This is a genomic window from Acinetobacter gerneri DSM 14967 = CIP 107464 = MTCC 9824, assembly GCF_000368565.1.
GTDB classification, from domain to species: domain Bacteria; phylum Pseudomonadota; class Gammaproteobacteria; order Pseudomonadales; family Moraxellaceae; genus Acinetobacter; species Acinetobacter gerneri.
In genome coordinates, this window is the sequence record NZ_KB849545.1 from 1 (window position 1) to 48,518 (window position 48,518).

Here is a 48,518-nt window from a genome sequence, read left to right on the forward strand (position 1 = left end):
CATCAATTAACCTTCCAGCACCGGGCAGGCATCACACCCTATACGTCCACTTTCGTGTTTGCAGAGTGCTATGTTTTTAATAAACAGTTGCAGCGGCCTGGTTTCTGTGGCTGTCATCAGCTCAAGGAGCAAGTCCTATCACCAACAACAGCGTACCTTCTCCCGAAGTTACGGTACCATTTTGCCTAGTTCCTTCAGCAGAGTTCTCTCAAGCGCTTTGGTCTACTCGACCTGACCACCTGTGTCGGTTTAGGGTACGATTCCTGTTTAACTGAAGCTTAGAGACTTTTCCTGGAAGCTTGGTATCAGCCACTTCGCTAGTAAACTAGCTTGCTATCAGATCTCAGCATAGAGCACCCCGGATTTGCCTAAGATGCATGCCTACTTCCTTCCACCTGGACAACCAACGCCAGGCTGACTTAACCTTCTCCGTCCTCTCATCGCATTAAACAGAAGTATTGGAATATTAACCAATTTCCCATCGACTACGCCTTTCGGCCTCGCCTTAGGGGTCGACTCACCCAGCCCCGATTAACGTTGGACTGGAACCCTTGGTCTTTCAGCGAACGGGTTTTTCACCCGTTTTGTCGTTACTCACGTCAGCATTCGCACTTCTGATACCTCCAGCATACTTCTCAATACACCTTCATCGGCTTACAGAACGCTCCCCTACCACTTGACTTAAAGTCAAATCCGCAGCTTCGGCACATAGTTTTAGCCCCGTTACATCTTCCGCGCAGGCCGACTCGACTAGTGAGCTATTACGCTTTCTTTAAAGGGTGGCTGCTTCTAAGCCAACCTCCTAGCTGTCTATGCCTTCCCACATCGTTTCCCACTTAACTATGATTTTGGGGCCTTAGCTGGCGGTCTGGATTGTTTTCCTCTTGACTACGGACGTTAGCACCCGCAGTCTGTCTCCCGGATAGTACTCATAGGTATTCGGAGTTTGCATCGGTTTGGTAAGTCGGGATGACCCCCTAGCCGAAACAGTGCTCTACCCCCTATGGTATTCGTCCGAGGCGCTACCTAAATAGCTTTCGGGGAGAACCAGCTATCACCGAGTTTGATTAGCCTTTCACCCCTATCCACAAGTCATCCCCTGGCTTTTCAACGACAGTGGGTTCGGTCCTCCAGTTAGTGTTACCCAACCTTCAACCTGCTCATGGATAGATCACCCGGTTTCGGGTCTATACCCAGCAACTATACGCCCTATTAAGACTCGATTTCTCTACGGCTCCCCTATGCGGTTAACCTTGCTACTGAATATAAGTCGCTGACCCATTATACAAAAGGTACGCAGTCACCGAACAAGTCGGCTCCCACTGCTTGTATGCATGCGGTTTCAGGATCTATTTCACTCCCCTCACAGGGGTTCTTTTCGCCTTTCCCTCACGGTACTGGTTCACTATCGGTCAGTCAGGAGTATTTAGCCTTGGAGGATGGTCCCCCCATATTCAGACAAGGTTTCACGTGCCTCGCCCTACTCGTCATCATAATGTGTGCCCTTTCGTGTACGGGACTATCACCCTCTACGGTCGCACTTCCCAGAGCATTCCGCTAAAACACACATTACTTAATGGGCTCTTCCCCGTTCGCTCGCCGCTACTGAGGGAATCTCAATTGATTTCTTTTCCTAAGGGTACTGAGATGTTTCACTTCCCCTCGTTCGCCTCATAAACCTATGTATTCAGTTTATGATACCTACCTTATAGTAGGTGGGTTTCCCCATTCAGAAATCTCCGGATCATAGGATATTTGCCGCCTCCCCGAAGCTTATCGCAGGCTATTACGTCTTTCATCGCCTCTGACTGCCAAGGCATCCACCACATGCACTTAATTACTTGACTATACAACCCCAAACAGTCGTTTACATTCTACAAGTGAATGTCAACGTGCAAACTTAATTGCTACAGCTTGTTGTCCTGTGAACTTAATCACCGTACAGCTTCAATTTAATTCATATACCAAAACGCTTGATTCAGTTAATTTGCTAGTTCTCAATTTCACCAAACAGTAACAATTGATTGCTACCTTCTAGTAAAATCAAGTTTGAACAATTTATTTCAGACTCAAATTTGCCAATCTGTTAATGATTTCTCTTGCCTTCGTCAGGTCAAGAAACTGTGATAAATCACAGAAGTTAACAAGATGCGTATAATACGCCAATCTCTCATTAATTTCTATAATCTATATACTTAATCGCTTGTTTTTTAACATATTCGTCAATGTTGCAAATATGTGGTGGAGACTAGGAGAGTCGAACTCCTGACCTCCTGCGTGCAAAGCAGGCGCTCTACCAACTAAGCTAAGTCCCCAGCTTAAGATCTCGATATATCTTCTTCTCTGTCGCTTTTTCCAGCTTCGTAGACTTGGTGGGTCTGACAAGACTTGAACTTGTGACCCCACGCTTATCAAGCGTGTGCTCTAACCAACTGAGCTACAGACCCTCAGATACATCAATGAAGAACAACTTGTTGTGGATTCTTGCCAGCCAATCATCTTTTCGTTAAGGAGGTGATCCAGCCGCAGGTTCCCCTACGGCTACCTTGTTACGACTTCACCCCAGTCATCGGCCACACCGTGGTAACCGCCCTCTTTGCAGTTAGGCTAGCTACTTCTGGTGCAACAAACTCCCATGGTGTGACGGGCGGTGTGTACAAGGCCCGGGAACGTATTCACCGCGGCATTCTGATCCGCGATTACTAGCGATTCCGACTTCATGGAGTCGAGTTGCAGACTCCAATCCGGACTACGATCGGCTTTTTGAGATTAGCATCACATCGCTGTGTAGCAACCCTTTGTACCGACCATTGTAGCACGTGTGTAGCCCTGGCCGTAAGGGCCATGATGACTTGACGTCGTCCCCGCCTTCCTCCAGTTTGTCACTGGCAGTATCCTTAAAGTTCCCATCCGAAATGCTGGCAAGTAAGGAAAAGGGTTGCGCTCGTTGCGGGACTTAACCCAACATCTCACGACACGAGCTGACGACAGCCATGCAGCACCTGTATCTAAGTTCCCGAAGGCACCAATCTATCTCTAGAAAGTTCTTAGTATGTCAAGGCCAGGTAAGGTTCTTCGCGTTGCATCGAATTAAACCACATGCTCCACCGCTTGTGCGGGCCCCCGTCAATTCATTTGAGTTTTAGTCTTGCGACCGTACTCCCCAGGCGGTCTACTTATCGCGTTAGCTGCGCCACTAAAGCCTCAAAGGCCCCAACGGCTAGTAGACATCGTTTACAGCATGGACTACCAGGGTATCTAATCCTGTTTGCTCCCCATGCTTTCGTACCTCAGCGTCAGTATTAGGCCAGATGGCTGCCTTCGCCATCGGTATTCCTCCAGATCTCTACGCATTTCACCGCTACACCTGGAATTCTACCATCCTCTCCCATACTCTAGCTTCCCAGTATCGAATGCAATTCCCAAGTTAAGCTCGGGGATTTCACATCCGACTTAAAAAGCCGCCTACGCACGCTTTACGCCCAGTAAATCCGATTAACGCTCGCACCCTCTGTATTACCGCGGCTGCTGGCACAGAGTTAGCCGGTGCTTATTCTGCGAGTAACGTCCACTCTCCGTAGATATTAGCTACGGGAGCCTCCTCCTCGCTTAAAGTGCTTTACAACCATAAGGCCTTCTTCACACACGCGGCATGGCTGGATCAGGGTTCCCCCCATTGTCCAATATTCCCCACTGCTGCCTCCCGTAGGAGTCTGGGCCGTGTCTCAGTCCCAGTGTGGCGGATCATCCTCTCAGACCCGCTACAGATCGTCGCCTTGGTAGGCCTTTACCCCACCAACTAGCTAATCCGACTTAGGCTCATCTATTAGCGCAAGGTCACAAGTGATCCCCTGCTTTCTCCCGTAGGACGTATGCGGTATTAGCGACCCTTTCGAGCCGTTATCCCCCACTAATAGGCAGATTCCTAAGTATTACTCACCCGTCCGCCGCTAAGAATCAGGTGCAAGCACCCTATCCCCGCTCGACTTGCATGTGTTAAGCCTGCCGCCAGCGTTCAATCTGAGCCATGATCAAACTCTTCAGTTAAAATCATTCGAACTTTATAAGTAAAGCTCTTAAACTTGGCTCATCAATTTTCTGACAAATATTTCTCAAATAAACTTCGAGTAATTTCTACCAATCAATCAATGATAATTTTTTTCGATGATCAACCAGCAAAAATCCACACAAGTTGTTCTTCATAATCTCTTAATGATCTTCTCGATGATTCGTCATCATCAAGCTAGGTCGGCTATATTACTCTCTTATTCCAGAAAGTCAACTAGTAATTTCAAATTATTTTAAACATCTTAAACTCAATCAATCTATTCAACTAACTGATTTCTAAGAAGTTTTAATCTTCATCACCGCCGATGGATGTGCATTCTACAGCATTCCTAACCTAATACAACCCCTTTTTTTAATTTATTTATTCAGGTGTGTATTTTTTAGGCTTTTCGACTCAAATAAATATCTTTTATTCGTAAAATGTTCTTTTTTTACTCATTTTTTTTAATTATCATCTAACATACGTTTTTCTTTTTACATTTTCTTGCAATGGTTCACATTTTTTTTAAAAAATTGTACCGCTTTTTATGGGTACTACCATTGGTATACTCATCGAATTTATTCGCCTATACCTCTCATAATATTTATACAACTACACTTTCTATTTTAAGTTATGTGAAGTGGAATACCACAACCCCTAATTTATGTGTTGTTGATAATGCTGCTGTAGCCAATCAATTTCAACAGGTTAGCAAGCAACTCAAATACCCTTATGTCATTAGTTCGATTAAATTAGAAAGTTTTACTTCAAATAATTGTAGTGCTATTTTTTTTTCGCATACCCCAATTGCCACACAACAGCAGTTTCTTAATAGATATTCTATCCTTTCATTTAGTATGAATAATAAAGACTGTGAACTTGGAAGTGCTTTTTGTCTTGTTAGCAAACTAAATGGCGATACATCATTTAAAATTAACTTAGATGCACTTACGCGTGCCCGTGTGCATGTTGATCCGCGCGTTCTATTATTGGCTAAAAATGTAGAGAATGACGAATGATCAAATTTTTTAAAACCAGCTCTCTACAGGCTTTATTTAGAAAGTCGCAAATTACTATTTTTATTATTACCTTTTTAATTTGTACTTTTACCTTTATCTCGATCTCTGTATTAACAGTCGAATCTTATGCTAAACAAAATTTACAACTTATTGGGCGAACCATTGCTGAACGTATCCAACCCGCTTTAGTTTTCAAAGACCAAATTACGCTGTCACAAATATTAAATGAATACACTACACAGCATTCAATACGTAAAATTCAAGTTTTAGATCAACAAGGGCAACAAATTTCAAATAGTATTAAATCTGCTGAACCTTATTCAGGTTTACAAAACATTTTCGATCATTTCTTTTTAAAAGAGCCAATTATTTTACCCGTTACCCATCATGATCAGTTGGTTGGAAAGTTAATCGTATATGGAAGTGCCAATGAAATTATGGCCTTTTTCTTTAAAATTTTTATTGGACTAGGCTTCGGCATGTTCTTTATGCTGGTTGCTTTGTGGTGGACAATTAATTCAACTTATCGCCATATCATGCAGTCCATCTACCCCATAATTAATATTGCAAAATTGGTCAGCGGACAAAAAGCATATAATCTGCGTTTCCCACAAAACAATATTAAAGAATTTCAAGATTTAAATAATGTGTTCAATTCACTTCTTGAAGAGATTCACACTTGGCATAATCATCTACAAACTGAAAATTCGGCACTCTCCTATCAAGTACATCATGACCATTTAACAGGTCTACCTAATAGAAATTATTTCTACCAAGTCTTATGCAATTCATTTGAAGATTCACGTTCTCGAAATCTTACGGCATTAATCTTCATCGATAATAATAATTTTAAGGCGATTAATGATAGATATGGTCATCTAGTCGGGGATGAAGTTCTCAAAGAAATGGCAAACCGCCTCAATAGTCGTACTCGAAAAGACGATTTTGTTGCACGCTTAGGTGGAGATGAATTTGCAATTATTCTCAATTCAATCACAAAAGTTGACCAACTCATCGCTTTCGCAGAAAATATCATCAAATGTTGTGAAACTCCTTTGCAATATAACGACACATCAATTCAGTTTAGTTTTAGTTTAGGGATTGCACTTTCTACTCATGCTTCCTCCCCTGAAGATCTAATTTCTCAAGCTGATCAAACTATGTATAAAGCTAAATCCTTACAACATCATTGGTATATTTATCATTCATAATTAGGGCTATTTCATGTTGCAACGAGCGTTAAAACTTTTTTTCATAGGATTTGTCTGTGCAGCATTAACAGCATGTATGTCTGAACCTTTCAATCACAAACAGGTTCGTTTATTAAAAAAAGAGGGCTTTGTATTGACGGAAGAAGGTTGGCGCTTAGGATTGCCAGAGCGTTTATTATTTGATTTCAACAAATCAGATATCAATCCTCAGCACGCATCAGAAATCGCGCGTTTAGCCGAGCAATTGCAAAAGTATCAATTAAATAAAGTTAAAATCGTGGGTTATACCGATAATATTGGTAATCCTGAATATAATCTCAAACTTTCTGAAAAACGTGCCAACAGTGTTGCAACAGTCTTTCAAAACCATGGTTTTAATCGAATGAATATGCAAGTTATCGGCAAAGGTTCAGCACAACCCATTAAACCAAACAACAGCGAAGAAAATCGTGCTGAAAATAGACGTGTGACCGTAATTATCGTACCTTAATAAAATATACAGATAAATTTAAATATCATCCGCGTTCTAAAAATGAACTACAGAAATACCCAAGGCTTCTATATGAAGCCTTTTTATTGAACTTAATTGATTAAGGTCTATTTTATTCTACTTCTAATCAGCCTTATTAAAATTCAGACATAAAAAAACCGCATTTAAGCGGATTTAATATTTTTTAAGTATTTAACTTAAAATGGTCGGAGCAGTAGGATTCGAACCTACGACCCCCTGGTCCCAAACCAGGTGCACTACCAGGCTGTGCTATGCTCCGAATTGGGGTGAATGATGGGGCTCGAACCCACGACAACCGGAATCACAATCCGGGGCTCTACCAACTGAGCTACATCCACCGTTACAACATTTAGGTTCTAAAAAATCAAGCTACCAAATGGCGCGCCTGACAGGATTCGAACCTGTGACCATCCGCTTAGAAGGCGGATGCTCTATCCAACTGAGCTACAGGCGCATGTCAATGATAGTTAAATCATTCAATACCTTTGCCTTGAAGAATTGGTCGGAGCAGTAGGATTCGAACCTACGACCCCCTGGTCCCAAACCAGGTGCACTACCAGGCTGTGCTATGCTCCGTTCATCTCAGCTTTTGTATCACACATCGTGCGGTACGGTGTGCATTCTAGGCGTGACGCCCTCGAACGTCAACACCTATATTTAAAAAAAATGAAAAAAACACGTCAAATGTTTATTTATCAAGCATTTTGACCAATTTTAACGCTTTAAATTTGCAGTAAAGTTCAACATTCGATCAAGTGGCAATTTTGCACGTTCTGCAAGTGCTGGATCTACGAATATTTCTTGATCACGTTTTTTCATAACATCCAAAATCGCATCCAATTCATTCATTGCCATCCACGGACAATGTGCGCAAGAGCGACATGATGCCCCCTCTCCTGCTGTTGGAGCTTCGATCAGTGTTTTATGTGGCACCATTTGCTGCATTTTATAGAAAATGCCACGATCAGTTGCGACGATCAATGTTTCATTTGGCAAGGTCTGTGCCGCTTTGATGAGCTGTGAGGTACTCCCCACCGCATCAGCGATATCGACAACCGATTCTGGTGACTCTGGATGTACCAATACCGCTGCATCTGGATAGAGTGCTTTCATTTGAGCAATCCCACGTGAGCGAAATTCCTCATGTACGATACAAGCACCATCCCAAAGCAACATATCTGCACCAGTTTTCTTTTGAATATATCGCCCTAAATGCTGATCAGGTGCCCAAATAATTTTTTCACCCAAACTATCTAAGTGTTCAATGATTTCAACCGCACAGCTCGATGTCACAACCCAATCGGCACGTGCTTTCACTGCTGCTGAGGTATTTGCATAGACCACAACGGTATGATCAGGATGTTGATCACAGAACGCTGTAAACTCATCTACAGGGCAACCGAGGTCTAATGAACAGGTCGCTTCCAATGTTGGCATCAAAACAGTTTTTTCAGGTGATAAAATTTTGGATGTTTCACCCATAAATTTCACCCCAGCAACAACCAAAGTCGTTGCAGGATGATCCCGTCCAAAACGTGCCATTTCTAATGAATCAGAAACACAACCACCTGTTGCCTCAGCGAGTTCCTGAATTTCTGGATCACAATAATAATGCGCTACCAGTACCGCATTATTTTTTTGTAATTCAGCTTTGATTTGCTCAAATTTTTCCTTTTTAACCTCAGGACTTAACGTGTTGTCCTTTGGCTCCCCCAAACGATCTAAATGCGCTTGCACAATGGATTTGGCTTCATTGGCAATTAAATTGGTCGCATCTTTCATACAAGGTCTTCTCTATCCTTATCGCTGGCATATTGCTAGCATTAAACGCATATAGATTTACTGCTGTAAATCTACCTTCAAAATGTCGCCATTATAAAAAAACCTCACAACGGAGGTTTCTTTATTGAAAATTGTATTATGAACGATAGTCAGCATTGATCTTGACATAGTCATAGGACAGATCACAGGTATATACCGTGTCTTTGGCTTGTCCTCGTCCCAGATCAACACGAATGGTCATTTCCGCTTGTGACATCACTCGTGCTCCAGCTTCTTCTGTATAGTCTTCTGCTGCACCGCCATTTTTACAGATTTGTACATCATCTAACCAAACCTGAACTTTTTCAACATCTAAATTGTCAAGCCCTGCATAACCGATGGCACAAAGAATACGGCCCCAGTTTGGATCAGATGCAAAAATTGCAGTTTTAACCAGTGGAGAATGTGCAATGCTATACGCAATATCACAGCATTCTTGAGTATTTGCACCACCCTCAACAGCTACAGTAATAAATTTGGTTGCACCCTCACCATCACGCACGATCAGTTGAGCTAAGCGTTTCATGACGCGAGAAAGTATTTCCAAAACTGCGCTATAGCGAGCATCACCCACTTCGCTGATTTCATCGCCACCTGCTGCGCCTGTTGCAGCAAAGATACATGAATCATTGGTAGAGGTATCACCATCAATCGTAATACGGTTAAATGACTGTTCGACTGAAGTTTTCAACATCAACTGAACTAATTCACGTGAAATAGGTGCATCAGTTGTAACAAAGCTTAGCATCGTCGCCATATTTGGACGAATCATGCCTGCACCCTTAGAAATACCTGTCATGGTATAAGTCACACCATCTAGCTCAAATTGCTCTGATGCGCCTTTAGGTGTGGTATCCGTGGTCATAATCCCAGTTGCTGCATCTACCCAAGCATTTTCATTCAATGAATCAAGCGCAGGCTGAATTCCACTTAATACACGTTCCATTGGCAATTGCTCACCAATTACACCTGTAGAAAATGGCAATACTTCGAATTCTTGCACACCTGCAAGCTCTGCCAGTTTCACGCAAGTTTGCTGTGCATTTTCTAGCCCTAACTTGCCTGTACCTGCATTGGCATTGCCTGTATTAATCACTAAAAAGCGAGGATTCGCCTGAGCCAAATGCGTTTTTGATACACGTACTGGTGCTGCACAAAAGGCATTTTGCGTAAATACGCCCGCAACATTTGTGCCTTGAGCAAATTCAAAAACAACTAAATCTCGTCGGTTAGGATAACGTACATACGCCTCTGCTGAGCCAATTTTTACACCTTGTACCACATGCATTTGTGGCATTGTCACGTCACCAACAGCCATTTGAATCGTCCAATCGCTAGCAAATAAAAAATACAGCTTATTAGAAAATTTAAAAAAAATCGAGGGCAATGCTGTGCTAATTTGATCTTCTTTATTTTTAGGTCATTTTTTTTAGAAAATAAATCTTAGATTAGCATTTGAAGCGCAACACCATGTTCTTGGAATAATACCTGACTCGGACTTTTAAATCCGAGTCTTTTTCTTGGACGATGATTCAACCGCTGAGTAATCTCAGCAATATATTCATCCGAATATTCATTTAGATCACTGCCTTTTCTAATATATTGCCGTATCAAACCATTAGTATTTTCATTACTTCCTCTCTGCCAAGCGCTGTAAGGGTCAGCAAAGTAGAATTCAATTCCCAGCTCATCAGCGATTTGTTCATGTAAACTAAACTCTTTACCATTATCGGCGGTAATCGTTTGTAGTTGCGCTTTGATCGGATGCAACAAGTCAACAGTTGTTTTACAAACATCCTGACTCTTACGAGTATTGCACTTTTTTAACCATAGATAGCCTGTTTTTCTGTCCACAATTGAGACCAAAGACTGCTGATGATTCTATCTATTTCTAAATCTCCAAAACGTAATCGTTGCTCAATGATCTTCGGTCTGTCATGAATACTTTTCCGATTATTCAACTTTCCTCGGGTTTCTAATGATCCATACTTTTTCTTACGCTGATTTCTGAAACGCAAATGCAGATAGAGATGTCCATTTTTCATTTTATTTCGTTGGATATGATATAGCGGTAAATGGAATGCATGCTAATAGCAACATGTGAGGCAATCTGTTCAGGACTCCATTGTAAAGCGAGATAATTTTCAATCTGCTTCCATAAACTGGAATCTATCGTTTTATGATTCGAAGCATGGCGTTTTTTAGCGAGTTTATGTGCATGTTTGGCAAAGTAGCCATTTCTGTTTCGATTACGTTTGATCTCTCTACAAATCGTAGATGGAGCACGAGCTAATCTAAAAGCAATATGACGTACGGAAAAACCTTCACGTAATAGGGTATAAATCTGATATCTTTCTTCTTGAGTGAGATGAGAATAGTTCATTGTGCAACTTTGACTTTGGTCGGTCTGAAAGCAAAATGCTATCTCATCTTGCTTCCTACCTAAATTAAGCTCTGTTGCACTTCTCCTGAGAATCTAAGAATAAAAAAAGCCAGTATGAATACTGACTTTTTAAAATCTGCTTGCAAAAGCTTATCAGATAAACTTAGTTTTGATTTGTGGTTAATGCCAAATCTGTTCCATTAAGCAATGCTTGTTTTGCCTTTTCCTGACTAGATGCAGAAAGCGCAGGATTTGTAGCTACAATACGATTTGCAGTTGCTGGTGTTACAGCAGAAATTGCCGCAGTTTTCAAAATAATAGGACGACCATTGGTATCACCCAAAGTATAGCTAATACCTGTACGTGGGCTAATCACAGTCGTTGAATTATTGTTTACTACAGTTTGTGCCGTAGTTGCTCCAGTTGCTGCTTGTACTTTTGCCAAAGGAACAGTTTGTGTTGCGGTATCTGCAAATGCTGCAGAAGAAATTGCTAAACCTGCAAATAAAAAAGAAGTTAAAGCTTTTTTCATTGTCATATCCAGTTTTCGATCTGATTGAGCAAGTAAATAACATTTAAATGCAAAGTCTGCAATATTATTTCACTTGTTGATACATCTTTAAAAAAAAGCAGAACAATTGTCCTGCTTTTTTATATTACGGCAAAATTAGATTTTACCGTGACATTGTTTGTATTTTAAACCTGAACCACATGGACAAGGTGCATTACGGCTTTCAGGTGGTGCAAATGTTGCATTTGACGCTTGACCATTTGCTCCGCTTTCATCTGAAGCTGTATTTGCAGTCACTTCACCAGTTAAACCATCAACATCATCATGTGCATAAGAGAGTTTCATCGCTTCAGCTTGTGCTTGTTGCTGTGCTTCCATTTCTGCTAATTCTTCAGCAGTCGGCACGTGTACGCGAGAAAGATCAGTTACTACATCTGATTTGATCACATTCAACATATTTACAAATAAGTTGAATGCTTCTTTTTTGTACTCTTGCTCAGGGTTCTTTTGTGCATAGCCACGTAAGTGAATCCCTTGACGTAGGTAATCCATCGCAGCCAAGTGATCTTTCCAATGACGATCAAGTGAGTTCAACATAAAGTGACGTTCAAGCATGGCTGCTGATTCTTCACCCATTTGTTCACGGCGGTCATGATAACGCGCGAGAACTTCATCGGTAATACGCTCAACCAACGCTTCTTCATCTAAACGACGATCTTCTTCAAGCCACTGACTGATTGGCAATTCAATACCAAGATCAACACGTAAAGAATTTTCTAAACCTTCAATATCCCACTGATCATGAATAGACTCAGGTGGAATATAGTTTTCGATCAAGCCTTTCATCACGTCACGATGCATTTCAACGATATAATCTTGCAAAGTGTTTTCAGCTAAAACTTCATCACGTTGAGAATAGATAATCTTACGTTGTTCGTTATTTACATCATCGTATTTCAATAAGTTTTTACGAATATCGAAGTTACGTGCTTCAACTTTACGTTGTGCATTTTCGATAGAGCGTGACACCATTTTGTGTTCAATCGCTTCATCTTCTTTCAAACCCATTGCACGCATCATGGCAACTACACGGTCACCCGCAAAGATACGCATCAAGTCATCTTCTAAAGATAAGAAGAAACGTGATTCGCCTGGGTCACCTTGACGACCTGCACGACCACGCAACTGGTTATCGATACGACGTGATTCATGACGCTCAGAACCAACGATATGTAAACCACCCGCATCCAAGACCACTTGGTTATCACGCTCCCATTCAGCTTTTAGGCGTGCTTCATCTTCTGGTGTAGGATTTTCGATTTTAGCAAGTTTCGCTTTCCAGTTACCACCCAAGATAATATCTGTACCACGACCCGCCATGTTGGTGGCAATTGTAACGGAATCTGGGCTACCTGCTTGAGCAATAATATCGGCTTCACGCTCATGCTGTTTCGCGTTCAAGACTTCGTGACGGATACCTGCTTGAGATAATTTATGTGAAAGCACTTCACTGGCTTCAATCGTCGCAGTACCAACCAAAATTGGAGCACGTGTTTCTTGAATACGGCGAATTTCAGCCACAATCGCATCAAATTTACCATTACGGTTTAAATAGATAAGATCGTTTTGGTCATTACGGATCATTGGACGATGGGTCGGAATCAACACCACATCCAAACCATAAATCTCTTTCATTTCCGCAGCTTCTGTATCAGCAGTACCTGTCATACCTGAAAGCTTTTTATATAAACGGAAATAGTTCTGGAATGTTGTTGTCGCCAAAGTCTGGTTTTCAGGTTGAACTTCTAAACCTTCTTTCGCTTCGACTGCTTGGTGTAAACCTTCAGACCAACGACGACCCGGCATAGTACGACCAGTATGCTCATCGACGATAACCACTTCACCTTCGGAAATGATGTAATGCACATCACGTTGGAATAGGAAATGTGCACGAATCGCAGCAGAGACATGATGTACCAAGTTTAAGTTTGCCGCAGAGTAAAGGCTCTCACCTTCAGCGAGCAAACCCATTTTGATCAGTTCCGCTTCAACAGTTTCATAACCGACTTCAGTCATTTCAATTGAACGTTGTTTTTCATCAATCCAGAAATGACCGCCATCAGGCACTTTTTCTTCTTTTTGCGGATGAAGTTTCGGTGGAATGGTATTGATCGCCATATAAAGCTGTGACGAATCTTCACTTTGACCAGAAATAATCAACGGTGTACGTGCTTCATCGATCAAGATCGAATCGACCTCATCGATAATGGCATAGTTTAGACCACGCTGTTTTTTCTCAGCCATGGAGAAAACCATGTTGTCACGTAGATAATCAAAACCAAATTCATTATTTGTACCGTAAGTGATATCAGCCAAATAAGCTTCAGCTTTTTCCATTGGTGCTTGCATTGAATAAATCACACCAACAGACAAACCTAAGAACTCATACAATGGACGGTTCAATTCAGCATCACGTTGCGCCAAATAATCATTGACGGTAATCACGTGAACACCTTGACCTGCAATCGCATTGAGATATACAGCCAAAGTACCCATCAGGGTTTTACCTTCACCGGTACGCATTTCTGCAATTTTACCTTCGTGAAGTGTAATACCACCAATCAACTGTACGTCGTAGTGACGCATCCCCATGATACGTTTACCTGCTTCGCGACATACAGCAAATGCTTCAGGTAACAACTGATCAAGGCTTTCACCATTATTATATCGTTGTTTGAATTCTTCGGTTTTCGCAGATAAGTCTGCATCGCTTAGGGCTGAGATCGTCGGCTCGAGCGCATTGATCTTATCGACAATTTTACGCATACGTTTGAGTTCGCGCTCATTTTTAGTACCGAAGATACCTCCGATCAGACTTGCCAACATGTATAGACTCTCTAAATCTTTGTCAAAATAAATTTTTCTCAGACGTTATTATGGTGTTAGAAATTTGAAGTACAAGGGTTTTGCACAAAACCAATAAAAAAAACCTGACCAAAGGGTTTATTGATCACAATTTGTGATGACAATTTGCAAGTGGTCAAGATTGAACGATGCAAGGTCCTTGAAACATTCTCTCAAAATATTGCTTTTGATCACAAAATTTAGTCTATAAGCCTGATTTCTAACTCATCGCGCCAAGGTTAAGTAATGTAGCAAATTTGCACGATTTTTACATAGACTATTTCAGTAAATACTGCATACTTTTTAAGCATTATCCATTTTTGTATATTCTATTTAATGATAAAGAAATGCAAAAACCTTATTTTTAATTCTAAGCTTTCTGCGCAATAGTATTTAACAATAATTTCTATTTCAATAATCGAGGGTTAGATCATGACATTACGTTTAGGCGATACCGCACCAAATTTCCAGCAAGAATCAAGTGAAGGTTCAATCGATTTTTATGATTTCTTGGGAGATCACTGGGGCATTTTATTTTCACACCCTGCTGACTACACGCCAGTATGTACAACTGAACTGGGTTTTACCGCAAAACTTAAAGATGAATTTGCAAAACGTGATGTCAAAGCGATCGCACTTTCGGTAGATGATGTTGAATCACACAAAGGTTGGATTAATGATATTAATGAAACACAAAATACTACCGTCAACTTTCCAATCTTAGCGGACAAGGATCGTAAAGTTTCTACCCTTTATGATTTTATTCACCCCAATGCCAGTGAAACTGTGACTGTGCGCTCTTTGGTTATTATTGATCCAAATAAAAAAGTGCGTTTGATTATTACCTATCCAGCATCTACAGGACGTAATTTTCATGAAGTTTTACGTGTGATTGACTCATTGCAACTGACAGATAATTATAAAGTTGCAACACCTGCCAACTGGCAACAAGGTGATGATGTCGTGATTGTGCCAAGTATTAAAGATGAAACCGAACTCAAAGAACGTTTCCCAAAAGGATACACGGCGGTTAAACCTTATTTGCGTTTAACACCACAGCCGAATAAATAAGACACTGAATAAAAATAAAATTTAAATGCTAATCTAAGTCATTAAAACTCTAAGCAATTAAACTCTAAGTAGTTAAAACCTTAAACCTAGTATTTGATCACTCTATACTAGGTTTTTTCTTAATTGATTGAAGGTATCAGTCCTATATCATGAGATGTCAAATTGAATGATATTTTGTATGCTTCATCGATGGTCTTGTTTTAAAAATTTCAAACCAAGCTGCTAGATTGGGATATTGAGCTTTCCAATCCAATTCACCATTTCTAAAATTAAATCCTAGATAATCTAAAATACATGCAGTAGCAATATTGCCTAATGAAGGTATTTGATTATTTTCATGATATTTTTCTTCTAAAAAAGCCAAGCTTGCATGGATAATCTTCCATGATTTTTCAATTAATTTTTGGTCTCTATGGATTTCAATTTTTTCATTTTCATAAACAATGCGATCAACTGAAGCCACCATTCCATCCGCTAAAGCTTCCAATTGAAGTTGAATGATTTGATCAGCTAATGCATTTGGATAAAGTTGATTTGCAGGATTTAAGCTGTTGAGATATTTACAGATCACTGACGAATCAAAAAGAGATCGTTGATCATCTAAAACAAGTACAGGAACATCTGCTAAGGGATTGAGTTGAATCAGATTTCGATGGGTTTCTGGATGAATCTGATTCATATCAATATTCGCATGTAGAGCTAACTCTTCAATGACGATCCTGACTTTTCGAGAAAAAGGCGAATAATGTGAATAATAAAGTTTCATAACAACTCCTTTTCTCGACTTCAGATTTGATTCAAATTACATTTGAGTATTTTATTACCAATAATTTTCTACTGCGATATTGCCCTCTCCACGACGATTCATGGTCAATCCTCGTGCTTTTAAGGCATCTTTTGTATCGTCAACCATTTGCGGATTTCCACAAAGCATGACATGTGTCGTTTCAGGATTAAAACTGATACCAACCGCCTGCTCTAGTTCACCATTTTCAATTAAAACTGGCAAACGATCATGTAAAGGCGCATTTGGATCACGAGTAATGATTGGTACGAATTTAAAACCGGTATGCCCTTCACCAAAACTATCCGCGATCTCTTGAATACGTTCAACATAAGCAAGCTCTGAAGCAGTACGTACACTATAGACCAAGGTAATCGATGAATATTTCGACCAAGTTTCAAAATCCTGTAGCATCGATATAAATGGTGCAAGCCCCGTTCCTGTCGCAAGCAACCATAGATCATGTGGCATCGGGACTTGGTAGCGAGCCAAGGTAAGAAAACCATAGGGAATTTTTTCTAGATAAAGCTCATCACCAACTTCTAGATGCTGCAAATTTGATGTAAATGCGCCATCAGGCACTACGATAGAAAAAAACTCTAAAGTTTCATCGAAAGGAGATGACACCACAGAATATGCTCTCACCACCAAATCATCACCGACTTTTAAGCCGATTCGAGCAAATTGTCCTGCGGTAAATTTAAAATGAGCGGGTCTTGTCATGGTAAAACTAAACAAATTATTGGTCCAACGATGTACAGACAAAACTTTTTCTAGACTAAATTTTTCAATTGACATGATTTCTACGTGGCACGAAGGATACAGCTCATGGTAGCATGACACGATAATTTATGACTATTTTTAAAATGTTAAGGCTACATCCATGCGCATGACATTACGCCAATTGGCTGTTTTTGTAGCAGTCGCTCAAGAGGGTACCGTGACTAAAGCTAGTGACGCTGTCAGACTTACTCAAAGTGCTGCGAGTATGGCTTTAGCTGATTTAGAAGATGGTCTTGGTGCACCATTGTTCGACCGCTTAGGTAAACGATTACAACTCAATGACTTAGGCCGTTTTTTACTTCCACAAGCTTTGGAAATATTGGGGCGCTGTGAGGCTTTTGAGCAAGCAGCCAAAGGTGAACTACAAAGTATTGATCTTCGAATTGGGGCAACGCTAACCATCAGTGACTATTTGATGCCTGATCTCATGGCTGGCTTTTTACAACTTCAGCCACAAGCACATTTGCAGTTACAAGTGGGCAATACTAGACAAATGATCGAAGCAGTTAACCAATTCCAATTAGATTTGGCATTGATTGAAGGTTCTTGTCATCTTCCACAGTTGCAATGTATCCATTGGCGTGATGATGAGCTTGCCGTTTGCTGCTCACCCGACCACCCTCTCGCACGACTTGATCGTGCACTTGATATCCAAGATTTTAAAGATGTTGAATGGATCTTGCGTGAAGAAGGCTCAGGAACTCGTGAAGTTTTTGATAATGCAATTTTACAAGATGTTCCAGATGCAAAAATTCGCCTGACTTTGGGTCACAATGAAGCAATTTTAAAAATCGTTGCTGGAGGTTTGGGAATGTCGTGTATTTCCAAACTTGCAATTGAACCTCTGCGTGAAAAAGGTCAATTGGTGATATTAAATACGCCATTTTGGCAACTGACACGCCCATTGTTTATGTTGGTTCATCGTCAAAAATACCAAGGACCTGGACTTAAAGCATTTATGAGTTTCTGTGAAAACAATCGAGTTTTTTAATGACTTGAATGATATTCCGAAAAATATTAGATGTTGAAATGTATTTACGTTCCAATACTAATCCAAGAAATAAAAAATGAGGCTAATATTAAGCCTCATTTTTTGTGATTTTTAATGTGATCTTTCGTTTAGTCTTTTTGAACACTACCGAAAATTTTATCACCTGCATCACCTAGTCCTGGCACGATATAACCATTTTGATTTAGACCATGATCAACAGAAGCAGTAAAGATCATCACATCAGGATGTTTCTCTTCTACTTTTTTAATCCCTTCTGGCGCAGCAACCAACACCATGACACGGATATCTTTACAACCACTTTCTTTGAGTACATCAATCGCAGCAATCAACGATGAACCTGTAGCAAGCATTGGATCAATAATCATTGCTAAACGGTTTTGCACATCAGGTACTAATTTTTTGTAATAAGTACGCGCTTGCAATGTTTCTTCATCACGTTCTAAGCCAAGGACAGAAACTTTTGCACTCGGGATTAAATTAAGGAAACCATCAAGCATACCAATACCAGCACGTAAAATCGGCACGACTGTGATTTTTTTACCTGCGATACGCTGAGCTATAACTTTACCATTCCAACCATCAATTTCATGGTCGCACATAGGTAAATCTTTTGTTGCTTCATAAGTCAGCAACATAGTGACTTCTTGAGCTAATTCACGGAAATTCTTGGTACTAATATCAGCACGACGCAATAAACCTAATTTATGACGAATGAGCGGATGGCGAATTTCTTGTATGGGCACGGGAGAACACCTAAAAACTACAATATAATTACATTATTATAAGACTTTTTTTAACAGATAGACAAAAGCCCCCATATTTATGGAGGCTTTTTTTGTTACAGAGCAGCTAAATGATTAATTCATGCTTTGTTGCAACATACCAATAACGAATTGTTGTAACTCAGGAGAAATCACAAAACCTGCCATACGAGCAACTTGGATTACTGGATCTGGATATACACCGATGAGCAATACTAGAGCTGCTGCACCGAGAACCATGATACCACCAACTTTTTGACCCCAATGTTTTTCAGCGTCAATACGTGGAGTATCTGGTGGTGTCATGTATAACACAACCATTACACGCAAATAGTAATACAAACCAATACCACTACCTACGATAACCATAGCAGCCAAGAACCAATGACCAGTTAATACGGTATTTTTGATAACCAAGAATTTACCGATAAAACCAGCAGTCAATGGAATACCTGCCAAAGACAACATCATTACAGTCAATGTTGCTGACAAGATTGGACGACGCCAGAATAAACCACGGTAATCAGCCAAACTTTCTGCTTCGTCATTATTGTTATAAGGACTAGACATCAAGGTCACAACACCAAATGCACCAATTGTAGTCAATGTATATGTAATCACATAAACACCGATCGTGTCATAAGTTGCGAAACCAGGAATGGTCAAAAAGTTTTCAGGGCTTGTGCTGATCAAAGCAACAATCACATAACCAAAGTGAGCAATTGAAGAGTATGCCAAGATACGTTTCAAGTTAACTTGACGTACTGCAAGCATGTTACCCACAAGGATTGAAAGTACTGCAATGATCGCAAGAATCATTTGCAAGCTTCCAGCAATCACCATACCTGATGAAAGCGCATAGCGAATGAATAGACCAATCATTGCAACTTTAGCAACAGTAGCAAGGAACGTTGCAATCGGCGCAGGAGCACCAGCATAAACATCAGGAGTCCATTTATGGAATGGCGCTAATGACAATTTAAAACCAACTGCAAAAATGATCAATCCAAGACCGATTACAACTGCTGGTTGACTAAATGCAAAGAGTAACTTCGTTGGTTCAAGCGCGAAGCTTAGGCTACCTGTATAGGCATAGATATAAGCCATACCCATCAACATCATTGCTGATGCTGTAGCTGAAAGCACTAAGTATTTGATACCAGATTCAAGTGATTTCTCACGTTGATAGGTATAAGCCAACAAGCCATATACAGGAATTGACATCAATTCTAAACTGATAAAGAACGATGCGTAGTGAGTACTTGCAACCATTAACATTGCACCAGCAACTGATGCCAACATTAAGATATAAAGTTCTTCGCGATTGTCTTTATAAGTTTCGATATATGCATGTGACAAAGTACAACATGCGAGTGCTGCAATTAAGATAACCACCTGATACAAAGCTGCAAATGGATCAACGATAAATAGACCCATTACATTGTTCGGTGCAATCCCGACATACATTGTATAGATAAGTAAAATTGCAGCTGCGTTTAAGCCGACCACTGATGTTGTAGCAATCAAGTTATGGTTACGCTTGATTGAGGTCAAAATCATGACCACGACCGCGGTTAATGCCACGATCATCACAGGAGCCAATGGCATAAGTTCAGAGAATGAAATTGTGAAGTTCATGGCTTATCGGATCTCCACATTTTGTTGAGTTGCAACTTGTTGAGTTGCGTCAACGACTTCATGAACAGGAAGATAGCTATTCGCGATCCATTGCATGCTTGAATTTGAAACATCCAAGAATGATTGTGGATACATACCGAGCCATACCAAACCAAGCGCACAAATCAAGAGTAATAAGATTTCACGAGCAGTTAAGTCTTTAATCGGATTCGCACTTTTTTGAGCTTCCGTTGGAGTTCCAAACAATGTGCGATGAATCAAGATCAAGCCATACAAACCAGCAAAAACTAAGCTTACTGCAGCGATAATGGTAAACGTAGGGAATTTAGCAAATGAACCCATCATAATCAGGAATTCACCGATAAAGTTACCTAAACCTGGTACACCCACCAAAGCAGCAATAAAGAACATCAAGAAGAATGATAAATATTGTACTTTGCCACGTAGACCACCCATCAAACGCATATCACGCGTATGAAGACGCTCATACACTTGACCACACATAATGAACAATGCAGCAGATGATAAACCATGTGCCAACATCATAATCATGATGCCTTGGAAGCTGATGATGTTACCTGCGTACAATGCAAGTAAGATAAAGCCCATGTGCGAAATAGATGTATACGCAAGTAGGCGTTTCATATCGGTTTGTTGGAAAGCACACCAAGCGCCGTAGAACACACCGATTAAACCAAACACAATCGCGATATCAGCAAACTGAGAAGATGCCGCTGGGAAGAATGGAAGCACGAAACGAAGTAAACCGTACGCAGCTGTTTTGATCAAGATACCTGCCAAGTCGACAGAACCAGCTGTCGGTGCTTGAGCATGTGCATCTGGTAACCAACCATGAAGTGGGAACACTGGAAGTTTTACAGCAAAACCAATGAACATACACACCATGAATGCATAAGCAATATGAGGAGCTTCTGCATCAAGCGTACGAGCAACTTGCATTAAGAAGTTATAGTCGAAGCTGATTTGTTGTCCACCAGTCAAGATATAGCCATAAACGACTAGACCTAAAATACCGATTAACATGATCAAACCAGCAACTTGGGTATAAATAAAGAACTTAGTTGCAGCGTATACACGTGATTTATTTTCAGATCCGTGATGACCCCAAAGCGCGATCAAGAAGTAGATCGGAACGAGCATCATCTCCCAAAAGAAGAAGAATAAGAATAAATCAATCGCAAGGAATACACCGATTACCCCACCCAATGACCATAAAAGGTTAAGGTGGAAGAAACCAACGTTCTTTTGGATTTCACCCCAAGAACAGCCGACTGCCAAAATACCGAGTAATGCAGTTAAGCCTACCATTAGGATAGATAGACCATCGACAGCAAGGTGAATATGAATACCTAAAGATGTAATCCAAGGAAGATCAAATTCTGCTGCCCAAGTTGGAGCTGCTTGCCCCAACTCAAATGAATAATTACCTTGACTCCAAAGCGCGATGGTCAATCCTAAAGTAATGACCATACCAATCAGCGCGATGTAACGCGGTAAATGGTCGTCGAGCTTGTCGACTAACCAACATAAGAAACCTGCAATGAACGGTACGAGGATCAGTGCGGGTAAAATCAAATTGTTTGCACTTTCCATCTTATTTCCCCACTACCTGAATCACGATCAAGATCATCAGTAAAACCACAACACCGAGTGACATACTTGATGCGTATTCACGAAGCGAACCAGTTTGACGTGAGCTTGTAAATTTATGACCACCTTCCACAATTGCTGGAAGTACAAGCCATAAATTGTCAATTGGATCACGACCAAGGATTTTCGCTAAAAGTAAATAAGGTTTAACGAATACGATGTTATAGAGCGCATCAAAACCAAATGCGTTACGTAAAATATTTGCAAGACCTGCACCAAAACAAGTATTGGCGAAAGCTTTGACTGCTTTATAAGCAAAAGCAAATAAAATGATACCAACTACAAGACCCGCAAGCGCAATACCTACAGCTGTATATTCAGCATTGTGCATGCCAGATTCAAGTGCTTCAGGCACGTTGAACATTGGGATTTTTGCAGAAGTTAAGATTTTTGCTACTGGCTCTTTAAGCAATGCACCTACGGCAGTCGAAAGCACTAACAAAATTGAAAGTGGACCCCAGTAAGTAACGCCTTTGATCTCGTGATACGGTGTTTTTTCTTCGCCGAAGAATACAACCCAGATAAGACGGAAAGTATAGATAGACGTTAAGAATGCACCAACAACACCAGTCCAGTACAAGCAGTTATACAATGCAACATTTTGACCTTGAACCCAAACTGCGCCTAAGATCGCATCTTTTGAGAAGAAGCCCACAGTAATAAATGGAATTGCTGCAAGAGCACCACCACCAATCGCAAAGCATGCGAAAAGGAATTTATTACGTTTGAACAAGCCACCCATTTTGAAAATGTTTTGTTCGTGGTGGAAAGCCAAGATCACCGCACCAGAAGACAAGAATAATAATGCCTTGAAGAATGCGTGTGCCAACATGTGGAACAAACCTGCTTGGTATGCTTCTGCACCCACAGCCATAAACATATAACCAAGCTGACTCATTGTTGAGTAAGCCAAAATACGTTTGATGTCTGTTTGAACAAGTGCTGCAAAACCAGCCACAATCAATGTCACTGCACCTGTGATTGAAATGAACTGAAGAACTTCAGGTGCCATTTGAAACACAGTATAAGTACGGCAAGTTAAATAAACACCTGCTGTAACCATTGTTGCTGCGTGGATCAATGCTGAAACTGGTGTAGGACCAGCCATCGCATCTGCAAGCCAAGTCTGTAATGGGATTTGCGCTGATTTACCAGCAGCACCCAAGAACAACATTAAGGCTGTCCAAATTGCTAGTGAATGATTGCCTGCTAGTACAGTGTGTGCATTTTCAACGATTGTCGCTGTATGCAAAGTACCAAATTCTTGGTAAAGCAAGAACAATGCGATAAGTAAAAATACGTCACCAACACGAGTTACAGTAAATGCTTTGATCGCAGCCAAACCATTGCTTGGATTTGCATAATAAAAGCCAATCAATAGGTAAGAACAAAGACCAACACCTTCCCAACCTAAGAATAAAAGTGCCAAGTTGTCGCCCAAAACGAGGACCAACATACTTGCAACGAATAGGTTGAAATATGAGAAGAATCGTGCAAAGTCTTCTTCACCGCGCATATACCATGCAGCGAAAATGTGAATAAGGAAACCTACACCTGTGATCATCCCCATCATCAATAATGATAGACCATCAAGTTGTAAGCTAATGCCCGGCGCAAAGTTACCTGCGCTGAACCAAGTCCAAAGATGTTGAGTTTGAGAAACTGAACCGTTATTGACAAAGTCCATCCCTGCAATCAAGGCAAACAATGCAGATAAACCAACTGCACCAACACCAATAATGGCAGACACTTTTTCAGGAAGGTTGTTACGCCCTGCCGCTAATAAAACAAAACCGATTAGCGGAAATAAAATCGTTAAATATAAATAACTCATCCGCGCATCTCACTAGCAGCATCCACATCCAAATGATGGAAGCGATGATAAAACTGAAGGACGATCGCAAGACCGATACAAGCCTCTGCAGCTGCAAGTGTCAAAATCAAGATAAACATGATTTGACCATCTGGCTGCGCCCATGCACTGCCTGCTGAAACAAATGCAAGCGCTGCTGCATTCATCATGATTTCAAGGCTCATTAACATGAATAAAAGATTGCGACGTACCATCACACCGTAAAAACCGAGTGCAAAAAGAATCGAAGCAACGATCAAACCATGTTCTAGAGGTATGTTACCCATTGTTCTTTCCCTCATTTGCACTTGGTTCACGTTTGCCTAAGTGGAATGCTGCAACAACTGCTGCAAGCAATAACATAGCGGCTACTTCGACCAATAATAAATAACGAGTAAAGAGTGCTTGACCTACAGCTTTAGGACCGATCACTGCTTGACCCATCATCGCATTTGACTGTGTATCGCCATAACCAAGCATCCACACTAGACACAAACCGAGTAAGAAGCTCATCAATGCTGGATATGCCCAAGTGGTCGAAGTGAGCCATTTCGACTCTTGCTCCATAGTGTGTGAACCTAAGTTCAACATCATCACCACAAACACAAACAACACCATAATCGCGCCTGCATAAACGATAATCTCAAGTGCACCAGCAAACGGCGCACCAATGATGAGAAAAATCCCTGCTACAGCAAGCAGTGATACGATCAAGCTCAATAAAGCATGAACGGGATTCGTGTTAGTCACAACACGAACCGTAGAAACGATGGCCACGAGAGCCATTAAATAAAATGGCCACATCATGGTAATAAGCTCCGTACATCGACAGGCGCGCTTTCACGTTGCGCTTGACCCTTGTCTTTACCGTTAATTGCCATACCTGTTACACGATAGAAGTTATAATCAGGATATTTACCCGGACCAGAAATGAGTAAGTTTTCTTTCTCATAAACCAAGTCTTGACGAACATATTCGCCTAACTCGAAATCTGGTGTAAGTTGGATCGCGGTTGTTGGACATGCTTCTTCGCACATACCACAGAAAATACAACGAGAGAAGTTGATACGGAAAAACTCTGGATACCAACGACCATCTTCTTTTTCAGCTTTTTGTAAAGAAATACAACCAACTGGGCATGCAACCGCACAAAGGTTACACGCTACACAACGCTCTTCACCATCTGGATCACGTGTCAGCACGATACGGCCACGATAACGTGGTGGCACAATCTCTTCGGCTGGCACTTCTGGATATAAAATCGTGTCACGTTTACGTGTTACATGGCTAAAAACCATGAATAACGTACGAACGATTGATCCTACTCCAGCTAGAATTTTATACATTTTGTACTCCCTGCTGTCCTAGGCTTGATTCATCAGAATCACAGCACCAGTCACCAAAAGGTTAACGAGCGCAAGTGGTAAACACACTTTCCAACCAAAATTCATTACTTGGTCATAACGAGGACGCATTAGAGAACCACGTGCCAAGACAAACATCATTACAAAGAATGCTGTTTTAATGATGAACCAGAATGCTGGTGGAATGAATGAGATTTCTAAATTGAATGGCGCTAACCAACCACCGAAGAATAAAGTCACGATAAGTGCTGAAATCAAGATGATGTTGACGTATTCAGCTACGAAGAACATCCCCCATTTCATACCACCGTATTCTACGTGGTAACCTTCTGCCAATTCTTGTTCGGCTTCTGGTTGGTCAAATGGGTGACGGTGAGTTACCGCAACACCCGCAACCACAAATACCATGAAACCAATGAACTGAGGTACGATAAACCAAACATCACGCTGAGCTTCTACGATGTCACGAAGGTTAAATGAACCTGCTATCGCAACAACACCCATTAACGAAATCCCTAAGAACACTTCGTAAGAAATCGTTTGAGCTGCTGAACGTAAACCACCAAGTAATGCATATTTGTTGTTTGAAGACCAACCACCAAATAACACGGCATATACCGCAATACCCGCCATTGCCATAAAGAACAATAGACCGATGCTCATATCCGCCACGCCCAAATATGGGCTTACAGGAATGACCATGAATGACATCACCGCAGTTGCCATCGCAACTGCAGGAGCCAAACGGAAAGTTAATTTATCAACAAACTTTGGTGTCCAGTCTTCTTTGAACATGATTTTAAGCATGTCGGCAACGATCTGGAACATACCGCCAGGACCAACACGGTTAGGACCGTAACGGTCTTGCCATAAACCGAGCAAACGACGCTCGATAAATGACATTAACGCTGCCATCAAAACCACAACCAACAAGATAACGATGGCTTGGATCACGCTATACGCGATTGGCCAATCCTGTGCCCATGTTGGTAGGGCGCGTAAAGTTTCATTCATGATTACACTCCTACCGCAACAGAAACAGGTTCAGCAAGAGATACCGTAGGTGCTTGACCCACTGGGTAACCAATATAACCTGCAGGCAAATATTCAATGACTTGTACAGGAAGACGAATCGAAGTCTCACCTGATTTCACTGTAATGGTTTGGCCATCTTGAACATTTAAGCGTGTCGCATCTTGTTCACCCAATGCAAATGCCGCTTCAGGAATACGCGATTCCATTGCTGGTGTTTTCACAGTAAATTCACCAGAAGCGAAAATGTGATGCATTGGTACTAAACGGAAGCTTTCAGGGTTAGCCACAACAGCCGTTGGTGCTACATAGCTACGCGCTGGACGTTTTGCTAAACGATCAAATAAACGAATACCTGAATCACCACCGATCAAATGACCACCCACTTCATCTTGGTATTTATTCCAAGATTGTGGAGAGTTCCAACCTGGTGCCCATGCAAATGGTACAAGTGAAGATGCTTTTTGTGGACCAACATAACCTTCCATAGAGAATGTTAATGCTGAATCGACATCGACAGGTTGTTTTGGCTCATGTACAGAAATCGGCGCACGCATTGCAGTACGGCCAGAATAACGACGTGGTTCACGTGCAATTTTCAAGCCTTGAACACGGTAACCCGCATCTGGTGCAACATCTTGAATCGCTTCAAGTACTGGTACATTTTTAACAACGCTTTCAATTACATCGTCAAGTAATGTCCAAGAAATAGCTTTACCTTTCACACCAGTTTCAATGGCATGCAACCAACGCCAAGATTCTTTGATGGCATATTCTGGTTTGTAATAGCTTGGGTCATAAACTTGATAGAAACGTTGTGCACGACCTTCTTGGCTAACTACTGTACCGTCACCTTCAGCGAAGCTTGCAGCAGAAAGTACCACATCAGCAACTTTGACAGTTTCAGTTTCAGAATGATCTAAAACAATGACTGTTTTCGCTTTTGCTAATGCTGCTTTGACTTGAGTCGCAGGTAAACGACGGAACAAATCATTTTCAATGATCACAACTGAGTCATAATCTTGAGCAAATGCTTGTTCTAAACTTAAGCCACCGAACAATGCCAAGCCCATTGAGTTCACTTCAGGAACAACGAGGCTTAAACCTGCATTTGCACCTAAGTTTTGAGTTAACTCAGCAGCAGCTTCCATGATCGCAGGATCTTGTAAGCTTGTACCCGCAATGATCAATGGTTTTTTAGCAGCTTTTAAAGTCTCTGCAATCGTCTGTGCAAATGCTTTAGCCGCATCATCTAGACCATTAACCGTTTCACCTTTAACGCTTGCTGCAACAGCAAAACCTAGACGTGCAATATCATTAGGAGAAGCAACAACTTCACCTTCAGCGATATCCGCTAAACGTGTTTGAGTTGCAGCTAAGATATAAACTGGAGATTTTGCATCTTGACCAATACGTTTAACTGGTTCAGCTAACCAATCTTGTGTACGACGATCTGCAGCCATTTGTTTTGCTTTGTTTTTCGCTGATTGGCGAACAGACAAAGCCATACGTGGCGCAGTTTGCGTTAAATCTTCACCCAAGATAAGGACAGCATCATAGCTTTCAATCTCACGCATATTCGGGTTGTAAATACCCTCTGTTTGCATGATAGATGCAGCCAATTCAACGAGATTTTGCTCTTTTTGAGACATCCCTGTTGAATAGTTGTCTTGACCAACCAATTCACGAAGTGCGTAGTTTGATTCTAAGCTTGCACGTGGAGAACCGATACCAAGAACTTTTTTGCCTTTCACATCTGCAATCACATGATCAAGTGCTTGATCAACAGAAACAGTTGTTACTGAACCATTAGCACGAAACTGTGGTTGACGGGGACGATCTGCACGATTGACATAACCTGTACCGAAACGACCTTTATCACACAAGAAGTATTGGTTTACAGAACCGTTAAAGCGGTTTTCAACACGGCGAATTTCACCATAACGTTCACCCGGAGAAATGTTACAACCAGAAGCACAGCCTTGGCATACGCTAGGCGCATACTGCATGTCCCATTTACGGTTATAACGCTCAGAATGAGTCTTATCAGTAAATACACCTGTTGGACAAACTTCAGTCAAGTTACCTGAGAATTCAGATTCTAAAGCACCTGATTCTGGACGACCAAAGTAAACACGTGACGCATTTGCATAAACACCAAAGTCCGTACCACCAGCATAATCTTTGTAGTAACGAACACAACGGTAACATGCGATACAACGGTTCATTTCATGCGCGATGAACGAACCCAATTCTTGGTTGTAATGCGTACGTTTAGTGAAACGATAGCGACGACGGTCGTGACCAGTCATCACAGTCATATCTTGTAAATGACAATGACCGCCCTCTTCACAGACTGGACAGTCGTGTGGGTGGTTTGTCATTAAAAATTCAACGATAGATTCACGAAAATCTGTCGCTTCTTTGTCTTCGATCGAGATATAAGTATTGTCAGAAGCAGGCGTCATACATGACATCACCAAACGACCACGCGTATCATCTGCGTTTGCGTATTGTTTGACGGCACATTGACGGCAAGAACCAACAGAACCTAAAGCTGGATGCCAACAAAAATATGGGATGTCGATACCAAGGCTCAAACAAGCTTGTAGCAAGTTTTCCGAGCCATTGACTTCGTAGTCTTTTCCATCGACATGAATTGTAGCCATAGTCGAATTCCTTAAGCTTGTTCTACGTTGCTGGCTTGAGCTGCGGGCTGGCTTGCCACTTTAGCTTCAAACTCGCTACGGAAATGTTTGAGTGCGCCCATAAGCGGCTCCATCGCACCCGGTGCGTGGGCACAGAAAGTTTTCCCGATCCACAATTTACGAGTCAATTCTTGTAAATGATCGATGTCTTCTTTCTTACCTTCGCCTGATTCAAGTGCTTTCAGCGCTTTTACAGCCCATGGCAAACCGTCACGGCAAGGTGTACACCAACCGCAAGATTCACGCGCAAAGAATTCTTCTAAGTTACGGGTTGCAGAAACCATACATTGAGTTTCATCAAACACCATAAGCAAACAGGTACCTAAACGAGAACCCGCTTTCATAATGCTTTCAGAATCCATTGGAAGATCAATATGTTCTGCTGCAAGGAAATCGGTAGATGCCCCACCCGGTAACCACGCTTTCAAAGTAAGACCATCACGCATACCACCTGCATGATCTTCAATCACTTCACGTGCTGTCGTACCAAATGGCAATTCCCAAAGACCTGGGAATTTCACCTTACCTGATGCACCGTAGATTTTTGTACCTGGATCTTTAGATTTACCTTCAGATAAACCGATATACCATTCTGGACCACGAAGCATAATTGCTGGTAAGTTATTGAACGTTTCTACGTTGTTCACAATCGTAGGACGACCCCAAGCACCTGCAACTTGTGGGAATGGCGGTTTAGTACGAGGGTTTGCACGGCGACCTTCAAGCGAGTTAATCAATGCAGTTTCTTCACCACAGATATAACGCCCTGCACCTGTATGCACATGTAGGTCAAAGTTCCAGCCTGTACCTAGGATGTTTTCACCCAAATAACCTTTAGCGCGAATTTGCTCTAAAGCTTCATTTAAGTAACCAGCCGCTTCGATGTATTCACCACGAATAAAGATATAACCTTGAGTTGCTTCAAGGGTATAACCTGCAATCAACATACCTTCGATCAATTGGTGAGGAAGTCTTTCCATCAACAAACGGTCTTTAAAAGTACCCGGTTCCATTTCATCGGCATTACAGATGAGGTAACGAGGACCACCATCATTTGGCGCCATAAGCGACCATTTAATACCTGCTGGGAAACCTGCACCACCACGACCTTTAACAGTCGCAGCTTTAACCACTTCCAGCACCTCAGCAGGTTGCATAGAAATCGCTTTTTTAAAGCCAGCATAACCTTCGAGCGCTTCGTAATCATCTGCATTACGAACGTGTTCTTGTTTGCTCAAACGCCATGTTAATGGATGAGTTTCTGGGTTACCGTCGCCATAAATTGGTTTTGGTTCAGTATTCATACATACTTCTCCAATAACTGTTGAATTGATGTCACTTCAACCAAACCGTGAGTATCTTCATCAATCATAAGGGTTGGACCTTTATCACAGTTTCCAAGACAGCAAATCGGAAGTAGTGTAAAACGACCATCAGCTGTCGTTTGACCAAACTGGATACCGAGTTCACGTTGGAAAGCTTCAGCTAAAGTTTCCGCGCCCATTAAGAAACAAGCGATAGAATCACATAATAAAATTACGTGACGACCTACAGGCTGGCGATAAATACGATTATAGAAAGTGGCAACACCTTCCAAATCAGCAACACTAATCGTAAGTACTTGCGCAATCGCATTGAGCTGTGCGTCATCTACCCAACCATTACGGCGCTGTACACACTTCAACGCATCCAAAGATGCTGCACGTGGGTACGGATAATGGCTAATGTGATGTTGAATGTCATGAATTTCTTCAGAAGTCAAAATTCCTTCAACATTCACACGTGGCTTTTTATCAGTCAAAATCATCATAATGCGTTTCCCCTAGCGATCCACGTCAGCCATAACGACGTCGATAGTCGCTAAATAAATGATCAAGTCAGATACAAGACTGCCGTTAATCACGGAAGGAATTTGCTGTAAGTGAGTAAATGTAGGCGTACGGATACGAGTACGATAGCTCATCGTAGATTTATCCGAAGTCATATAATATGTACTTGCACCTTTTACTACTTCTGCCATTACAGATGTTTCACCTGCAGGCATTACAGGACCCCATGACACGCTCAAGAAGTGCGTAATCAAAGTTTCAATATCTTGTAAAGTCTTATCTTTTGGTGGTGGAACTGCCAATGGATGATCCGCTTTATAAGGACCAGAAGGCATATTATCCAAGCACTGTTTTACGATTTTGAGCGACTCGTTGATTTCATGGTAATGCACCATGACACGAGCATACGCATCACCTTCGTATTCTAGAGGCACTTCAAAGTCGTAATTTTCATAGCCACTATATGGGCGATATTTACGAACGTCGAAATCAATACCTGTAGCACGAAGACCAGTACCTGTCACACCCCATGCCAATGCAGATTTTGCATCGTATTGAGCAACATTTTGTGTACGACCCATAAATACTGAGTTGCGAAGTGCAGCTGTGTAGTATTCATTCATACGTTTTGGCATCCATTCGAGAATATCGCGAATAAGTTTTTGCCAATTGTTTGGAAGGTCGTGCGCTGTACCACCGATACGGAACCATGCTGGATGCATACGGAAACCAGTGATCGCTTCAATCGCGTCATAGATTTTTTGACGGTCTGCAAACATATAGAATACTGGAGTCATACCACCCGCATCCTGAATCGCAGTACCGATATACAACAAATGGTTGTTAATACGGAACAATTCAGAAAGCATGACACGGATACATTGTGCACGATCAGGAACAGTAATTCCTGCAAGTTTTTCCACACCCATTACATAAGGCATGTTTTGCGCACAACCACCCAAGTAGTCAACACGGTCAGTATAAGGAATGAATGAATGCCAAGTTTGACGTTCAGCCATCTTTTCCACACCACGGTGGTGATAACCGATGTCAGGCACACAGTCTTTCACTTCTTCGCCATCTAACTGCAATACAACACGGAATGCACCGTGAGCAGATGGATGGTTAGGACCAATGTTCAAGAACATGAAGTCTTCGTCGTCATTACCGCGTTCAAGACCCCAATCTTCTGGAACGAAGCGAAGATGTTCTTGTTCAAAGTCTTGTTTCGCTTTGTCTTGCATGTACGGCGTATATTCAGTCGCACGAGCAGAGTATTCTTTACGAAGCGGGTGACCTTCCCAGTATGTTGGCAATAAAATACGACGTAGCATTGGATGCCCATCGAAGTTAATTCCAAACATATCGTATGCTTCACGCTCGTACCAGTTGGCATTTGGCCAAATATTGGTCGCCGTAGGAACATTCAAGTCACTTTCATTTAAAGCAACTTTAATACGAATATCTGTATTGCGTTCTAATGACAATAAGTGATAGAACACAGTAAAGTCAGATGCAGGCAATCCTTCACGGTGATTACGTAAACGCTCGTCTATTGCAGACAAGTCGAATAACATCACATAAGGACGAGCAACTGTACGCAAGAACATCAAAACTTCTTGCACACGAGCACGCTCTACCCAGACTGTTGGAAAATCTTCACAAGTCGGTTGCACGTAGAAGTTCTCACCAAATTTGGTTTTGAGCTCTTCTACAATTGCAAATGCTGGGCGCGAATCAACTGCAGTTGACTCTTCTGGCATAGCAATTTCAGTTTCAGCCATTGGCTTGGCTTCCTATTTAATACAAATTTTGTCAATTTTCCTGATGAACATACCTTTTGATATGTCAAAAACTCATCAAGAAATTTACTTAATTTCATCCATAGAACGTAAGTTTTTCACTGCAATACGCTGTGCATTCTTACGATCGCGTTCTGGCATCATCTTTGGCTTATATACTGGCTGAAGATCATCACCAATCACCGCAGAAAGCGGGCGACGTTCTAATTGAATTTGGTCTTGTAACAGCATTAATGCTTGGATCAATGCTTCTGGACGTGGAGGACAACCTGGCACATACACGTCAACTGGGATGATTTTATCAACACCCTGAACTACAGAATAGATGTCATACATACCGCCTGAGTTTGCACAAGCACCCATTGAGATCACCCATTTAGGCTCAAGCATTTGTTCATACAAACGTTGAATTACAGGTGCCATTTTTACAAAACATGTTCCTGCAACGATCATCAAGTCAGCCTGACGCGGTGAAGCACGAATAACCTCGGCACCGAAACGTGACATATCATGCACACCTGTTAAGGTCGTTGCATATTCTACGTAGCAGCAAGAAGTACCAAAGTTAAAAGGCCATACTGAATTTTTACGGCCCCAGTTCACAGCTGTATGTAAAACATCTTCTAGACGAGTCATGAAGATGTTTTTATTCACTTCTTCATCAAGTGGATCAGTTACAACTTGACGTTCTTGAAGCGGATACTGGTCAGCTTCTGGATTCGCACGGGTTAATGTGTATTTCATCCCGAGTTACTCCTTAACAGATGACGTAGTCGGTGTTTTAGATTTCACACGACCAGATGATTGAGCAGGAATTTGACCTGTAGGGTCTATAACCAACTCGTCAATAGAATTGAAGCGTGTAATTTCTGCTAGATCCATGTTCGCAGAACCAATCTTTCTTTGAACTCCAGCAGCTTTTCTACGATCTGTAGGTGACCAATCTAATGCACCAACTGCAATGGCGTATACCAATGCAATCAATAAATCGACCACAAAAACTACAACTGTTGCATAACCGAACCAACCCACTTCACGCACAGATGTAGACCATGCGTATAAATAAAGAGCTTCTAAGTCAAACACAACAAAGAAAATCGCAACAAGATAGAACTTAGCGGACAAGCGAATGCGTGCACCACCAGCACTCACTACGCCTGATTCAAATTGTTCTTGCTTCGCACGTCCCCATGATTTACCCCCAAGGAGTAAAGGAACTGTGAGCATAAAGACACAAAGAAATGTAACGCCGATCACGAAGGCAATAATTGCCCAGTCGTATGGAGTAATGGCACTCATGCGGGGATAACTCCTGGCAGGCCTAATTATTAACAAGAATGTATGTATTGGCCTTGTAAATACACCAAACACAAAATAAATCTTATCAATTGTACCTGATTTATGATTTACCTTGCTAGTTTATCAAGCTTAGTCTTTGGGATGATTTTTTAGCCAAAATTGATATTTTATGACAATTCGTATGATTCGCACTGGTTGTAATCGCTTTATCAAATACCTTTGATGTTTATTATTATTTTTTTAAATACAGTATTTAGGATTTTGATTAGAGAACATAAATCAGCAACTTATTTACACCCAACGTTCATCATTTCCCCTTGATTTACCATGTTTACAGTCATTTTTTGTACAATTATTCAGGCCGTAACTTTGAGTTTTTCAAATTTACTTTTGGTTACATTTATTTTTCACTTTCATTATGATTTTTTTTATTTTCATGAATGGTTTTAATGGAAAAATATCTCATTAAGAGAATCTGCTCGATTTTTATCACATTTTATACGCGATTCAACACAATTTATCCACGCTATGCAAGTTGTGCTGTTTTCTCTACAAAATCCTTAAGTTAATGTTTGTGCTCTTTAGATAAAGTTAATTAAGCTGCTATTTTTGCTGTCATTCTATGCTTTAGTATAATACTTGATCATTTGATTGATTTTTAATCAACTTTTTAAGTATTTATTTCAATTTTTTACCATGTTTTAATCATCTTTATACAAAGCTGAAAAATATAGCCTGTATGCTAATAAAAAATCGTAGTAATCAATTTAAATACAAATAATAAGGAGCATTTTTCATGAGCTTAGATTTCACGCATAAACCTGATTATTTCTTAAATGCGCAACTTTTAATGAATCACATTGTGAGCTATATCAAAAAGCATCCTGATGCAAATAATGCCATCTTTGATTTACGCGATATTTACGAGATTTTCCGCCAAGATCTTGCTTCAACAACAACCAATCTTGAAGGTATTTTAAATATTGCAGATGAATATCAAGTTGAAACGATCAATGGCGACGAAAAAATTATCAGTGGTTTCAATATTGATGCTGAAAACAATTCTTTATTGATTGATTTTAACCAAGCGGCTTTACAAGCATTACGTGATGGCAAGAATTTCATTCCACCTGATGCAACTTTGCATCAATAATTTTCCAGTCAAATCAAAATGCCAGCGATCATGCTGGCATTTTTTATGAAAGATATTTTCACGATTTCATTTTACTTCTTTTTCGCTTTAAAACGTTTTGCTGGCCAATACATGGTAAATCTTGCACCACCTAAGTTTGGACTCGCATCAACTTCAATTTTCCCACCAAACCAATATGCAATACGGCTCACAATTGATAAACCTAAACCATAACCACCAGAGGCACGTGTACGGCTATCATCTAATCGTGCAAATGCTTCAAATATTCGACTACGATCAGCCTCAGGGATCCCCGGTCCATCATCTTCAATGCAGACATAAGCCATATCCGTTTCAGTATTAATCCCACCACTGATACGCACTACATGATCACAGTAGCGAATGGCATTGCCGACTAAGTTTTGTACCACTCGATGTAAATAACGGCGCTCTGCATAAACCAGCACATCATTGGAAAGTGGCATCAACTGGATAGTTTTTTGAGTCTTCAATGCCTCTGTTTCAACTGCAACTTGATCGAGCACATCAAATAAAGGCAACTCTTCAAAATCAAGTGACGGTGTGCCCTGCTCTAGTTTGGCATAAGTCATGATCTCATCAATCAAAGTATTTAAAGCTTCGATATCTTTATCAATCATTTCCATCTGTTGCACGCGATACTCGTACTCATCTTCATCAGCGAGCATTTCCATACCAAATCGTATCCGTGCGACAGGTGTGCGAAGTTCATGTGAAACAGCGCGCATTAACTCACGCTGTGCTTCAATCAAACGCTGAATATGATCAGACATGCTATTATAACTTGATGCCAATGATGCCATTTCATCATTACCGTCAACATTTAAACGCAGTGATAAATCACCTGTTTTCATTTTGTTTAGAGCGTGATTAACCTGACGAATCTTGCGCTGCATTGGCACAATCAATCCATAAACCCCCAAACACAATAAGAACATACTGAGTAATGTAATGCCTGCTGCCAATTTAAATGGCATCCAGTTAAACATGGGGACAGGTCCCATTACCAAAACTTTGCCGGGCAAGTTTGCCATCGGCGCAACAATGGAAATGGTTGTACCATGCACTGTGGCACTATCACGATATAAAATCACATTTTGATCAGCACGTAAGCGACCTATTTGCTCAGAGTCCAAATTGGTTTGAGAAATATTTTCAATGCTGACCGGATAAGAGAAATGTTGACGGATTTTATTGAGATATTCTTCTTCTTGCCCAGGATAATACACCAAGTATTCCTGCACAAAGACCGGTAAGGCTTTCATTTGGCGTTCGCCAAATTTTGAATCTTTAGAATCAGCCTTTACATAAAGATAATGATGAGGATCGTTCTGGATCCCCAAAATCATATAAGCAACGCCCTGCTCTGCATCATAGCGAACAATGGCTTTTTGTTCTGAAATACGTTTTTCTTCGGAACGTGATAATTCAACTTTATTTGAATCTATATAATAGATTGGAAGCTCCAGTAAATCTGAAGCATCCGAGATCCAATCCATTTTTTGTTGTAGTGTTTTTTGCCGTGCAACACTTTCACCGATGACATAAGAAATCCCATCAGTGAGTGATTCACGATATTCTTGCGCACGTTGATAGTTGATAATTTGGACCAGTAAATAGCCAAACATCGCCACCAAAACCACAAGAATAACCAGCCCTGCATAAATTCGCAGGAAAATACTGTGCTTAAACACGTTGTGTTTCCCTTAAAAGGTATTTGAAATACCCAACCAAGATTTAATGAACCATTACAATCCGTTGGTTTCTTTCACAAACAAATAACCTTTACTACGTACAGTCTTAATACGTTTTGGATTTTCTGGGTCATCGCCAATTTTTGGACGGATACGTGAAATACGTACGTCAATCGAACGGTCTTGACCATCGTATTCAATACCGCGTAGACGCTCGAAAATATCTTCACGAGAAAGAATGCGCCCTGCATTTGAAGCCAACAACCATAACAAGTCATATTCAGCACTTGTGAAATCCACAAGATCGCCATTCAATGTTACTGAACGACCACCATTATCAATGACTAAATCATCAAATTCGATACGTTGAGCAACTTCATCATCCGTTGTTTTGTCTGTACGACGTAACAATGCACGGATACGAGCAAGCAAGACACGTGGTTGAACAGGTTTCGCAACATAATCGTCAGCACCCATTTCTAAACCAAGAACTTGGTCCATATCTTCAGTGCGTGCAGTCAACATCAAAATCGGTTGGTGATAATGTGGACGAACTTCACGACAAACGGTTAAACCATCAGCACCAGGTAGCATCACATCAAGCACAACCAGATCAGGTTGTTCACTAATGATACGACGAATCGCTCGATTTCCGTCTGGTTCAACGCCAACTTCCAAACCATTACGGATTAAATATTCTTGTGTTAAACGAGCAAGACGTTCATCGTCTTCTACGATCAAAATTTTTGGTAACTTTTCTTCTTGGCTCATCTATATGCCCCTGTATTGGATCTGGAGTCTGCCTTTAAAATCGGACAGATACGCCTCTTATGCTTTGCAATATACACACGTTTACATTGTAAACAAGACCCCATTCACCAAACTGATACATGACAGTGTAATTTTGTTATATTTTTTTTAATTATTGAATTCACTGATATTTTATTAAGCAGTTTATAAGCTTTATTCTATTTTTGTTGATTTTCCTCATTTTAGTTATTTTTTTAAACAATTTATTTCATTGGTCATATTCTGAGTAATTAAATTAAGCATTTTTAGTTATCCACAGAGTTATCTATAAGCATTTTTTTTAAGCTTTGCTATGCTATGCCCTTGCCTGCCAAGGCTTACACAAGAACAAAAAAAATAGGCGAAAAAACTTATAATTTTTTTTGATGCCTAGGTGAAATTTTTATAAAAAAGTCAATATTGATCTCACCTAAAAATTCCCGTATCTTGTGTCCTAAATTACATTAAACCACTAAGTCTTGTGTTTAACCTCAAATATCGTGACAACAAATAGTCCGATTCAAATGGTCCATAAACATAACAATGATGACAATGGAGCTAAGCTGACAATGAACGCGATTACAACCCCCGGTCAACTGCAGGTGATTAAACGCACCGGTGATGTTGCCCCTTTTGATGCAGATAAAATCTCTGTAGCGATTGGTAAAGCTTTTTTGGCTGTTGAAGGTCAACAAAGTGCTGACTCAAGTCGTATTCATGACCGTATTACACAATTAACAGAAATGGTCCTCAATACATTTACACGTCGTTTACCATCAGGTGGCACTATCCATATTGAAGAGATTCAAGATCAAGTTGAGTTGGCGTTAATGCGTACTGGAGAGCAAAAAGTTGCTCGTTCTTACGTGATTTATCGCGAACAACGTGCTGCGGCTCGTGGGCAAACAGGTGCAAATCATCACCCTACTCTACAAATTACAGATGCAAATGGTCAGCTACAGCCTCTGGATTTGAGCCACTTACAGACTGAAATTGCACAAGCAAGTGAAGGTCTTGAAGGTATTGATGTTCAAGCTATTGTCGATGAAACCATTAAAAACCTATATAACGGTGTAAAAGAATCAGATATCGCGACTACGATGATGATGGCAACTCGTACCCGTATTGAACAAGAACCTAACTATACTTATGTGACTGCACGTTTGCTCCGTAATGAGCTTGTTGCAACTGGTTTAGAGTTCTTGGGTCTTTCTAAAGATACTTTGGAAAATGATGCGCTCGAAACATTCTTGAAAAAAGGTGTTGAACTTGAGTTACTCGATCCAAAATTGCTTGATTATGATCTTAAAAAATTGGCTGCTGCGATCAAACCTGAACGTTCAAACCAATTTACTTATTTAGGTCTGCAAACTTTATTTGACCGTTACTTCATTCACTCAGACGGTATCCGCTACGAACTTCCACAATTGTTCTTTATGCGTGTATCTATGGGTCTTGCGCTCAATGAAGAAAACCGTGAAGAACGTGCAATCGAGTTCTATAACTTATTGTCTAGCTTCGATTATATGGCTTCTACGCCAACGTTGTTTAACTCAGGGACTTTGCGTCCACAGTTATCAAGCTGTTATTTGACAACAATCGGCGATGACTTGTATGACATTTATGGTGCAATGCGTGACAATGCCTTGCTTTCTAAATGGGCAGGCGGTCTAGGTAATGACTGGACTCCAGTTCGTGCGTTGAACTCATACATCAAAGGTACAAACGGTAAATCTCAAGGTGTAGTTCCATTCCTTAAAGTTGCCAACGATACTGCTGTTGCTGTAAACCAAGGTGGTAAACGTAAAGGTGCAGTATGTGCATACCTTGAAACTTGGCACTTGGACATCGAAGAATTCTTAGAACTTCGTAAAAATACAGGTGATGACCGTCGTCGTACTCACGACATGAACACTGCAAACTGGGTTCCAGATTTGTTCATGCAACGTGTGATCGAAGATGCTGAATGGACTTTATTTACACCATCAGAAACGCCTGATTTGCATGATTTGACTGGCGAAGAATTTGCTACTCGTTATGCTTATTATGAAGGTATTGCCAAAGAAAAGAATATGTTGCACAAGAAAATCCGTGCAAAAGACTTATGGCGTAAAATGCTTTCTATGCTCTTTGAAACAGGTCATCCTTGGATCACATTCAAAGATGTATGTAACTTACGTTCACCACAACAACATGTTGGCGTAGTGCATTCTTCAAACCTTTGTACTGAAATCACTTTAAACACCAATAAAGATGAAATCGCAGTATGTAACTTAGGTTCAATTAACCTTGTACAACATGTTCAAGGCGGAAAACTTGATCGTGAAAAATTGGCTCGTACAGTAAAAACTGCTGTTCGTATGCTCGATAACGTGATCGACATTAACTACTACGCTGTTGAACAAGCACGTACTTCTAACTTAAAACACCGTCCTGTCGGTATGGGTATCATGGGCTTCCAAGATGCTTTATATGAAATGGGTATGGGTTATGGTTCTGACGCAGCTGTTGAGTTTGCAGATGAATCAATGGAAGTGATCAGCTACTATGCAATCCAAACTTCTAGTGATTTAGCGGTTGAACGTGGCGTTTACTCTACATTCAAAGGCTCACTTTGGGATCAAGGTATTTTGCCAATCGATTCTTTAGACATCGTCGCAAAATCTCGCCCAGAACGTATGTTTGAAGTTGACCGCACACAACGTTTGGACTGGGATACATTACGTACCAAAGTTCAAAAAGACGGTATGCGTAACTCAAATGTGATGGCGATTGCACCGACTGCAACCATTTCAAATATTTGTGGTGTTTCACAATCAATTGAACCAACATTCCAAAACTTATATGTGAAATCTAACCTTTCTGGTGAATTCACAGTGATCAACCCGTACTTGGTACGTGCGCTTAAAGATCGCGGTCTTTGGGATTCTGTGATGGTCAATGACTTGAAACATTTCGAAGGTTCTGTACAAAAAATTGCACGTATTCCTGAAGAGTTAAAAGAAATCTTCGCTACAGCGTTTGAAGTTGAACCACGCTGGATCGTAGATGCTGCTTCTCGTCGTCAAAAATGGATCGACCAAGCACAATCTCTTAACCTTTACATCGCTGGTGCAAATGGTAAGAAATTGGACATTACTTACAAAATGGCTTGGTTACGTGGTCTTAAGACAACTTATTACCTCCGTGCTTTGGGTGCAACTTCTGCTGAAAAATCAACCATCAACACAGGTGCGTTGAATGCAGTAAAACCTGCAACTGTTGCAGCTCCTGCACCAGCGGTTGCAAAACCTGAAGTTCAAGAGGAAGACGGTTTTTCTCAAGCAGCTCCAGTGCCACAAGCATGTTCAATCGACAATCCTGATTGTGAAGCTTGTCAGTAATTTAATTTATACCTCCCCTAACCCCTCCTAAAAGGAGGGGGATGGATCACTTGTTTATTTAGGTGATATTTCCTCACTTAAAAGGAGAGAGATAGATCACTTGTTTATTTAGGTGATATTTCCTCTCTCAAAAGGAGGGAGATGAATCACTTATTTATTTGGTGATATTCCCTTTCTTAAAAGGAGAGAGATAGATCACTTTTATTTAGGTGATATTTCCTTTCTTAAAAGAAGGGAGACGGATCACTTATTTATTTGGTGATATTTCCTCTCTTAAAAGGAGGGGGATGGATCACTTTTTATTTAAGTGATGTCCCCTCTCCTTCAAGGAGAGGGTTAGGGAAAGGTTTTTAAAGAGGCTAAGAAATGTTCCATTTAAGTCATAACTATGAGTTAGGCGTAATCGCACTGATCTTAGCCTTTTTAATATTTTATATTCCGATCACCTATGCTTTCTTTGCGATTCGCAAACAACGGCGTAATCAAAATAAGTAGTGGGGAATTTGTGTTTAATGGTTAAAAACAATACACAAATCGACAAAACTTAATTTTGCTTACACAAAATGAGCGTATAGTAGCGACATCTTTGTTATCAAGATGTCCAGAACAGATATAAATAACGAAGAGAGAATGAAAATGTCTATCCTGAGTTGGGACGATTTTGAAGATGATGCACCGAAACAAGCTCCACAAGCTAACAAGTCTGCGCCCGTCGAACCGGAAAAAAAGACTGATTCGCAAGTGGTATCTGATGCACAGCCATCATCGCAGAATTTGGCAGCTGCACAATCCGTTGGAACCCATTCCAACCGAACAACAGATTCAACCGATTCGTTGGTTCGAGCATCTGAATCCCTAAAAAATCTTGATGTTGCACCTGGTTTAGAAGAGCTAGAAATGGGCGCTCAGCGTGTTCTAGTTGATGATAAAGCCATGATCAATTGCCGTGCTGACCTTAACCAGCTTGTTCCATTTAAATATGAATGGGCTTGGCAAAAATATCTAGATGGTTGTGCAAACCACTGGATGCCACAAGAAATCAATATGACTCACGATATCGCACTTTGGAAGTCTGAAAATGGCTTGACTGAAGATGAGCGTATTATCGTGAAACGTTCTTTAGGTTTCTTCTCTACTGCTGACTCACTTGTTGCAAATAACTTGGTTCTTGCGATTTATCGTTTGATTACCAACCCTGAATGCCGTCAATACATTTTACGTCAAGCATTTGAAGAAGCGATTCATACGCATGCTTATCAATACTGTATCGAATCTTTGGGTATGGATGAAGGTGAAATCTTCAATATGTACCGTGAGATTCCTTCAGTTGCACGTAAAGCGTCTTGGGGTCTGAAATATACACAATCTTTAAGTGATCCTACTTTTAAAACAGGTACACCTGAAGATGATCAACGTTTACTTCGTAACTTGATTGCATTCTACTGTGTACTTGAAGGGATCTTCTTCTACTGTGGCTTTACTCAAATCTTGTCTATGGGTCGTCGTAACAAGATGAGTGGTGTTGCTGAGCAGTTCCAGTACATTCTTCGTGACGAATCTATGCACTTGAACTTCGGTATCGATATGATCAACCAGATCAAAATCGAAAATCCACATCTTTGGAGTGCTGAATTCCAAGAAGAAGTGATTCAAATGATTCTTGAAGGTACTATGCTTGAAATCGAATATGCTCGTGACACTATGCCACGCGGTGTATTGGGTATGAATGCTGCCATGATGGAAGAGTATTTGAAATTTATCTGTAACCGTCGTTTGAGTCAGCTTGGTTTACCTGAGCAATTTGCTGGTGTAAATAATCCATTCCAGTGGATGTCTGAGATGATGGATCTTCGTAAAGAGAAGAACTTCTTTGAGACTCGTGTAACTGATTATCAAACTGGTGGTGCGTTAAGCTGGTAATGGTTTAACATCACATAAAATTTCCTTGAAATAAAAAATAGAGCCAGATGGCTCTATTTTTATAATCAAAATCATTAAATATAGCTTTATGATTATTAATAACATTAAAAAAATATTATTAATCTTTATTTTAATTATTTATATCCCTTATCACTACAATACTCCATGAATGCTAAGCTACTACATAAAGTTAATTTAAGAACATTCTCATAATGATTCATACCCAATCTTGATTGCTCATAAACAATTGTTGCTTTTGCACACTCCAAAGAATCTTTCAAACTTAATTTTATCAAACTACCACGTACTGTATTTTCAAATTCAGAAATAACTTGATTCGCCTTTCCTTGAAACCTATTTAATAACTTAAGATTATCATAGTGATTTTTAATTATATTAAATAAAATAGCATCTATATTATGAGTATTTTTAAGAAAATACTTTACTGAAAAAGTACTGTTAGTATATTTTAAATCAACATACAAAAACTGTTGATATGGTAGTTTATGTAGATACAAGTTTATAAATTCAAAATTACCACCCTTTACCCACTTATTAGATTTATAACTATTACACTCAGAACAAACTGGTATTAGATTCTTAGGGTGTACAACAAATTCTGGAAAACACTCCTTTGGTACAATATGATCTAAAGTATTAACATCATTAATTGTACAGTATTGACATGTATTCAGCTCATAATCATTTGGCAAAGAAATTATTGCATTTTTCAATCTTATAAAAGGCTTTGAACCATATTTATATAGCTTTAATAAATCATCTTTCTGATTAGCGTTGATAGAAGGTAAAGGTGCTAAATAAAGCAACTTATTACTAGTAAAAGCAGTATCATATACCTTATATGCATTACTTAAAAATGGAATTAACAACTTAATACGATCTTTATAAAAGGGAAACTGCTCTCCTTTTCCTCGTTTTTTTGAATTAATAACTTCTTGTAAAAATAAAATGCTATCACCACTATATGAATTTAAATTAATCATATCTATTCGACACCATACTTTTCAAAAGAACTGTAAGATTCAAACTAAGTGGTATATCATTTACTCTTAAAAGATGAATTATTTCTTCAAATGAATACCCTTTATTTATTAATATTTGCAATTCTTTTTTGAATTGCGAATCGGTTGCTCTTGACCCAAAAATATCTTCCGTTATTTTTGTTAAGTTCTCACCAAAAGTTTCAATTGCAGGATGTTTAGCATTTAAGATATTATTTTCATTTCTTATAACATATACATTTTTAGATAATATACCCTGAACAATAATAGGCGAATGTGTAGCTATAATACAAAAAGATTGGAACTTTTTAACTAAAAGATGAATACTATTTATTAACTGTGAAATTGCATTAGGGTGTAAATGTGTTTCTGGCTCATCAAATATTATTAATGAATCATATCTTATATTAGCTAAAATCTCTGTAAGGATATATAAAAATATAGCCTGTCCAGAACTAAATGTTTTTAATGCCTTATTAATTTCTACTATATTTAACCTTTGCTCAAATAATGTTGGATCCCATTCAACCCAAACTTCAACTAACTCTTTTGGAAAAAAGTTTTTTATAATTTCAATCCAACTATCAAATCTTTTATTCTTTTGTACTTTAACTATTGATAAAAAGAATCTTGCATTCAACTCACTTTCAGAAAGAATCGATTCAGAATTTCCTTTTGAATGTCTCAATCCACAGTATATATAATTAATTTTAGATGAGCTTTCAGGTATTACAAATTTATCAAATGCACTATATGAAACAGCTATTACTTTACTAAAAAGAGGTATCTTCGGTGCGAATAATTCAAAATTACCATTTGCTATATCAAATGGTAATTTTGAAACTAATTGCGTTTTTCCAACACCATTATTTCCTATAAGTGCATATATCCTATTTGGAAGAATAGAACTATCATTAAAGTTAAATCCAATTCTTAATCCTTCATCATCTGAATACATTGGTTTGAAATTGTATTCAAAGGAATATAAATTACTTAAATCATAATTATCTATACGGTATCTTGCCTGCCTTAAGAGCTGTTCTTGCTCATCAAATCTAATGATACTATTTTTAAAATCGCTAAAATTTTCAAATTCTTCACATATTTGAGGAAAAAAAGCAATATCATTTAATCCTTTCAGGATTGATAAATAATTTTGTTGGAATATATTTTTCAAATTTTTATAAAAATCAAAAGTCTGTCCCAATGAACAAAATTCATTACTTAATGTATAAAAACTATCCACTATTTCTTTTGTTGTACTGTTAGATTGCTTTGAAATAATTTTCAACTTACCTATATCTTTCCTCATATTATTAGCAACATAATAGAGAAAAAATTCATTTTTATTACCATAGTCATCCCATGTGGTTGGACTCAGTAAAAAATATGAATTATGTGCATGTTTAATATTACTAAAGACAAAAGGTATTTTATTGTCAGCTAAATCTTTAAATTTGTTATCTTCATCTAATTCATCAATTTCAAATATTGATAAACTATTATCATCAATACCTTTTAAACGATATTCAAGTAAATCATTTTTTAAAATTGGATTTAATGTATGATAAAAAAATTTTATATCATCATCAGTTTCATTAACCTCAGGTGAAATCACCTTATTGAGCAATCTAATTAAAATCTCATCAGAATCAATAAAATTAAACCTTTCCAACAAAATAAAATCTAATTCCCAATCATTATTATTTATATAGTGCTGTATTAGATCCCTTCTTGCATCCTTATAACGAGGATCAGTGGAAGGTAAATTTTTTAAATCTAAAATTTCATCAAAAAAAACTATAGGATCAATTTTTTTAAAAATCTTAATTTCTTGCTTTGCAAGTAGTCTTAAGATTTCTAATTTTATATTTCGTTTTAACTGAAAATTTTTCATAACTAAGTGATAAGTTTTTTTATATTATTTCAATAACTAATATAAATTTCAAGATATTTAAACTCGCAAGATTTTCCAGTTTTAATTATATAATTTTATTTGATTCACGAATTCCCCAATTTCTATATTTAAAGCTTTGAGCCAATCCATTATCTCATCACATCAAGTCTTCTTTCCAAAATTTCAACTTTGGAAACAAACGATTGAGATTTATTCAAACAGCTCACAAGTTCAACCTGAGTCACATTTTGGACTCACGAAGTTCTATAAGCTTCTTTATTAGGTATTGATACCTAGGATCGTGTATTGAGCACATGGCTCAATATCAGCGACAATCTAGATATCCCATTTAAGCTGAAAAACCTACAAAACCAACATTCAAATCACTAAAATCTCAACCCATTTCACGCAAAGTCAAGATCTGCTCACTACGACCAAATGGACCATGGATATCATGCAAAATTGCACTCGATAGGCCAATACCATCTTCACCATACTGCTGAATCGCTTCTAAACCCACCCACTTACCTTGAGGTAAACGATGCATATGAATTTGTAGATCTAGGTTTGGAAACGCCCATTTAAACTCACGATCCTGACGCGGTACGATTCCATTCACCGTATCAACCAAAGCCATCAAATTGACAAAATCACTGGTCGCTTCATTTTCAATCATTTTGACTGGCGTAGTCATCCAAACAATACCTTTGCCATTACGACGATGTTCATCTGCACGCATTTCAGTACTGTCAATAAAACCGCCCGCCCAGATTTTTTTGAGTCCATGCCATTCAGGATAATACTCAGGCTGGGAAATAGAATGGTCTTCGAGTCCAGCAACATCACGCGTATCAGAAGTCATCATTCGCCAAGCACGTGCAACAATACTGGTTTTACCCTTGGCTTGCATAACTGACTCGATCAATTCAATCGTTTTGCCAGTACGTATCACTTGGGTGGTGATACTAAACTCACCACCCCAGATCAATCCGAAAATATCAAAACTAATACGACCTATACGCATATTCTCACGTGGGAAAAACCGATCTAACTCTGCACAAATAATCCCTGAAGCAGGTCCCATATGCTGTTCTTCTGGATTCCATGCGCCTTGAGCATGTTCAGTCGATCGATAATGCGCGACAACAACGCCATCTTCACCGATATTACGATTCAGTAATTGATAATATGCTGACATAACTTCCCTATTAAGCAAAACCTCATTACATTCCATCTTAACGGCAATTGACTAAAAAATGAATAACAATTCATTTTTAATTTTCGATAAAATATATCAAAATTTGTCCATTAAAATCAGAGCTTAAAATCAGGTCTTTGCAAAACTAGAGAATGACTTTAGCAATTCATTTTCGCTCTATTGATAAAACTTTTGATTATCCAGTAGTCTTTGTCGCTGTGATTCTGGAAAATTTTGTTCATCAAAAAGTTTGGTGATTGCAGCTTTACCTGCTACACGATAATCCTGACAGTAGCTTGCCGATACAGACAATTCATCTAAGGCACGCCATTGATAAACACTAGCATCGATAAATAAACCCTCTGCTGGTAACGGTATTTCAACTGCTTGAGCCGCAAAATAACATGCCAAATCAAAATCTTTTTTATTTCGATAATAACGTGCCAATTCATACAAGGGTTCAGCACGATGTTGTTTAGTGATCCAACATTGTAGATATTCACGGTAAATGATGAGTTCATCCATACCCATCAATTCAGCCAACTGTGCCGCTCGAAAACGAGCCATCCAGCGTTCTTCTTCCCAACCCTGCGCCGCCGCTCTTTTGAGATAAAATTCACGGCTTTTTTCCTTCAATCCCGCATCTCGATAACTTTGCGCCAAATAGAACATATAGCGAAGATTATCAGGTTCATCTTTTAAACCTTGTTCCAATAATGCGATATCTTTTAAATAAGTATCTGCATTTTTTGCACGTGCGCCATCATGCTTCACAAAAATATTCAAGCCAGTCAATGTCTGCCATTGATGAGGTTGCTTGGCTTGTAAATATTCATGTAAAACGCCTTTCCAGCTCCATGTTAAGCGAGCCGAAACCATGGCATTACGTCTATAGCGTAATCCACCATAAATCACAGGAAAATAGTACGCATCCCCTGTCAATTTTGGAATTTCAAAATTCGGCTCGGCCTGCAATTGTTCATCCGCATCGATAAAAAGCAGATAATCTGTTTCAGCAAGCGCATCCCCCACAGCAAGTTCAAGCGCCTCTGTGCGGTTATAGCCAAAATTTTTCCATGGTCGTTCGTATAACTTTCCTGGAATATCTTTTAAATAATCTTGGATAATCTGTTGAGTTCCATCCGTTGACCCCGTATCAACGATACACCATGAATCAATCCATGGTTTAACTGATGCCAAGCATCTTAAAATGACGTGTGCCTCATTTTTCACAATCATGTTGAGGCGAATACGATTTTGCATATCCTATCTAACTCTTTTTCAATCTATTTTTAATTTATCTCAAAAAAATAAAAAGAGAACCCTACTGCGGTCACAGTCACGGTATTCGCACCGTCTTTGATCACCACCGTCACTGTGCTACCCGCTTCAGCAGTACCACTAATGCTTGGTGTTGTATCGTTGGTTGG

The 48,518-nt window shown here is 39.8% G+C and carries 37 protein-coding genes, 6 tRNA genes, 2 rRNA genes and 1 pseudogene; 9 read left to right on the forward strand and 37 right to left on the reverse strand.

Annotation, left to right across the window (positions count from 1 at the left end; translation table 11 throughout):
- From F960_RS15035 to F960_RS15050, 4 genes are all read right to left on the reverse strand, one after another.
- Positions 1–1,847, reverse strand: a 23S ribosomal RNA gene (locus F960_RS15035); the annotation flags it as partial.
- A gap of 392 nt (positions 1,848–2,239) precedes the next feature.
- Positions 2,240–2,315 (reverse strand) — tRNA-Ala (locus F960_RS15040).
- Positions 2,316–2,370: 55 nt separating this feature from the next.
- Positions 2,371–2,447, reverse strand: a tRNA-Ile gene (locus F960_RS15045).
- Between the two features lie 60 nt (positions 2,448–2,507).
- Positions 2,508–4,047: ribosomal RNA gene (locus F960_RS15050) — 16S ribosomal RNA — on the reverse strand.
- A gap of 561 nt (positions 4,048–4,608) precedes the next feature.
- Between F960_RS15050 and yfiR the strand changes: the two genes are divergently transcribed.
- Genes yfiR through yfiB form a run of 3 tightly spaced genes read left to right on the forward strand, consistent with a single transcriptional unit; the run spans position 4,609 to position 6,768 of the window.
- On the forward strand, positions 4,609–5,067 hold the full coding sequence (yfiR, locus tag F960_RS15055) for a regulatory sequestration protein YfiR (protein WP_228134736.1): 459 nt from the start codon (positions 4,609–4,611) through the stop codon (positions 5,065–5,067).
- A complete protein-coding gene (gene dgcN / locus F960_RS15060; protein ID WP_004867067.1) occupies positions 5,064–6,278 on the forward strand; it encodes a diguanylate cyclase DgcN/YfiN in 1,215 nt (404 codons plus the stop codon). The genes yfiR and dgcN overlap by 4 nt, the downstream gene beginning before the upstream one ends.
- A gap of 13 nt (positions 6,279–6,291) precedes the next feature.
- Positions 6,292–6,768 (forward strand): outer membrane lipoprotein YfiB, encoded by a 477-nt coding sequence (yfiB, locus tag F960_RS15065; RefSeq protein ID WP_004867070.1) that lies wholly within the window; start codon positions 6,292–6,294, stop codon positions 6,766–6,768.
- 203 nt (positions 6,769–6,971) lie between these two features.
- Here the strand turns inward: yfiB and F960_RS15070 are convergent.
- From F960_RS15070 to secA, 10 genes are all read right to left on the reverse strand, one after another.
- A tRNA-Pro gene (locus tag F960_RS15070) sits at positions 6,972–7,048 on the reverse strand.
- Between the two features lie 3 nt (positions 7,049–7,051).
- Positions 7,052–7,127: transfer RNA gene (locus F960_RS15075), tRNA-His, on the reverse strand.
- Between the two features lie 39 nt (positions 7,128–7,166).
- Positions 7,167–7,243: transfer RNA gene (locus F960_RS15080), tRNA-Arg, on the reverse strand.
- A 45-nt stretch (positions 7,244–7,288) separates the two neighbouring features.
- Positions 7,289–7,365 (reverse strand) — tRNA-Pro (locus tag F960_RS15085).
- A gap of 138 nt (positions 7,366–7,503) precedes the next feature.
- Entirely contained in the window at positions 7,504–8,571 is a 1,068-nt protein-coding gene (gene nadA / locus F960_RS15090) for a quinolinate synthase NadA (protein WP_004867073.1), read from the reverse strand.
- Positions 8,572–8,707: 136 nt separating this feature from the next.
- A complete protein-coding gene (gene argJ / locus F960_RS15095; protein WP_004867075.1) occupies positions 8,708–9,928 on the reverse strand; it encodes a bifunctional glutamate N-acetyltransferase/amino-acid acetyltransferase ArgJ in 1,221 nt (406 codons plus the stop codon).
- Between the two features lie 125 nt (positions 9,929–10,053).
- Complete coding sequence (locus tag F960_RS21595) at positions 10,054–10,464, reverse strand: IS30 family transposase (protein WP_004867078.1); 411 nt, start codon at positions 10,462–10,464, stop codon at positions 10,054–10,056.
- 187 nt (positions 10,465–10,651) lie between these two features.
- Complete coding sequence (locus tag F960_RS21600; RefSeq protein ID WP_004867084.1) at positions 10,652–10,993, reverse strand: IS30 family transposase; 342 nt, start codon at positions 10,991–10,993, stop codon at positions 10,652–10,654.
- Between the two features lie 163 nt (positions 10,994–11,156).
- Positions 11,157–11,525 carry a hypothetical protein gene (locus F960_RS15105; RefSeq protein ID WP_004867087.1) on the reverse strand — a complete coding sequence of 123 codons (369 nt, stop codon included), beginning with the start codon at positions 11,523–11,525 and terminating at the stop codon, positions 11,157–11,159.
- A 135-nt stretch (positions 11,526–11,660) separates the two neighbouring features.
- A complete protein-coding gene (secA, locus tag F960_RS15110) occupies positions 11,661–14,390 on the reverse strand; it encodes a preprotein translocase subunit SecA (protein WP_004867089.1) in 2,730 nt (909 codons plus the stop codon).
- 450 nt (positions 14,391–14,840) lie between these two features.
- Between secA and F960_RS15115 the strand changes: the two genes are divergently transcribed.
- On the forward strand, positions 14,841–15,479 hold the full coding sequence (locus tag F960_RS15115) for a peroxiredoxin (protein ID WP_004867091.1): 639 nt from the start codon (positions 14,841–14,843) through the stop codon (positions 15,477–15,479).
- Positions 15,480–15,636: 157 nt separating this feature from the next.
- Here the strand turns inward: F960_RS15115 and F960_RS15120 are convergent, their stop codons facing one another.
- Together F960_RS15120 and F960_RS15125 are read right to left on the reverse strand one after the other, a co-directional pair.
- Positions 15,637–16,245 (reverse strand): glutathione S-transferase family protein, encoded by a 609-nt coding sequence (locus F960_RS15120; RefSeq protein ID WP_004867093.1) that lies wholly within the window; start codon positions 16,243–16,245, stop codon positions 15,637–15,639.
- A gap of 54 nt (positions 16,246–16,299) precedes the next feature.
- Complete coding sequence (locus F960_RS15125; protein ID WP_004867096.1) at positions 16,300–17,061, reverse strand: ferredoxin--NADP reductase; 762 nt, start codon at positions 17,059–17,061, stop codon at positions 16,300–16,302.
- Between the two features lie 85 nt (positions 17,062–17,146).
- Between F960_RS15125 and gigC the strand changes: the two genes are divergently transcribed.
- Positions 17,147–18,037, forward strand: coding sequence for a LysR family transcriptional regulator GigC (gene gigC, locus F960_RS15130; RefSeq protein ID WP_004867098.1), 891 nt, complete (start codon positions 17,147–17,149; stop codon positions 18,035–18,037).
- Positions 18,038–18,165: 128 nt separating this feature from the next.
- Here gigC and upp read toward each other — a convergent pair whose 3' ends face one another.
- From upp to ndhC, 14 genes are all read right to left on the reverse strand, one after another.
- Positions 18,166–18,801, reverse strand: a complete 636-nt coding sequence (gene upp / locus F960_RS15135; RefSeq protein WP_004867099.1) for a uracil phosphoribosyltransferase — start codon at positions 18,799–18,801, stop codon at positions 18,166–18,168.
- A gap of 114 nt (positions 18,802–18,915) precedes the next feature.
- Positions 18,916–20,457 carry an NADH-quinone oxidoreductase subunit NuoN gene (gene nuoN / locus F960_RS15140; RefSeq protein WP_004867101.1) on the reverse strand — a complete coding sequence of 514 codons (1,542 nt, stop codon included), beginning with the start codon at positions 20,455–20,457 and terminating at the stop codon, positions 18,916–18,918.
- A 3-nt stretch (positions 20,458–20,460) separates the two neighbouring features.
- Positions 20,461–22,071, reverse strand: a complete 1,611-nt coding sequence (gene nuoM, locus F960_RS15145; protein ID WP_004867103.1) for an NADH-quinone oxidoreductase subunit M — start codon at positions 22,069–22,071, stop codon at positions 20,461–20,463.
- Position 22,072: 1 nt separating this feature from the next.
- Positions 22,073–23,962, reverse strand: a complete 1,890-nt coding sequence (gene nuoL, locus F960_RS15150; protein WP_004867106.1) for an NADH-quinone oxidoreductase subunit L — start codon at positions 23,960–23,962, stop codon at positions 22,073–22,075.
- Positions 23,959–24,267 carry an NADH-quinone oxidoreductase subunit NuoK gene (gene nuoK / locus F960_RS15155; RefSeq protein WP_004867108.1) on the reverse strand — a complete coding sequence of 103 codons (309 nt, stop codon included), beginning with the start codon at positions 24,265–24,267 and terminating at the stop codon, positions 23,959–23,961. Before nuoK ends, nuoL begins: the two co-directional genes overlap by 4 nt.
- Positions 24,260–24,784, reverse strand: coding sequence for an NADH-quinone oxidoreductase subunit J (nuoJ, locus tag F960_RS15160; protein WP_171066273.1), 525 nt, complete (start codon positions 24,782–24,784; stop codon positions 24,260–24,262). The genes nuoK and nuoJ overlap by 8 nt, the downstream gene beginning before the upstream one ends.
- A complete protein-coding gene (gene nuoI / locus F960_RS15165) occupies positions 24,784–25,326 on the reverse strand; it encodes an NADH-quinone oxidoreductase subunit NuoI (RefSeq protein ID WP_004867115.1) in 543 nt (180 codons plus the stop codon). The genes nuoJ and nuoI overlap by 1 nt, the downstream gene beginning before the upstream one ends.
- 18 nt (positions 25,327–25,344) lie before the next feature.
- Complete coding sequence (nuoH, locus tag F960_RS15170) at positions 25,345–26,358, reverse strand: NADH-quinone oxidoreductase subunit NuoH (RefSeq protein ID WP_004867118.1); 1,014 nt, start codon at positions 26,356–26,358, stop codon at positions 25,345–25,347.
- 2 nt (positions 26,359–26,360) lie between these two features.
- The gene (nuoG, locus tag F960_RS15175; RefSeq protein ID WP_004867122.1) at positions 26,361–29,045 is read right to left on the reverse strand and encodes an NADH-quinone oxidoreductase subunit NuoG; all 2,685 of its coding nucleotides are present in this window, start codon (positions 29,043–29,045) and stop codon (positions 26,361–26,363) included.
- Positions 29,046–29,056: 11 nt separating this feature from the next.
- Positions 29,057–30,388, reverse strand: a complete 1,332-nt coding sequence (gene nuoF, locus F960_RS15180; RefSeq protein ID WP_004867125.1) for an NADH-quinone oxidoreductase subunit NuoF — start codon at positions 30,386–30,388, stop codon at positions 29,057–29,059.
- Complete coding sequence (nuoE, locus tag F960_RS15185; protein ID WP_004867128.1) at positions 30,385–30,894, reverse strand: NADH-quinone oxidoreductase subunit NuoE; 510 nt, start codon at positions 30,892–30,894, stop codon at positions 30,385–30,387. The genes nuoF and nuoE overlap by 4 nt, the downstream gene beginning before the upstream one ends.
- A 12-nt stretch (positions 30,895–30,906) precedes the next feature.
- A complete protein-coding gene (gene nuoC, locus F960_RS15190; protein ID WP_004867130.1) occupies positions 30,907–32,697 on the reverse strand; it encodes an NADH-quinone oxidoreductase subunit C/D in 1,791 nt (596 codons plus the stop codon).
- 84 nt (positions 32,698–32,781) lie between these two features.
- The gene (locus F960_RS15195) at positions 32,782–33,459 is read right to left on the reverse strand and encodes a NuoB/complex I 20 kDa subunit family protein (protein WP_004867132.1); all 678 of its coding nucleotides are present in this window, start codon (positions 33,457–33,459) and stop codon (positions 32,782–32,784) included.
- Between the two features lie 6 nt (positions 33,460–33,465).
- Positions 33,466–34,014: an NADH-quinone oxidoreductase subunit A gene (gene ndhC, locus F960_RS15200; RefSeq protein ID WP_004867135.1), complete on the reverse strand. Its 549-nt coding sequence runs from the start codon at positions 34,012–34,014 to the stop codon at positions 33,466–33,468.
- Between the two features lie 796 nt (positions 34,015–34,810).
- Between ndhC and F960_RS15205 the strand changes: the two genes are divergently transcribed.
- Positions 34,811–35,167, forward strand: coding sequence for a hypothetical protein (locus tag F960_RS15205; protein WP_004867138.1), 357 nt, complete (start codon positions 34,811–34,813; stop codon positions 35,165–35,167).
- A gap of 71 nt (positions 35,168–35,238) precedes the next feature.
- On the opposite strand, the gene bfmS is transcribed toward F960_RS15205, so the two are convergent.
- Positions 35,239–36,879: a sensor histidine kinase BfmS gene (gene bfmS / locus F960_RS15210; protein WP_004867141.1), complete on the reverse strand. Its 1,641-nt coding sequence runs from the start codon at positions 36,877–36,879 to the stop codon at positions 35,239–35,241.
- A gap of 54 nt (positions 36,880–36,933) precedes the next feature.
- On the reverse strand, positions 36,934–37,650 hold the full coding sequence (gene bfmR, locus F960_RS15215) for a response regulator transcription factor BfmR (RefSeq protein ID WP_004867143.1): 717 nt from the start codon (positions 37,648–37,650) through the stop codon (positions 36,934–36,936).
- A gap of 542 nt (positions 37,651–38,192) precedes the next feature.
- Between bfmR and F960_RS15220 the strand changes: the two genes are divergently transcribed.
- The 3 genes from F960_RS15220 to F960_RS15225 all read left to right on the forward strand — a co-directional run bounded on the left by F960_RS15220 (position 38,193) and on the right by F960_RS15225 (position 42,971).
- A complete protein-coding gene (locus F960_RS15220; RefSeq protein WP_081401798.1) occupies positions 38,193–41,051 on the forward strand; it encodes a ribonucleoside-diphosphate reductase subunit alpha in 2,859 nt (952 codons plus the stop codon).
- Positions 41,052–41,417: 366 nt separating this feature from the next.
- A complete protein-coding gene (locus tag F960_RS21930) occupies positions 41,418–41,546 on the forward strand; it encodes a hypothetical protein (RefSeq protein WP_004867149.1) in 129 nt (42 codons plus the stop codon).
- A gap of 141 nt (positions 41,547–41,687) precedes the next feature.
- On the forward strand, positions 41,688–42,971 hold the full coding sequence (locus F960_RS15225) for a ribonucleotide-diphosphate reductase subunit beta (protein ID WP_004867152.1): 1,284 nt from the start codon (positions 41,688–41,690) through the stop codon (positions 42,969–42,971).
- Between the two features lie 134 nt (positions 42,972–43,105).
- On the opposite strand, the gene F960_RS15230 is transcribed toward F960_RS15225, so the two are convergent.
- The 5 genes and pseudogenes from F960_RS15230 to F960_RS15245 all read right to left on the reverse strand — a co-directional run bounded on the left by F960_RS15230 (position 43,106) and on the right by F960_RS15245 (position 48,351).
- A complete protein-coding gene (locus F960_RS15230) occupies positions 43,106–43,975 on the reverse strand; it encodes an HNH endonuclease (RefSeq protein WP_004867155.1) in 870 nt (289 codons plus the stop codon).
- Entirely contained in the window at positions 43,968–45,890 is a 1,923-nt protein-coding gene (locus tag F960_RS15235) for an AbiJ-related protein (RefSeq protein ID WP_004867158.1), read from the reverse strand. Before F960_RS15235 ends, F960_RS15230 begins: the two co-directional genes overlap by 8 nt.
- Positions 45,891–45,971: 81 nt before the next feature.
- A pseudogene (locus F960_RS23040) lies at positions 45,972–46,206 on the reverse strand (helix-turn-helix domain-containing protein).
- A gap of 78 nt (positions 46,207–46,284) precedes the next feature.
- Entirely contained in the window at positions 46,285–47,088 is an 804-nt protein-coding gene (locus F960_RS15240; protein WP_004867161.1) for a thioesterase family protein, read from the reverse strand.
- A 177-nt stretch (positions 47,089–47,265) separates the two neighbouring features.
- Entirely contained in the window at positions 47,266–48,351 is a 1,086-nt protein-coding gene (locus tag F960_RS15245) for a tetratricopeptide repeat-containing glycosyltransferase (protein ID WP_004867164.1), read from the reverse strand.
- Between the last annotated feature and the right edge of the window lie 167 nt (positions 48,352–48,518).

Coding starts and splice junctions, on each gene's coding strand:
- dgcN (WP_004867067.1), top strand. CDS start 5,064: ATGATCAAATTTTTTAAAACCAGCTCTCTACAGGCTTTATTTAGAAAG.
- F960_RS21930 (WP_004867149.1), top strand. CDS start 41,418: ATGTTCCATTTAAGTCATAACTATGAGTTAGGCGTAATCGCACTGATC.
- gigC (WP_004867098.1), top strand. CDS start 17,147: ATGCGCATGACATTACGCCAATTGGCTGTTTTTGTAGCAGTCGCTCAA.
- yfiB (WP_004867070.1), top strand. CDS start 6,292: ATGTTGCAACGAGCGTTAAAACTTTTTTTCATAGGATTTGTCTGTGCA.
- nuoN (WP_004867101.1), bottom strand. CDS start 20,457: ATGAACTTCACAATTTCATTCTCTGAACTTATGCCATTGGCTCCTGTG.
- nuoJ (WP_171066273.1), bottom strand. CDS start 24,784: ATGTGGCCATTTTATTTAATGGCTCTCGTGGCCATCGTTTCTACGGTT.
- nuoL (WP_004867106.1), bottom strand. CDS start 23,962: ATGAGTTATTTATATTTAACGATTTTATTTCCGCTAATCGGTTTTGTT.
- F960_RS15240 (WP_004867161.1), bottom strand. CDS start 47,088: ATGTCAGCATATTATCAATTACTGAATCGTAATATCGGTGAAGATGGC.
- nuoC (WP_004867130.1), bottom strand. CDS start 32,697: ATGGCTGAAACTGAAATTGCTATGCCAGAAGAGTCAACTGCAGTTGAT.
- nuoI (WP_004867115.1), bottom strand. CDS start 25,326: ATGTATAAAATTCTAGCTGGAGTAGGATCAATCGTTCGTACGTTATTC.
- F960_RS15120 (WP_004867093.1), bottom strand. CDS start 16,245: ATGAAACTTTATTATTCACATTATTCGCCTTTTTCTCGAAAAGTCAGG.
- F960_RS15235 (WP_004867158.1), bottom strand. CDS start 45,890: ATGAAAAATTTTCAGTTAAAACGAAATATAAAATTAGAAATCTTAAGA.
- nuoK (WP_004867108.1), bottom strand. CDS start 24,267: ATGGGTAACATACCTCTAGAACATGGTTTGATCGTTGCTTCGATTCTT.
- nadA (WP_004867073.1), bottom strand. CDS start 8,571: ATGAAAGATGCGACCAATTTAATTGCCAATGAAGCCAAATCCATTGTG.
- F960_RS15115 (WP_004867091.1), top strand. CDS start 14,841: ATGACATTACGTTTAGGCGATACCGCACCAAATTTCCAGCAAGAATCA.
- F960_RS15220 (WP_081401798.1), top strand. CDS start 38,193: ATGGTCCATAAACATAACAATGATGACAATGGAGCTAAGCTGACAATG.
- F960_RS15230 (WP_004867155.1), bottom strand. CDS start 43,975: ATGATTAATTTAAATTCATATAGTGGTGATAGCATTTTATTTTTACAA.
- F960_RS15225 (WP_004867152.1), top strand. CDS start 41,688: ATGTCTATCCTGAGTTGGGACGATTTTGAAGATGATGCACCGAAACAA.
- ndhC (WP_004867135.1), bottom strand. CDS start 34,014: ATGAGTGCCATTACTCCATACGACTGGGCAATTATTGCCTTCGTGATC.
- argJ (WP_004867075.1), bottom strand. CDS start 9,928: ATGGCTGTTGGTGACGTGACAATGCCACAAATGCATGTGGTACAAGGT.
- F960_RS15245 (WP_004867164.1), bottom strand. CDS start 48,351: ATGCAAAATCGTATTCGCCTCAACATGATTGTGAAAAATGAGGCACAC.
- nuoF (WP_004867125.1), bottom strand. CDS start 30,388: ATGAATACTGAACCAAAACCAATTTATGGCGACGGTAACCCAGAAACT.
- bfmR (WP_004867143.1), bottom strand. CDS start 37,650: ATGAGCCAAGAAGAAAAGTTACCAAAAATTTTGATCGTAGAAGACGAT.
- nuoG (WP_004867122.1), bottom strand. CDS start 29,045: ATGGCTACAATTCATGTCGATGGAAAAGACTACGAAGTCAATGGCTCG.
- nuoM (WP_004867103.1), bottom strand. CDS start 22,071: ATGGAAAGTGCAAACAATTTGATTTTACCCGCACTGATCCTCGTACCG.
- F960_RS15105 (WP_004867087.1), bottom strand. CDS start 11,525: ATGAAAAAAGCTTTAACTTCTTTTTTATTTGCAGGTTTAGCAATTTCT.
- nuoE (WP_004867128.1), bottom strand. CDS start 30,894: ATGATGATTTTGACTGATAAAAAGCCACGTGTGAATGTTGAAGGAATT.
- F960_RS15205 (WP_004867138.1), top strand. CDS start 34,811: ATGAGCTTAGATTTCACGCATAAACCTGATTATTTCTTAAATGCGCAA.
- F960_RS15195 (WP_004867132.1), bottom strand. CDS start 33,459: ATGAAATACACATTAACCCGTGCGAATCCAGAAGCTGACCAGTATCCG.
- secA (WP_004867089.1), bottom strand. CDS start 14,390: ATGTTGGCAAGTCTGATCGGAGGTATCTTCGGTACTAAAAATGAGCGC.
- nuoH (WP_004867118.1), bottom strand. CDS start 26,358: ATGAATGAAACTTTACGCGCCCTACCAACATGGGCACAGGATTGGCCA.
- F960_RS15125 (WP_004867096.1), bottom strand. CDS start 17,061: ATGTCAATTGAAAAATTTAGTCTAGAAAAAGTTTTGTCTGTACATCGT.
- F960_RS21600 (WP_004867084.1), bottom strand. CDS start 10,993: ATGAACTATTCTCATCTCACTCAAGAAGAAAGATATCAGATTTATACC.